General features: G+C 58.7%; 57 protein-coding genes, 1 tRNA gene, 1 pseudogene and 1 riboswitch (1 of these 60 cut by a window edge). Of the genes and pseudogenes, 38 read left to right on the top strand and 21 right to left on the bottom strand.

Annotated features, from left to right (window positions below; all coding sequences use genetic code 11):
* The 17 genes from VGK14_RS00930 to VGK14_RS00850 form a co-directional block, all read left to right on the top strand.
* A protein-coding gene (locus tag VGK14_RS00930; protein WP_331507021.1) for a type II secretion system F family protein crosses the window boundary here: on the top strand, window positions 1-961 show its 3' portion. The gene continues 269 nt to the left of window position 1, outside the view; the window shows 961 of its 1230 coding nt (coding positions 270-1230); the start codon falls outside the window, past its left edge; the stop codon is at window positions 959-961.
* 3 nt (window positions 962-964) lie between these two features.
* Window positions 965-1462: a type II secretion system protein gene (locus tag VGK14_RS00925; RefSeq protein ID WP_331507020.1), complete on the top strand. Its 498-nt coding sequence runs from the start codon at window positions 965-967 to the stop codon at window positions 1460-1462.
* Window positions 1463-1505: 43 nt separating this feature from the next.
* The gene (locus tag VGK14_RS00920; protein WP_331507019.1) at window positions 1506-1982 is read left to right on the top strand and encodes a prepilin-type N-terminal cleavage/methylation domain-containing protein; all 477 of its coding nucleotides are present in this window, start codon (window positions 1506-1508) and stop codon (window positions 1980-1982) included.
* 75 nt (window positions 1983-2057) lie between these two features.
* Window positions 2058-2411, top strand: a complete 354-nt coding sequence (locus VGK14_RS00915) for a type II secretion system protein (protein ID WP_331507018.1) — start codon at window positions 2058-2060, stop codon at window positions 2409-2411.
* A gap of 62 nt (window positions 2412-2473) precedes the next feature.
* Entirely contained in the window at window positions 2474-4225 is a 1752-nt protein-coding gene (locus VGK14_RS00910; protein WP_331507017.1) for an O-antigen ligase family protein, read from the top strand.
* Entirely contained in the window at window positions 4222-4668 is a 447-nt protein-coding gene (locus tag VGK14_RS00905; protein ID WP_331507016.1) for a pilus assembly FimT family protein, read from the top strand. The genes VGK14_RS00910 and VGK14_RS00905 overlap by 4 nt, the downstream gene beginning before the upstream one ends.
* Window positions 4643-5134: a prepilin-type N-terminal cleavage/methylation domain-containing protein gene (locus VGK14_RS00900; RefSeq protein WP_331507015.1), complete on the top strand. Its 492-nt coding sequence runs from the start codon at window positions 4643-4645 to the stop codon at window positions 5132-5134. Before VGK14_RS00905 ends, VGK14_RS00900 begins: the two co-directional genes overlap by 26 nt.
* A complete protein-coding gene (locus VGK14_RS00895) occupies window positions 5131-5955 on the top strand; it encodes a type II secretion system protein (RefSeq protein WP_331507014.1) in 825 nt (274 codons plus the stop codon). Before VGK14_RS00900 ends, VGK14_RS00895 begins: the two co-directional genes overlap by 4 nt.
* Window positions 5945-6361: a hypothetical protein gene (locus VGK14_RS00890; RefSeq protein ID WP_331507013.1), complete on the top strand. Its 417-nt coding sequence runs from the start codon at window positions 5945-5947 to the stop codon at window positions 6359-6361. Before VGK14_RS00895 ends, VGK14_RS00890 begins: the two co-directional genes overlap by 11 nt.
* Window positions 6362-6649: 288 nt before the next feature.
* On the top strand, window positions 6650-10111 hold the full coding sequence (locus tag VGK14_RS00885) for a LamG domain-containing protein (RefSeq protein ID WP_331507012.1): 3462 nt from the start codon (window positions 6650-6652) through the stop codon (window positions 10109-10111).
* Between the two features lie 221 nt (window positions 10112-10332).
* A complete protein-coding gene (locus tag VGK14_RS00880; protein ID WP_331507011.1) occupies window positions 10333-11139 on the top strand; it encodes an agglutinin biogenesis protein MshI in 807 nt (268 codons plus the stop codon).
* 1 nt (window position 11140) lies between these two features.
* Window positions 11141-11827: a hypothetical protein gene (locus tag VGK14_RS00875; RefSeq protein WP_331507010.1), complete on the top strand. Its 687-nt coding sequence runs from the start codon at window positions 11141-11143 to the stop codon at window positions 11825-11827.
* Window positions 11824-12489, top strand: a complete 666-nt coding sequence (locus tag VGK14_RS00870) for a hypothetical protein (protein ID WP_331507009.1) — start codon at window positions 11824-11826, stop codon at window positions 12487-12489. Before VGK14_RS00875 ends, VGK14_RS00870 begins: the two co-directional genes overlap by 4 nt.
* Entirely contained in the window at window positions 12474-12869 is a 396-nt protein-coding gene (locus VGK14_RS00865) for a hypothetical protein (RefSeq protein WP_331507008.1), read from the top strand. The genes VGK14_RS00870 and VGK14_RS00865 overlap by 16 nt, the downstream gene beginning before the upstream one ends.
* A gap of 7 nt (window positions 12870-12876) precedes the next feature.
* Window positions 12877-14601, top strand: coding sequence for a pilus (MSHA type) biogenesis protein MshL (gene mshL / locus VGK14_RS00860; RefSeq protein WP_331507006.1), 1725 nt, complete (start codon window positions 12877-12879; stop codon window positions 14599-14601).
* 2 nt (window positions 14602-14603) lie between these two features.
* A complete protein-coding gene (locus VGK14_RS00855; RefSeq protein WP_331507004.1) occupies window positions 14604-15494 on the top strand; it encodes an ExeA family protein in 891 nt (296 codons plus the stop codon).
* Complete coding sequence (locus VGK14_RS00850) at window positions 15491-16597, top strand: tetratricopeptide repeat protein (RefSeq protein WP_331507003.1); 1107 nt, start codon at window positions 15491-15493, stop codon at window positions 16595-16597. The genes VGK14_RS00855 and VGK14_RS00850 overlap by 4 nt, the downstream gene beginning before the upstream one ends.
* Window positions 16598-16600: 3 nt before the next feature.
* Here VGK14_RS00850 and VGK14_RS00845 read toward each other — a convergent pair whose 3' ends face one another.
* Complete coding sequence (locus VGK14_RS00845) at window positions 16601-17299, bottom strand: ComF family protein (RefSeq protein ID WP_331507002.1); 699 nt, start codon at window positions 17297-17299, stop codon at window positions 16601-16603.
* Between the two features lie 50 nt (window positions 17300-17349).
* Between VGK14_RS00845 and VGK14_RS00840 the strand changes: the two genes are divergently transcribed.
* From VGK14_RS00840 to VGK14_RS00810, 7 genes are all read left to right on the top strand, one after another.
* Window positions 17350-17751 carry a hypothetical protein gene (locus VGK14_RS00840; RefSeq protein ID WP_331507001.1) on the top strand — a complete coding sequence of 134 codons (402 nt, stop codon included), beginning with the start codon at window positions 17350-17352 and terminating at the stop codon, window positions 17749-17751.
* On the top strand, window positions 17744-18706 hold the full coding sequence (bioB, locus tag VGK14_RS00835) for a biotin synthase BioB (protein WP_331507000.1): 963 nt from the start codon (window positions 17744-17746) through the stop codon (window positions 18704-18706). The genes VGK14_RS00840 and bioB overlap by 8 nt, the downstream gene beginning before the upstream one ends.
* Window positions 18707-18775: 69 nt before the next feature.
* Window positions 18776-19933, top strand: a complete 1158-nt coding sequence (gene bioF / locus VGK14_RS00830) for an 8-amino-7-oxononanoate synthase (RefSeq protein WP_331507032.1) — start codon at window positions 18776-18778, stop codon at window positions 19931-19933.
* Window positions 19930-20694, top strand: coding sequence for a pimeloyl-ACP methyl ester esterase BioH (gene bioH, locus VGK14_RS00825; RefSeq protein WP_331506999.1), 765 nt, complete (start codon window positions 19930-19932; stop codon window positions 20692-20694). The genes bioF and bioH overlap by 4 nt, the downstream gene beginning before the upstream one ends.
* Window positions 20687-21565: a malonyl-ACP O-methyltransferase BioC gene (gene bioC / locus VGK14_RS00820; protein WP_331506998.1), complete on the top strand. Its 879-nt coding sequence runs from the start codon at window positions 20687-20689 to the stop codon at window positions 21563-21565. The genes bioH and bioC overlap by 8 nt, the downstream gene beginning before the upstream one ends.
* Window positions 21562-22281: a dethiobiotin synthase gene (gene bioD, locus VGK14_RS00815; protein ID WP_331506997.1), complete on the top strand. Its 720-nt coding sequence runs from the start codon at window positions 21562-21564 to the stop codon at window positions 22279-22281. Before bioC ends, bioD begins: the two co-directional genes overlap by 4 nt.
* 32 nt (window positions 22282-22313) lie before the next feature.
* A riboswitch (cyclic di-GMP riboswitch) is annotated at window positions 22314-22398 on the top strand.
* Between the two features lie 99 nt (window positions 22399-22497).
* Window positions 22498-23658 carry a methyl-accepting chemotaxis protein gene (locus VGK14_RS00810; RefSeq protein WP_331506996.1) on the top strand — a complete coding sequence of 387 codons (1161 nt, stop codon included), beginning with the start codon at window positions 22498-22500 and terminating at the stop codon, window positions 23656-23658.
* Between the two features lie 65 nt (window positions 23659-23723).
* On the opposite strand, the gene panD is transcribed toward VGK14_RS00810, so the two are convergent.
* Genes panD through pcnB form a run of 6 tightly spaced genes read right to left on the bottom strand, consistent with a single transcriptional unit; the run spans window position 23724 to window position 28281 of the window.
* Complete coding sequence (panD, locus tag VGK14_RS00805) at window positions 23724-24104, bottom strand: aspartate 1-decarboxylase (protein WP_331506995.1); 381 nt, start codon at window positions 24102-24104, stop codon at window positions 23724-23726.
* Between the two features lie 47 nt (window positions 24105-24151).
* Window positions 24152-24994: a pantoate--beta-alanine ligase gene (gene panC, locus VGK14_RS00800; protein ID WP_331506994.1), complete on the bottom strand. Its 843-nt coding sequence runs from the start codon at window positions 24992-24994 to the stop codon at window positions 24152-24154.
* Entirely contained in the window at window positions 24994-25782 is a 789-nt protein-coding gene (gene panB / locus VGK14_RS00795; RefSeq protein ID WP_331506993.1) for a 3-methyl-2-oxobutanoate hydroxymethyltransferase, read from the bottom strand. The genes panC and panB overlap by 1 nt, the downstream gene beginning before the upstream one ends.
* Window positions 25779-26426, bottom strand: a complete 648-nt coding sequence (locus VGK14_RS00790) for a deoxynucleoside kinase (protein ID WP_331506992.1) — start codon at window positions 26424-26426, stop codon at window positions 25779-25781. The genes panB and VGK14_RS00790 overlap by 4 nt, the downstream gene beginning before the upstream one ends.
* Window positions 26423-26911 carry a 2-amino-4-hydroxy-6-hydroxymethyldihydropteridine diphosphokinase gene (gene folK / locus VGK14_RS00785; RefSeq protein ID WP_331506991.1) on the bottom strand — a complete coding sequence of 163 codons (489 nt, stop codon included), beginning with the start codon at window positions 26909-26911 and terminating at the stop codon, window positions 26423-26425. The genes VGK14_RS00790 and folK overlap by 4 nt, the downstream gene beginning before the upstream one ends.
* Window positions 26908-28281, bottom strand: coding sequence for a polynucleotide adenylyltransferase PcnB (pcnB, locus tag VGK14_RS00780; RefSeq protein WP_331506990.1), 1374 nt, complete (start codon window positions 28279-28281; stop codon window positions 26908-26910). The genes folK and pcnB overlap by 4 nt, the downstream gene beginning before the upstream one ends.
* 246 nt (window positions 28282-28527) lie before the next feature.
* Here pcnB and VGK14_RS00775 point away from each other — a divergent pair, with 246 nt between their 5' ends.
* Complete coding sequence (locus VGK14_RS00775; RefSeq protein ID WP_331506989.1) at window positions 28528-28983, top strand: Rrf2 family transcriptional regulator; 456 nt, start codon at window positions 28528-28530, stop codon at window positions 28981-28983.
* Between the two features lie 75 nt (window positions 28984-29058).
* Here VGK14_RS00775 and VGK14_RS00770 read toward each other — a convergent pair whose 3' ends face one another.
* The 3 genes from VGK14_RS00770 to VGK14_RS00760 all read right to left on the bottom strand — a co-directional run bounded on the left by VGK14_RS00770 (window position 29059) and on the right by VGK14_RS00760 (window position 34105).
* Window positions 29059-32883, bottom strand: a complete 3825-nt coding sequence (locus VGK14_RS00770; protein WP_331506987.1) for a DUF3683 domain-containing protein — start codon at window positions 32881-32883, stop codon at window positions 29059-29061.
* 140 nt (window positions 32884-33023) lie between these two features.
* A complete protein-coding gene (locus tag VGK14_RS00765) occupies window positions 33024-33890 on the bottom strand; it encodes an HDOD domain-containing protein (RefSeq protein ID WP_331506986.1) in 867 nt (288 codons plus the stop codon).
* The gene (locus VGK14_RS00760) at window positions 33890-34105 is read right to left on the bottom strand and encodes a hypothetical protein (RefSeq protein WP_331506985.1); all 216 of its coding nucleotides are present in this window, start codon (window positions 34103-34105) and stop codon (window positions 33890-33892) included. Before VGK14_RS00760 ends, VGK14_RS00765 begins: the two co-directional genes overlap by 1 nt.
* A gap of 135 nt (window positions 34106-34240) precedes the next feature.
* On the opposite strand from VGK14_RS00760, the gene VGK14_RS00755 reads away from it, so the two are divergent.
* The 6 genes from VGK14_RS00755 (at window position 34241) to VGK14_RS00730 (ending at window position 38066) form a co-directional block, all read left to right on the top strand.
* Window positions 34241-34750 carry a TlpA disulfide reductase family protein gene (locus VGK14_RS00755; RefSeq protein WP_331506984.1) on the top strand — a complete coding sequence of 170 codons (510 nt, stop codon included), beginning with the start codon at window positions 34241-34243 and terminating at the stop codon, window positions 34748-34750.
* On the top strand, window positions 34750-35277 hold the full coding sequence (locus VGK14_RS00750) for a DinB family protein (protein ID WP_331506983.1): 528 nt from the start codon (window positions 34750-34752) through the stop codon (window positions 35275-35277). Before VGK14_RS00755 ends, VGK14_RS00750 begins: the two co-directional genes overlap by 1 nt.
* Window positions 35278-35357: 80 nt before the next feature.
* Complete coding sequence (locus tag VGK14_RS00745) at window positions 35358-35765, top strand: CopD family protein (RefSeq protein WP_331506982.1); 408 nt, start codon at window positions 35358-35360, stop codon at window positions 35763-35765.
* A gap of 41 nt (window positions 35766-35806) precedes the next feature.
* Complete coding sequence (locus VGK14_RS00740) at window positions 35807-36748, top strand: carbohydrate kinase family protein (RefSeq protein WP_331506981.1); 942 nt, start codon at window positions 35807-35809, stop codon at window positions 36746-36748.
* A gap of 10 nt (window positions 36749-36758) precedes the next feature.
* Window positions 36759-37211 carry a glycine zipper 2TM domain-containing protein gene (locus VGK14_RS00735; RefSeq protein WP_331506980.1) on the top strand — a complete coding sequence of 151 codons (453 nt, stop codon included), beginning with the start codon at window positions 36759-36761 and terminating at the stop codon, window positions 37209-37211.
* A gap of 51 nt (window positions 37212-37262) precedes the next feature.
* A complete protein-coding gene (locus tag VGK14_RS00730; RefSeq protein ID WP_331506979.1) occupies window positions 37263-38066 on the top strand; it encodes a lysophospholipid acyltransferase family protein in 804 nt (267 codons plus the stop codon).
* On the opposite strand, the gene VGK14_RS00725 is transcribed toward VGK14_RS00730, so the two are convergent.
* Window positions 37990-38814, bottom strand: a complete 825-nt coding sequence (locus VGK14_RS00725) for a symmetrical bis(5'-nucleosyl)-tetraphosphatase (protein ID WP_331506978.1) — start codon at window positions 38812-38814, stop codon at window positions 37990-37992. The two genes, VGK14_RS00730 and VGK14_RS00725, sit on opposite strands and share 77 nt — an antisense overlap.
* 41 nt (window positions 38815-38855) lie before the next feature.
* Window positions 38856-39407 carry a c-type cytochrome gene (locus tag VGK14_RS00720; protein ID WP_331506977.1) on the bottom strand — a complete coding sequence of 184 codons (552 nt, stop codon included), beginning with the start codon at window positions 39405-39407 and terminating at the stop codon, window positions 38856-38858.
* 90 nt (window positions 39408-39497) lie between these two features.
* On the opposite strand from VGK14_RS00720, the gene VGK14_RS00715 reads away from it, so the two are divergent.
* Window positions 39498-39574: transfer RNA gene (locus tag VGK14_RS00715), tRNA-Arg, on the top strand.
* A 224-nt stretch (window positions 39575-39798) separates the two neighbouring features.
* Here the strand turns inward: VGK14_RS00715 and VGK14_RS00710 are convergent.
* From VGK14_RS00710 to VGK14_RS00700, 3 genes are read right to left on the bottom strand one after another with little or no spacing between them, the layout of a single operon-like run.
* Entirely contained in the window at window positions 39799-40545 is a 747-nt protein-coding gene (locus VGK14_RS00710; protein WP_331506975.1) for a hypothetical protein, read from the bottom strand.
* Window positions 40546-40597: 52 nt separating this feature from the next.
* Window positions 40598-41875 (bottom strand): DUF5666 domain-containing protein, encoded by a 1278-nt coding sequence (locus VGK14_RS00705; protein ID WP_331506974.1) that lies wholly within the window; start codon window positions 41873-41875, stop codon window positions 40598-40600.
* Window positions 41868-42716, bottom strand: a complete 849-nt coding sequence (locus VGK14_RS00700; RefSeq protein WP_331506972.1) for a DUF6502 family protein — start codon at window positions 42714-42716, stop codon at window positions 41868-41870. Before VGK14_RS00700 ends, VGK14_RS00705 begins: the two co-directional genes overlap by 8 nt.
* A 156-nt stretch (window positions 42717-42872) precedes the next feature.
* Here VGK14_RS00700 and VGK14_RS00695 point away from each other — a divergent pair, with 156 nt between their 5' ends.
* Entirely contained in the window at window positions 42873-43181 is a 309-nt protein-coding gene (locus VGK14_RS00695; RefSeq protein WP_331506971.1) for a hypothetical protein, read from the top strand.
* Between the two features lie 158 nt (window positions 43182-43339).
* Here the strand turns inward: VGK14_RS00695 and VGK14_RS00690 are convergent.
* A protein-coding gene (locus tag VGK14_RS00690; protein ID WP_331506970.1) for an IS3 family transposase occupies window positions 43340-44421 on the bottom strand; the annotation gives its coding sequence in 2 pieces (ribosomal slippage) (window positions 43340-44160 and window positions 44160-44421; 1083 coding nt in all).
* 120 nt (window positions 44422-44541) lie between these two features.
* On the opposite strand from VGK14_RS00690, the pseudogene VGK14_RS14610 reads away from it, so the two are divergent.
* Window positions 44542-44856 (top strand): annotated as a pseudogene (locus VGK14_RS14610) (MvdC/MvdD family ATP grasp protein); the annotation flags it as partial.
* A 30-nt stretch (window positions 44857-44886) separates the two neighbouring features.
* Here VGK14_RS14610 and VGK14_RS00685 read toward each other — a convergent pair.
* The 3 genes from VGK14_RS00685 to VGK14_RS00675 form a co-directional block, all read right to left on the bottom strand.
* A complete protein-coding gene (locus tag VGK14_RS00685) occupies window positions 44887-45522 on the bottom strand; it encodes a CatB-related O-acetyltransferase (RefSeq protein ID WP_331506969.1) in 636 nt (211 codons plus the stop codon).
* A 150-nt stretch (window positions 45523-45672) separates the two neighbouring features.
* Window positions 45673-47040 carry a sensor histidine kinase gene (locus VGK14_RS00680; RefSeq protein ID WP_331506968.1) on the bottom strand — a complete coding sequence of 456 codons (1368 nt, stop codon included), beginning with the start codon at window positions 47038-47040 and terminating at the stop codon, window positions 45673-45675.
* Window positions 47030-47707 (bottom strand): response regulator transcription factor, encoded by a 678-nt coding sequence (locus VGK14_RS00675; RefSeq protein WP_331506967.1) that lies wholly within the window; start codon window positions 47705-47707, stop codon window positions 47030-47032. Before VGK14_RS00675 ends, VGK14_RS00680 begins: the two co-directional genes overlap by 11 nt.
* A gap of 72 nt (window positions 47708-47779) precedes the next feature.
* On the opposite strand from VGK14_RS00675, the gene VGK14_RS00670 reads away from it, so the two are divergent.
* The 3 genes from VGK14_RS00670 to VGK14_RS00660 are packed head-to-tail and all read left to right on the top strand — an operon-like array spanning window position 47780 to window position 53276.
* Window positions 47780-49048, top strand: a complete 1269-nt coding sequence (locus VGK14_RS00670) for a TolC family protein (RefSeq protein WP_331506966.1) — start codon at window positions 47780-47782, stop codon at window positions 49046-49048.
* The gene (locus VGK14_RS00665) at window positions 49045-50172 is read left to right on the top strand and encodes an efflux RND transporter periplasmic adaptor subunit (protein WP_331506964.1); all 1128 of its coding nucleotides are present in this window, start codon (window positions 49045-49047) and stop codon (window positions 50170-50172) included. The genes VGK14_RS00670 and VGK14_RS00665 overlap by 4 nt, the downstream gene beginning before the upstream one ends.
* A 5-nt stretch (window positions 50173-50177) precedes the next feature.
* Window positions 50178-53276 (top strand): CusA/CzcA family heavy metal efflux RND transporter, encoded by a 3099-nt coding sequence (locus VGK14_RS00660; RefSeq protein ID WP_331506963.1) that lies wholly within the window; start codon window positions 50178-50180, stop codon window positions 53274-53276.
* Between the two features lie 36 nt (window positions 53277-53312).
* Here the strand turns inward: VGK14_RS00660 and VGK14_RS00655 are convergent, their stop codons facing one another.
* Together VGK14_RS00655 and VGK14_RS00650 are read right to left on the bottom strand one after the other, a co-directional pair.
* Complete coding sequence (locus VGK14_RS00655; protein WP_331506962.1) at window positions 53313-53969, bottom strand: DNA-3-methyladenine glycosylase; 657 nt, start codon at window positions 53967-53969, stop codon at window positions 53313-53315.
* Window positions 53970-54045: 76 nt separating this feature from the next.
* Window positions 54046-54897, bottom strand: a complete 852-nt coding sequence (locus tag VGK14_RS00650) for an SDR family oxidoreductase (protein ID WP_331506961.1) — start codon at window positions 54895-54897, stop codon at window positions 54046-54048.
* 70 nt (window positions 54898-54967) lie between these two features.
* Here VGK14_RS00650 and dacB point away from each other — a divergent pair, with 70 nt between their 5' ends.
* Window positions 54968-56383 carry a D-alanyl-D-alanine carboxypeptidase/D-alanyl-D-alanine endopeptidase gene (gene dacB / locus VGK14_RS00645; RefSeq protein WP_331506960.1) on the top strand — a complete coding sequence of 472 codons (1416 nt, stop codon included), beginning with the start codon at window positions 54968-54970 and terminating at the stop codon, window positions 56381-56383.
* The last annotated feature ends 147 nt before the right edge of the window (window positions 56384-56530 follow it).

Genomic DNA, 56530 nt, shown 5'->3' with positions numbered 1-56530 from the left:
GCTGACCGGGTTGCAGGCATCCACGCCCAACAAGGCGTTCGCGGAGATGATCGGAGAGCTGCGCCAAAGCCTGGACTCGGGGCGCGAGCTTTCCGCGGCGATGGCTCAGCATCCCAAGGTATTTTCGCCGTTCTATATCAATATGGTGCGGGTTGGCGAAGGTACGGGCATGCTGGATCAGGTTTACATGCGGTTGTTCGAGCATATCGAATTCGAGCGCTTCATGCGCGAGCAAGTGAAAACTGCGCTGCGCTACCCCAGCTTCGTCGTCACCGCGATGGTCATCGCAATCGGCATCATCAACCTGTTCGTCATCCCCGCGTTTGCCAAGGTGTTCAAAGGCTTCAATGCGGAACTGCCGTTCCTGACCAAGGTGCTGATCGCCACCTCGGACTTTACCGTGCATTACTGGTATTACGTGCTGGCCATCATCGTCGGCGCGGCATTCCTGTTTCGCAGTTACACGGCGTCTCCCGCAGGCAGGCTCAAGTGGGATGAGTTCAAGATGAAAATCCCGGTCGCCGGCAAAATCGTGCGCAAAGCGACACTGGCGCGATTCGCGCGCAGCTTTGCGCTGGCTACCAAAAGCGGGGTGCCGGTGCTGCAAGGGCTGACGCTGGTGGCGCAAACCGTGGATAACGATTTCATCGCCAGCAAGGTGGAAGGCATGCGCAGCGGCGTGGAACGCGGCGAAAGCATCTTGCGCACCGCGGCCAACAGCGGCGTGTTCACCCCCGTGGTGCTGCAGATGATCGCGGTGGGTGAGGAATCGGGTTCGCTGGACGACCTCATGGAGGAAATCGCCGAGATGTACCAGCGCGAGGTGGAATACGAACTCAAAACGCTGGGTGCGCAGATCGAGCCTATCCTCATCGTGTTCCTGGGCGTACTGGTGCTGATCCTCGCGCTGGGCGTGTTCCTGCCGATATGGGATCTGGGCAAGGTCGCCATCAAGCATTAAAAAATGGCGCGTCTGCCGTATGTCAAAGGTATTTCCTGGATCGAATTGTCAGTGGTGCTGGTGATTTACGGCGTGATCCTGGCGGTGCTGGTAAATCGCCTGCTTTACTATCAGGAGCTGGCAGAAAAAACCAGCGCGGAATATGTCGCGGTCGTGCTAAAAAGCGCGCTGCGCGAAAAGATGGCGGAGCTCATCCTCGATAACAGGGAGATTGCGATTCCGGCACTCGCGGAGCAGAATCCTGTGTCATGGCTTGAGCGGCCGCCGGCCAGCTATTGTGGCGAGGTGAATGGTGACCCGGACCTGAATATGCCTGCCGGATGTTGGTATTACGACAGGGGCGGCAAAATAATGACGTATCTGGCTAATAATACCGGCCATTTCTTGCCGGACAGCAGTGGCCGCAAGCGTATTCGTTACCGCCTCGTGGTATTGCCGGGCGGGCAAGGCACGCCTGGCGTGGATATGCAGTTGGCGGAGCCGTACCATTGGTTCGAATAGGGTAGTGGTATTAAATTTGCTGTGGGCACAAAAGGATAAGCATATGAAAAAACGGCAGGGTTTCACCCTGATCGAACTTATCGTGGTGATTGCGATTCTCGGCATCCTGATGGCGGTCGCCTTGCCCAAGTTCGTCTCGCTGCAAGCCGATGCCCGCGTGGCCAAGATGAACGGCGCGCTGGCGGCGGTCAGGGCGTCTTCGGTGCTGGCGCATGCGCAACTGGTGGCGCGAGGTTTCGATTCCGGGTTTTCGGGAACGCCGGCGCCGAATATCGTTGCCGAGGGCGTGGTGGTGAGTTACGTCAACGGTTACCCGACGGCCGCGGTGGTGGCGGCCTTGTCCGGGCTGTCCACAACCGACTATGACATCAACAATACCGCGGGCTCGGCGGTGCGGGTCGCCTCGGACTCCAATCACGTCAATTGCTGGTTCCAGTATAACGAAGCGGCCGCAGCCCAGCAGCCCACATACACCTATGGCGGTGGCGGCAACGGATTTCAGATATCGGAGTGCAGTTAATTTTTGTAAAAATTATTGTTAAATCATATGGTTTTATGATAATTTTAACGGATAGCTTTTAAAGGAGAAAATGCGATGCAAGCGAAACAAGCAGGTTTTACCCTGATCGAACTGGTGGTGGTAATTGTGATTCTGGGTATTTTGGCGGCAACGGCATTGCCTAAATTGCAGAGCCTGGATTCATCCGCGAAGACGGCTGTGTTGCAGGCATCCCAGGCAGCACTAAACTCCGCAGCTGTAATTACCTATGGTTCTGTCAAAGCGGCCAGTACATTTTCAACAATCAAAGGCCAAACCACGCTTGATTCAAAGGTGAATAGCAGCGGTAATTGTGGCGGTTCTGGCGGCGGTACTATTACACTTACCTATAATTCTCCTGCCGAGGCTACCCAATCGTTTACATTACCGGCCGAACTCTGCGTGAACTAAATCTCGTGGCATTTCTGTACGAGGTTGAAGCAAGGGGCTTAGCAGCCCCTTTTTTCATTGGGTTGGCGCTGATTGCCCTGTTGCTGGCATCTGCCGAATTGCCGGAACAGCAATCCATGGCGCTTATTTACCCATGGGGAATCGGCTTGCTGATGCTGGCCGGGCTGCTGCATCGGATAGATTTCGCCCGCCTGATGGGATGGCGGTCCGGGCTGCTGTCATTGTTTGGCGTGGTCTTGCTGGCCAATGCAATGCTGATCAATCCTGCCTACCATCCGGCGAATTATTATCTACCACTGACGCTGCTGCTGTCTTTTTGGGCATGCCTGGCCTTGCCCCGCGATTTTGAATTCCGGCTATTCCGCTTGCTGGTACTGGTTTGCCTGGCGCTTGCGCTGTGGGGAATTTTCCAGTGGTGGACGGGAGAGGGCTTCCTGGGCGCTGCGACGACGCGAGGAAGGGCGTTATTCACTACGCCCAATACCTATGCCACCGCGATCAATCTGGCTTTGACCCCGCTGCTTGCCTACTACTTGCTGGGACGCGGCGGAAGCAGAAATTTCGTCCTGGCGATGCTGTTTTTTCTCGGATTGCTGGTGTCCCATAGCCGGGGTGGATATCTCGGTTTCGCTGGCGGGATGGTATTTTTCGTCTGGCTTGCGGGTTGGCGCCAGATAAAGCTGAATTACCGGCGCATTCTGTACGTGATGATCGGCATGGAGTTGCTGACGCTATTTGTCCATAACGTCGCGCCGTTGCTGAACACCCATACTGAGCAGGATTACGCGCGTATCCTCGCTACCTTTATCGAGGGCGATACGTCTTACCGATTGGTGTTATATAAAATGGCACTGGGGCTGGCATATCAGTCATGGCCTTGGGGGACCGGGTTTTTCAGCTTCGGGTTTTTGTTCGATCAGTATCAGGTTTCGCCTTTTTTGAGAATGTCGACCAATTACGTCCATAACGATTATCTCCAGATCGCCATGGAAACCGGAGCTGCCGGCATCGCAACGCTGCTTGCGATGATAGGTGCCTTTCTGATCGGCATCAATCGCTGGCGCCGATCGGATACGAAGCGCCGGGATATCGTACTGATGATGGCCACGGTGGGTGCTTCGTCCATGTTGGTGCATGCGCTGGTCGATTACCCGCTGTATATCCCTTTTCTGCTGGCCGTGCTGGGCGGATATCTGGCGACTATTCATCGAAGGTTGATTTTGCAGGAACCGGGTAGCTGCAGCGAGAGAGACGGTGCTTGGTGGAGCCGGCTAAAGCAGGCGGCGGTTGGCGCGTTGATGGCGGCCTTAATCCTGCCCGTTGCGGCTGAAGGATGTGCGGATTATGCGGTTCTGCGCTTGCGTCATGGTTTGGCTGGCGACGGCATAACGGCCTACCGGATGGCGCAGGTGCTGCAGCCAGGCAACCCCGATTGGTATCGAGGCGAGGCACTGGTATGGTTGCAGCTGGGGTTGGAAAAAAAACACCCAGCGTATTTTTCCGAGGCCGATAATTTGCTCGGCAAGGCGATGCGCGCGCATCCTTACGATGTTGCCAGCAGTGTCGCGCGTGCGGTGATGCACAGGCGTTATCACGCCTGGATGGAAAGTCCGGCTGGATCCAGGCAAATTCTGGCCTGGATGGAACATGCGCATACCGTTAAGCCGTATTGGGATGCGGTGACGGCGGAATATGCCAGATGCCTGGCTTTTGATGGCCAAAAAAATAAGGCCGTGCAAATTGCGCAAGAGTTGTTGCGAGGTCATCCGGACTCCGTCGGGATGAAAAGATTGCTTGCGGAAGTTTCCGGATGAGGTTGGCGATAAAACAGTTTGGTTTTACGCTGGTCGAGCTGATCGTGATGATGGTCGTCATGGGTGTACTCGCGGCTTATGTCGCCGCCAAGCTCAATTTCGCCGGCTACGATGCCGATGGCTGTGCGGAAACCCTGAAGGCTTCGATCCGCATGGCGCAAAAACTCGCGATTGCCAAGCGCGTCCCAGCAACTCCCGTGGCTGTGACGGTGGGTGCGGGTTGCGCCGTAACCGTCGGGGCTGATTCTTATCCCGCGCTGAATGGCGTTAGCGTGAGCGGCGCCGGCAGCGTCACGTTCAATGGGCTTGGCCAACCTTCTGTCGGGGGTACGCCGCTGACTGCCGTAAAGGCGTTTACGGTTTCCGGCGGTGCGGTGACACGCTGGATTTGCCTGGAGCCGGAGACCGGCTATGTGCATGCAGAAACTTCGTCCTGTGCCTGACCACCAGCGCGGCCTGACGCTGATCGAACTGATCGTGTTCATTGTCATTGTCGGGGTGGCGCTGGCAGGGATAGCCGCAGCCATCAATTACAACGTGCAGCACACCACGGATCCGGTGGTGAAGAAGCAGGCGCTGGCCGTTGCGGAATCCCTGCTGGAAGAGATCATGCTGCAGAATTACAGCGATCCCGATGGAACCAATACCGGAGAAAGCGGCCGCACCGACTGGGACGATATCGATGACTATAACGGCTACAGCCGTAGCGGCATCAGTTCAGTGGATGCGCCTTCCACCACGATTCCAGGACTGGAGAAGTATAACGTGGTCAGCGTGACGGTCGATGCGACGACTGCATTCAGCGGCATCGCCGCAGGGGAAGTCAAGCATATTACGGTGAAGGTCTCCGGGCCGATCAACACTACGGTAACCCTGGAAGGTTACCGCACCAACTATACCGGACCATGACGACATTGCGACACAGTCCGGGCATGGCCGGGTTCACGCTGATCGAAGCCATCATGGTGATCGTGATTACTGCCGTACTGGGCGCGCTGGTGGTGAGCTTCGTCAATCCTCTCAAGGGCTATTTCGATGCCACGCGTCGCGCGGACTTGGGCGATGTGGCCGATACCACGCTGCGGCGCATGGCGCGCGAGCTGCACACGGCTTTGCCCAATAGCGTCCGCGTTAACGGTAACTTCGTCGAATTTTTGCCGACGCTGTCGGGCGGACGATACCGCGCCGTTCAGGATTGCAGTGCGGCATGCACGGGAGACGCCCTGATTTTTACTGGTCCGGATACCGGTTTTGATGTTATCGGCGCGTTATCCGTGGCTCCGGTAGTGGGCAACGAGGTGGTGGTGTATAACCTTGGTATCGCTGGTGATGACGTCTACGCTGGCGATAACGTCGCATCCATTGCGCCCGGATCGACCACGGGCAATGTCAAATTCGCATCCAAACAGTTTCCTTTCGAATCCCCCAGCAATCGTTTCCAGATCATCGGGGGGCCGGTTACTTACGCCTGCGATGTAACGACGTTTTGGCGCTATTCCGGATATGCGCGCCAGCCGGGGCAGCCGACAAGCATATCTACATTGGACGGCCTGGCGGGCGTGACCAAGTCGCGGCTGGCGACGGGCGTGGATTGTGCTTTAAGCAATATTACCTACACGTCCGGCGTGACCCAGCGCTCGGGATTGATTGCCATGCGATTGAAAATGACGAACGCGAGCGGAGAGAGCGTGATTCTGCAACATCAGGTGCATGTCGATAATGTTCCCTAGAGCGCACAACATCCAGCATGGGTTCAGCTTGATCATGGGCATTTTCCTGATCGTGGTGCTGGGCGGCATCGCCGTGTTTCTGGGGCGCGTGGCGACCATGCAGTATCACGCCTCGGCGCTGGATGAAGAAGGTGTGCTGGCGTATCAGGCGGCGCGAGCAGGGGTGGAGTGGGGGGCGTATCAAGCCTTGCGCAACTCGAGTTGCAGTGGTTCTTCCACGCTGACTTTCCCGGCGACTTCGGTGCTTGTCCACGATACCGTCACGGTCACTTTTACCCAGACGGTTGCAACGGAAGGTACAAGCGCCATAAACGTCTGCCAGATTATTTCGGCGGCGCATAATGGCAGAAATCCCGCCGGCGATTATTACGTCGAGCGGCAGTTGCAGGTGACGGTGGCTAAATAAGAGCCTATTTCAGTAGTAAACGAAAGATGCGTTTGAACACAAAAGGGATGGATGCAAGGCGCGGTGTGAAGCCAATGGTTATTCCATTGGCAAGCGCCGCAACGCGGCAGACGCCCTTTTGTGTTCAAACTCTCCGGGCTGGCTATGCATTGCGCGCATGGCGTTGTTACTCGCCGCTTGTTTGGAATAAACCAAACCGCGCGGTTCCCGCCTAGCCCTGCGCGCAATGCATGGCCGGCGCACATTCGTTTACTACTGAAATAGGCTCTAAGCTGCAGGATGCGACCTATGCGAAAACTGATTCACGCAAAATTGCCTTTGAGGAACGGCTGGTGGTTAGGCGCGGCCAGCCTGGTTTTCCTCCTATTGTCGGCACCTGTCCAGGTCCAGGCTGTCACTTATGCCAATGCCTCCGTGCCTTTCAACTGGATCGATGCCAGCAGCCACAGCAAGGTGGGTTACAACACCGTACCTTACAAATTCAACAACACCGGCGGTTGCGGCACTACCCCGCCGATCCTCGATGACACGCTGTCCGACAACATTCCCATCGGTTTTACTTTCATGTACGGCGGGGTGAACTTCACCCAGGTGCGCATCATGAGCAACGGCCGTCTGCAATTCAACAACAATACTGCCTGCGGCTTTGGTAGCCCGGTGACGCAGTTGCCCTATCCCGACAGCGGGTTGAATTACACCATGCGGATTTACGGGAACGATCTTGATCCAACCTTGAGCTCCGAAGTGCCGGGCTACAGCACGGTTTGCACCAGCCGGACGACCTGCTATGTCAGTTATGCCACGCTCGGCACGGCGCCATACCGCAGTTTCGTCGTCACCTGGAGCAACGTGCCGGAATGGACCGGGGCCTCAACGGCGAGCGGCGGCTACAACCTTCAGATCATCCTGCAGGAAAACGGCGAATTCATCTATCAATATGGAGCGGACACGCCAGGGCCGGGCAATACCAACGCACAGATCGGCTGGCAGGTCGACGCCAACGATTATGATGTGCCGAGCGTGGGGTTTCCGGCGAACAACAGCGCGATCAAATTCTTTATTCCCCGTCCGGTCGCGGAATACCGCATGGAACAGCCAAGCTGGAACGGTGCCGCGGGTGAGGTGCGCGATACCAGCGGCAACGGGCGCAATGGCGTGCGGGTTGGCTCGGCGCAGACGACCGCGGCGGGCTATGCCTGCCGCAGTGCGGCCATTCCGTCAAACAACAATGCCGGCACTATCGACGCTATCAATACCGGCATCGTTGTGCCAACCACGGTAGGGGGCGCCGGCACCATCACGTTCTGGTATGACCCCGCAACCTGGGCGAGCAACGTTTCCCAGGACGCGCAATTGTTCGACGCTACCGTTGCTAACAATCAATGGTTTTTCCTGGTCAAACGCAGGATCAGCAATACGAATTCCGTACTTCGTTTCGTGATACGCGACAGTACGGGAACCGACCGCGTGGTGGAAACGCCCAATCTGAGCAATAGCGTACTCTCGGCGACGGGATGGGTACATATTGCCGTGAGCTGGAATTTTAATGCCCTGGGGGGCAGCAATAATGACCATATGCGTATTTACGTCAATGGCGTTCAGCAGGTCCAGGGGTCCTTCACTTCGGCAGGCACGGTTTCCGGCAGTATAGGTACGCTTTACGTGGGGGACAACCGCTCGGGCTTCATCGGTCAGAGCGGAAGCGGAAGATCTGCGGGTGGTACGCTGGATGAATTCCGTATCTACAATTACGAGGGTGGGCTGGCGCTGGTGCAGCGCGACATGAGCCAGGCCAGCGGCGCATGCCTAGCTCACTACGCCATCAGCCATGCCGGCAGCGGCAAGGTTTGCCAAGCCAATAATGTCACGATTGCCGCCCATGATGTCAACCACAACTTGATACTGATGCCCAACAATACGACGGCTATCACGCTCAGTACGAGCACTGGATTGGGAGACTGGTCGCTGGTGAGCGGTTATGGCGTGTTCAACAACGGCACGGCTAACGACGGGATAGCGACCTATCTGTTCAATGGCGAGTATCAGGCGGTGTTTGCGCTTAACCACAGCACGGCGGGTGCCGTGAATATCAATGTCACCGACGGTCAACTCGTCGAAAACGCGGCCGAAGACCCCACGTTGACTCTGACCGCTTGTGTCAGCAAGTTCAACGCATGCCACAACTACACGTCGAGCAATTGCAGTGCCGCCAGCGGCAGGCTATACACGCGGCTGGCTGGTACGGCGTTCTCCGGCGATGTGGTCGCCCTGAACAGCTCCGATGCGGTGGAGACCACGTTTGCCGGTAAAGTGAACGTATCGCTGATCGCCAGGGCTGCCACAGGCGGCGTGGACGGCTTTAATTGTTTCACGCCCGACTACTCCCAGACGGTCGATGCGGCAGTGACCGGTTTCAGTGCCGGGAGGCTGACGCTGAGTGGTTCCACGGTGCCGAATGCCTACCGCGATGCGCGTTTCAAGTTTGTCTGCGATGCCACCAACTGCCCGCCTTCCGGCATGACCTGGTGCAGCGTCGATAATTTTGCCATTCGGCCCCAGGCATTTACGGTCGCATCGACGGCCAGCGCCGACAGTACCGGCACATCGACATCCGCCGCGCCGACCATCAAGGCCGGCTCCGGTTTTGGCCTGACAGCAACAGCCGTGGCCGGCTACGACGGAGCGCCAAAATTGGACAGTGCCCAGGTCGCTGCGCATGCCGGAGCGACGCGCACGGGAACGCTGCTCGGCACATTCGGCGCGGCCAATGGCGCGACAGGCGCCGCGACGGGGGCGGCCTTCAGCTACGATGATGTGGGATATTTCAGGCTGAATGCCGATGGCGTCTATGACGACACCTATACTGCGGTAGACCAGCCGTCGGATTGCACCAATGATTTCTCGAATGCGGCGGTGGGCGGCAAATACGGCTGCAAGTTCGGCAATGTGGCGGCAACCGGCTATTTTGGACGCTTTATCCCGGATCACTTCACGACGACGGTGACGCAGGGCTGCAGCAGCGGCAGCTTCACTTATTCCGCCCAGCCGTTTACCGTCAATGTGACGGCATGGAACGGGGCGGTGGTGGCCGCCGTTACGCAGAATTACGCCGGTGCTTTCGCCAAGCCGGTCACGCTTACGGATGGCAATGCGCTTGCCGTCGGCAGTTTCGGGGCGACCGGCGGCATTGCGGCATCCTCATTTTCCGCTGGCATTGCAACAGTCAATACGCCGGCCTATACCTTTAGCAGCAGGACAACCGCACCGGCAGCAATCAAGTTGCGCGCAACCGATGCACCGGACGGCGTCACTTCGTCCGGTGCGGCAGAAGGTACCGCCACCATCGATAGTGGACGTCTGCGCATCATGAATGCCTACGGTTCTGAATTCCTGGCCTTGCCTGTTACCTTGGTGGCGCAATACTGGAGCGGAGCCGCCTGGGTGACGAATACGCCAGACAACTGCACTGCGCTGACGCCCCCGGCCAGCGGTAGTGGCCTGGATCTTCATCTTGCGAACAGCGGCACTACGACTGCTACGCTGAATAATCCGCTGGTGGCCGGCAATGCGTCCTTGAAATTGACTGCGCCGGGAGCGGGGCATGCGGGCTATGTCGACATCACCATCAATTCCCCTGTCTGGCTTGATTTCAACTGGAAAGGCGCGGGGGATGCCGACCCTGCTGCGCGCGCTACGTTCGGCATTTACAAGAATGCCAACGAGTTTATTTACATTCGGGAAAATTATTAGAAATAGAAAATAAATTTTATAAATTATTGTTTATGTATAAATAGTTAGTGTAATATTCTTCATGTGAATTGTAAGGTTAACTCCATTTGATGCGTTTCCCTTTTAGAAAAACGCAACTTGTCGATAGCCTGGTGTTGAGCCGAGGCGCCGCCGGCATCTCCGTAGCATCCGTAGTGCCTCATCAAGAAAAACCCCGTGTAGTGGTTTGCGCGACCTATGCCATGCCGGAAAACACCGCCGAAGCCTGGGGCAAGCTTGCCAAAACGCTTCATCTTTCGCACAAGCGTTGCCGGGTGCTGCTGGCGCCGAACGAGTACCAGCTGATGCAGGTGGACGCGCCCAACGTGCCGGCGGCGGAGCTGAAACAGGCGGTGCGCTGGAAGCTGAAGGACATGCTGAGTTATCCGCTGGAACAGGCGACGGTGGATGCGATCGATATCCTCCCTGACCGGAGCGGCACGGGTCGCGGCCATTTCATGTATGCGGTAGCGGCGCGCAACGAGGTGATCAAGCGCTACATGGACGGCCTGGAATCGGCCGGCGTCAATCTGGAAGTGATCGATATTCCCGAACTGGCGCAGCGCAATATCGCCTCTTTGCTGGAAGAGGGCGGGCGCGGCGTGGCATTGCTCTCGTTCAACGGTGACGGCGGCCTGCTGACATTCACCGCGAGCGGCGAACTCTACCACGCCCGGCAGATTGAAATTTCCGCAGCGCAGCTTGGTCTCGCGGACGAAGGGCAGCGTTTGCATAATTTTGACCGGCTGGTGCTGGAATTGCAGCGCTCGCTGGATAATTTCGAGCGCCAGTTCAACTATGTCACTGTGACCAGGCTGGTTTTGGGACCGATGGCGGGGCAGGCGGCGCTTGAGGAATATCTGCGCGAAAATCTCTACATCCAGGTCGCGAGCCTGGATCTTGCCGATGTGATCAATCTGGCTGCCGTCGAGGAACTGGAAAATCCCGCCATGCAGGCGCAGTGTTTCCTGGCGATAGGCGCAGCCTTGCGGGCGGAGGCATCGGCCTGACATGGCGCAGCAGATCAACCTGATCAATCCGGAACTGCGCCCCAAGTTCGAATTGCTGACGGCGGCCTTGATGGCCAAGGTAGTCGCGGCTTTTGCACTGCTGCTGGGCATTTATGCCTGGAGCCTGTCGCACGAGGCGACCAAGCTTGCCCAGCAGCGCGAAGAGTGGGCGCATCGTACTCAGGACGAGCAGAGCAAGTTGTTGCAGGTTGCCCAGCGGAATCCGGTGCGGACGGTAAGCCAGGTGTTGCAGGCTGAAATCAAAATGACGGCGGAAAAGGTGTCTGAGCGCGAAAAAGTGTTCGCTGCGCTCAAGAGCGGTTCGATCAGAAGCCGTGCCGGATTTTCCGGTTTGTTGCACGGTTTTGCGCGCCAGAGCGTTAACGGCCTGTGGCTCACCGGCATCATGGCCAATGCCGCCGGCGACCAGATGCGCATCAGTGGCAAGGCGCTTTCGCCGGATTTGATTCCGCAATATCTGATGCGGCTTTCCGGCGACCAGGCATTGCATGGCCGCTCGTTTAGCACGCTGGAAGTGACCCAGCCCAAACAGGACACCGCAAAAGACCCCAAGTTGGCAGCAAGCAGCCAGGTGGCCGGGCAGATCGAATTCATCATCTCTGCGGAGAAACCTGCCGAATCCGGCGCCAGGAAGCCTCCCCCGCCAGCACCTGGTGCAAATTCGTGAAGCAATACTGGGATAAGGTTTCCACCACGGTGCTGGCGCTCAGCCAGCGCGAGCGCGTAATGGTATTGGGCGGCGTGCTGGCCTTGATCTGGGTGGTTTTCGATACGCTGCTGCTGACGCCGATGTTGCAGAAAAACAAGCTTTACCGCCAGGAAATAATCGTCAAGCAGGAGGAAGTGGCCAAGCTGCAACAGCAGGAGCTGAGCGTGATCAAGGCGGCCGAGGTCGACCCCGACGTCGGTAACAAGACGCATCTGACCGGCCTGCAGCGGCAGATGACCAAAATGGATGCCGATTTGCAGGCGATGGAACGTGAATTGATCGCCCCTGAGAATATGCCTCGCGTGCTGGATAACTTGTTGCAGAAGGATAAGCATCTCAAGCTGGTGTCGCTGAAAACGCTGCCGGTCAGCGGTTTGATGGATGGAACCGCCGATGCCAAAGGCGCACCCATGCCGGTCTTCGGAATTTACAAACATGGTTTTCAGGTGACGCTGGAGGGTGGCTATTTCGATTTGGCAAATTATGTGGCCGAGCTGGAGGCTTCGCCGTGGCGCATGCTGTGGGAAAATCTCGATCTCAATGCGAACGCATATCCCAAATCCACGCTAACGCTGACGCTTTACACATTGAGTCTGGACAAGACATGGCTGAGTCTCTGAAAGCGCTGGCAAAATGCAGTATGATGGCGTTTGGGCTGGCATGGATGGTACCGGCGCATGCCGATACGCTAAACGATCCGACGCGCCCGCCCAGCGGCATGCCGGTTCCGGGAGAAGCGCAGCCGGCGGCGAATCTGGGGCCGGTGCTGCAGATGGTCACCATCTCCAGGCATCGAAAGTCGGCCACGATCAGCGGCCAGCAGTTGCTGCTGGGAGAGAAATATGGCGAAGCAGTGCTGATCCGGGTCGCGGATGGTGAAGTGAGTTTGCGCAACGTCGACGGTTCGTTGGAAAACCTGCGCATGTATGCCGGCGTCGAGAAGAAAATGGTCCAGCCAGAAAAAAGGTACCGCCAGGCGCGGCCAACACAAGTTAGGTAATCAAGGAATGACGGGAAAGCTCCTCCCACGCATCCTGCTCTGGATGCTGTGCCTGACGTTGGCCGGATGCGGCTCCGCACCGCCGCGCGACCGCTCGACACTGGACCGTATCAACGCCGAATTGCGGCAGGCGGTTGACGACAACAGCAAACCCCAGCAGCAGGTTCCGGAGTCTGTCAATAACGCCTTGTTGCCGCCGCTCAAAATTGCCATTCCCAAAGCCAGCGCTAAACAGCTGGAGCAGCGCTTCGACCTGGTGATCAACGATGCGCCGGCAAACCAGGTATTCATGGGCATTGTTTCCGGCACGCGCTACAGCATGCTGGTGCATCCCGAGGTCAAGGGCAATATCTCGGTCAATCTCAAGGATGTGACGGTATTCGAGGCGCTCGACGCAATCCGCGATATGTACGGGTACGAATATCGCGTGGAAGGGTCGCGGATATTCGTGGAATCCGTAGCCTTGCAAACGCGCGTATTCCAGGTCAACTACATCAACAGCCAGCGCACCGGCGCCTCCGATACGCAGGTGATTTCCAATTCCGCCAACACCAGCAATACCAATAACCCCAACCGGGCGGCCGGTACCGGAACCGCGACTTCATCGACAGGCACGTCGACCAGCCGCGGTTCCATCAGCAGCAGCGTGCGCACGCAGTCGAGCAGCGACTTCTGGCCTGAACTCAGCACGGCGCTGAACAGCATCATCGGCGATGCCAATGGCCGCAAGGTCATCGTCAACCCGCAAGCGAGTATCGTGCTGGTGCGCGCGATGCCTGCGGAAATCCGCAGCGTTGAAAAATATCTGCGCCTGATGCAGGTGAATATCGAGCGCCAGGTCATTCTTGAAGCCAAGATCATCGAGGTCGAACTCAATGACCAGTCGCAGGCGGGCGTGAACTGGGCGGTGTTCGGCAACAGGGGCAATTCCCGCGTAACGATAGGCAACGTCAATCCGGACACCTTCCTCGGCAAGGGCGGCGGCAGGGTTTCGAGCGGGAGCCTGTCCTCTACCGGATCGGCGCTGGCCAGCGCGGCAGTTGGCGGCGTTGCCGGCTCGTTATTCGCGATTGCGGTGCAGGCAGCTAATTTTTCCAGCCTGATTTCTTTCCTGGAATCGCAAGGCGACGTGCACGTGCTTTCCAGCCCGCGCATCGCCACCATCAATAACCAGAAGGCGGTGCTCAAGGTGGGGACGGACGAATTTTTCGTAACCGGCGTTTCCACCAGCACCATCGCCTCCACCGGCGCCACCACGACGGTGCCGGAGGTGACGCTGAATCCGTTCTTTTCCGGCATCGCGCTGGACGTGACCCCGCAAATCGACGAGAACAGCAATATCACGCTGCACATCCACCCGTCGGTGAGCGATGTGTCTACCGTGACCAAGCTCATCAATATCGGTACCGGTCAGACCATCAGCCTGCCGCTGGCTTCCAGCAAGGTGAGCGAGACGGACAGCATCGTGCGTGCCAAGGATGGTCAGGTAATCGCGATCGGCGGCCTGATGAAGCAGAGCACAACCAGCGACAGGTCCAAGGTTCCCGGCTTGGGAGACACCAAAGGCGTCGGTGCCGCGTTCCGCCAGCATGCGCAAACCACGACCAAGAGCGAACTCGTGATATTGCTCAAACCGACGGTGGTGATGAACGAAAACAGCTGGAGCGAGGATATTCTTTCCACGCATGACCGCATCGGCAATTTCGACCGATCATCCGGAGCGGCCCAGTAGCGATGTATCTCGAACACTTCGGCCTGCGGGAATCCCCTTTCAACATTACGCCGGACACGGCCTTTTTTTTCGCCTCAGCCCGCTATCAGGAGGCGCTCAACACGTTGCTAATCGCTGCCCGCACCGGCGAAGGCTTCATGAAGATCACCGGCGAAGTGGGCACAGGCAAAACCCTGCTGTGCCGCAAATTCATCTCCAGCCTGGACGAAACGTTCAAGGTCGCCTATATCCCCAATCCTTATCTTGAGCCGCACTCCTTATTGCTGGCGCTGGCGGAGGAACTGGGCATCGAAATTGTCGATACCGGCCAGCATCATCTGCTCAAGTCGATTACGCAGGCCTTGACGGAGTTTTCCAACCAGGGCAGGCAGGTGATTATCTGCCTGGACGAGGCGCAGGCGATGCCGCTGGAAACCATGGAGGCGCTGCGCCTGCTGACCAACCTGGAGACAGAAAAGCGCAAGCTGTTGCAAGTGGTGATTTTCGGTCAGCCGGAACTGGAAGACAAGCTCAACCAGCAATCGATCCGCCAGCTCAAGCAGCGCATCACATTCGACTACCGGCTTAGCCCGTTGAACCGCGATGATTTGCATTATTACTTGAACCACCGCCTGATCGTCGCCGGCTATCAGGGGGGGCGCTTGTTCAGTTCCTGGGCTTTGTGGATGCTGCATCGCAGGACAGAGGGCATTCCGCGCCTGGTCAATATCGTCGCGCACAAGGCCATGCTGGCCGTGTTCGGCAAAGGCAGGAAAACCGTCGGCATGGCCGATGTCATGGCCGCCTGCAACGATACTGCCTCCACCCGCAAGATGAATTGGCGCTTCGCAGCATTACTGGGGGTGCTGATCGCGGTGCTTGCTGCCGCGGTTATGTGGAATGCGACGCAATGAGCCTGATTAACCGGATGCTGAAAGACCTGGACCAGCGCAAGGCATCGCCGCAAGGGAATCCCACGTTGGCGGGAGTTGTGCGCACGGTCGAGCCGGCAGAACGATCGATCGGCTTGATGGCAGGTCTTGGCGTAACAGTGCTGCTGGTGTTGGGTGCCGGATATTTTGCCTGGGTGGAATGGCTTGCGCCCGCGCAAGTGTCTCAGCCGGTTGAGACAAAGCTCCCGGAAGCCCGCAAGCTTCCGGCGCCGCCCGCGGCTTCGGCTGCACCCGCGCCGGCCCCTGCGGCTTTGTCTACACCTGTGGCGGAAACCTCTGGCAGCCGGTTGCCGGGGCTGGATATGGAACTGCGTACGTTATCGGCGTCAGTGCCGAAGAAGAAAACCGCACCGGCTGCTGATCCAGCGCCGGCAGTTGTGGCACCCGTTGCTGGAACCGTCAAGCCTGTCTCGGAAGACAAGCCCAAGGAGGCTCGCCCCGCAAAGTCCGCCCGGGTTTCGCGCGACGCCGCCCTTAAAAGTGTTACCCCGCAACAGAAGAGCGACAATTTATACAAGCAGGCGGTCGCCATGCTGCAGCAGGGAAGAGTCGCCGAGGCGCGCAGCACATTATGGCAGGCGCTGGATGAAACCCCCTCCAATCACAATGCCCGGCAACTGCTGGTGGGCTTGCTGGTGGAAAGCAAACGTAACGGCGACGCGGCGGTTTTGCTGCAGGACGGCATCAAGCTGGCCCCGGAGCAGACTGGTTTCGTGATGGCGCTGGCACGGTTGCAGGTGGAGGCCGGCAACCGGCAGATTAGTCTGCAAACGCTGGAGCAGGGCCTGAAGTACGCGGCCGATGATGCCGATTATCACGGGTTTTACGCCGCTTTGCTGCAGCGCGAGGAGCGGCATGAGGAAGCCGTGGCCAATTACCTGGCTGCTCTAAGGCAGGACCCCGCAAATATCAGCTGGCTGGTTGGCGTCGGCATATCGCTGCAAGCGCAGGGTAAATACGCGGATGCCAGGGAGGCTTTCGACCGTGCCAGGCAGTTGGACCAGTTATCTCCCGAATTGGCGACGTTCGTCGACCAGCGCCTGAGCCAGTTAAAAGGCAAATAAGCCTTAATCCAGCAGCGTTCTTGCTGCCACCCAACATTCGACATGGGCTGCGCCCGCCGATTTGAGCGTACGCGCCAATTCGTTCAAGCTGGCGCCGCTGGTCATCACGTCGTCCACTATCGCTATCCGTTTTTGCGTCATGTCCTGGATACAGGCGAAGGCATTGCGAATATTCTTGCCGCGCCGCTCGAGCGGCAAACCGGCCTGCGGCTCTGTCGCGCGTACCCGTAACACTGCATCCATTGACAGCGGTACTCCAATGTGCCGTGCCACGACACGGGCAATTTCACTAGCCTGGTTGAAGCCGCGCTCTCGAAGACGCTGCGGATGCAACGGCATCGGAATGACGAGGTCCGGCCGCAGCCGGCCGGCGGCGCGGTGCGCCAAACAGGTCCCTGCCAGTTCCGCGATTGGCAGCCTGCCCTGATATTTCAACGCACGCAGCAAAGCGTCCAGCGGAAACGCATAAATGAAAGCCGCACATGTCGCATCGAAATGCGGCGGGTGCTTAAGGCAATTGCCGCAGATTTCGGCCTGGGGCGAAGGGTTGCCGCAAACCGGGCACGCGGAACCGTGATGGAAAGGCAAGTCATGACGGCAATCGGGACAGATTTGCAGGCGGGCGCTATGCACGCCGCACAGCAGGCAATCCTGCGGCAGCAATGATTGTGCAATATTTAAGCAAATGTCAATAAATTGCATGTCTATGAATTGACATAATATAATGCGGGCTTTCCGTCAGAGTTGCCATTATGCCAGTGAAAACCATTACCGCCGCCCAGCAGCGCCGCGATGCCCAGATTTTCAATATGTTGTCATGCGCGGCCATCCTGCTGATGCCGCTGGTCATTCCGGCTTTGCTGTGGATTGCCGCTTCGATTTTCGTCCATGCTTCCATTGCGCATCATCCCAACCAGCGGGTGCGCGATTACCTCTATCCGGGCGGCTACCGTTTCTACGGCCTGGTGGGCGCGCTGGTGGTGGGGCTCAATTTCAGTCCGCAAATGTCCAAAGCCGTGGGCGGAGGCATCAGGCTGCTGTTCTTGGTATGGCTGGTCAGCGTACTGGTTGTAGTGCCGCTGGCGGTGCGCGATATTTTGCGGGCGCGCAAGGAAAACTGGCAGGACATTACCGTGGAGACCCCTCATGAATAAAGTAGCAGATTTGCCCACCACCCGTAAAAGCTGGCGCATCGACGAAATCGTCGAATTGTTCGAACTACCTTTCGCGGATCTGATTCATCGCGCGCAGACCGTGCACCGCGAACATTTCGACCCTAACGCGGTACAGGTGAGCACGCTGCTGTCGATCAAGACCGGCGGCTGTTCCGAGGACTGCGGCTACTGCCCGCAATCCGCCCATCATGACGCCGGCGTCGAGAACCAGAAATTGCTGGATGTGGACGAGGTAATTGCCGCAGCGCGCGCCGCCAAGGAAAGCGGCGCCAGCCGTTTCTGCATGGGAGCGGCCTGGCGCAGTCCGAAACAGCGCGACCTGGAGCCGGTGCTGAAAATGATTGCCGAAGTAAAAGCGCTGGGGCTGGAAACCTGCGCCACACTGGGCATGCTCAAGGACGGCCAGGCCAATCGACTGAAAGATGCCGGGCTCGACTATTACAACCACAACCTGGACACCGCGCCGGAATTCTACGGCGAAGTCATCGGCACCCGCACTTACCAGGACCGGCTGGATACACTAGAGCAGGTGCGCGACGCCGGCATGAACGTATGCTGCGGCGGCATTGTCGGGATGGGTGAATCGCGCTTGCAGCGCGCCGGCCTGATCGCCCAGCTGGCGAATATGGAAACACCGCCGGAATCGGTGCCGATCAACCTCCTGACGCAGGTGGAAGGCACCCCGCTGTATGGCACCGAGGCGCTGGACGAGATCGAGTTCGTGCGCACCATCGCCGCTGCCCGCATCACGATGCCGGAATCCCATGTGCGCCTTTCCGCCGGCCGCGGCCAGATGTCGGATGCGACGCAAGCGTTATGTTTCATCGCCGGCGCAAATTCGATCTTTTATGGCGAAAAACTGCTGACCACCGGCAATCCGGACACCGAGGCCGATCGGCAGCTGTTCGACAAGCTCGGTATTCATCCGGAATGATTTTGAAGTGCGGGGGATGCGGGGAAAACCGGGTTCTCCGTGACTCTTTCCGTATTCCCCGTGGCTAAATTGCCTTTCTCGGATCTCGCCGAATCGCTCGCCGAGCGCGAAGCCGCCGGCCTGCTGCGTCGTCGGCTGGTGCTGGAAAGCGCGCAGGGCGCGCGTATTCGGGTCGAAGGACGGCAAGTACTGTCGTTCTGCAGCAACGACTATCTTGGCCTGGCCAATCATCCGGCGCTGATCGAGGCCGCCAAGGCGGCCGCCGACGAGGCCGGCGTGGGCGGCGGGGCGTCGCATCTCATCACCGGCCATCACCGGCTGCACCATGGACTGGAAGAAGCGCTGGCGGACTTCGCCGGCTTGCCGCGCGCGCTGCTGTTCTCCACCGGCTACATGGCCAATCTCGGCGTCGTCACCGCCCTGGTCGGGCGCGGCGATGCGGTGTTCGCCGACCGCCTCAACCATGCCTCGCTTAACGACGCGGCAGTGTTGTCGCGCTCCGAACTCAAGCGCTTTGCCCACAATGACATGGCTCAGCTAAAAAAACTGCTGGCCGCGTCAACGGCCAAGCGCAAGTTGGTGCTTGCCGACGCGGTGTTCAGCATGGACGGCGATATTGCGCCGGTTGCAGACTTGCTTGCGCTATGCGAGCAGTACGATGCCTGGCTGATGCTGGACGACGCGCACGGCTTCGGCGTATTGGGGGAAAGCGGACGCGGAATACTGGAATACGCCGGTTTGAGCAGCCCCCGCATCATCTACATGGCCACGCTGGGCAAGGCGGCAGGCGTGGCCGGGGCTTTCGTCGCCGGCGACCCGGTATTGGTCGAGAGCCTGATCCAGAATGCCCGCACTTACGTCTATACCACGGCCACGCCGCCCTTGCTTGCCGCCGCATTGCTCGCCAGCCTGGAAATCATCGCCGGCGAACAATGGCGGCGCGCACGCTTGCAGGAACTGATCGCCGTACTGCGCAGCCGATTGCAGCTCAACCGCTGGCAACTGGCGAATTCTGCAACGCCGATACAACCACTCGTCATCGGCAGCAATAAAGAGGCTGTAGAAGTAAGCGAGTGCTTGCTGAAACACGGCATACTGGTGCCCGCCATTCGTCCCCCCACAGTTCCCCAAGGCACCGCGCGCCTGCGCATTTCGCTTTCCGCGGCCCATACCGTCGAGGATGTCGCCGCGCTGGCCCAGGCGCTGAACGAAATCGAACGCGCATGAGCTTGCATGTCGAAACCCTGGGGCAAGGCCCGGATCTGGTGCTGCTGCACGGCTGGGGCATGCACGGCGGCGTGTGGGCGCCGGTGGCGAAGCAACTGGCAGCCTCGTTCCGGCTGCACATCGTCGACCTGCCCGGCCTTGGGCACAGCGCCGCGGTAGCGCCGTATACGCTGGAGAACCTGGCTGCCGCGGTCGCACGTATTGCGCCGCCAGGGGCGATCGCTTGCGGATGGTCGCTGGGCGGGCAAGTGGTGCTGCGCTGGGCGATGCAGCAACCGCAGCACATTGCCAGACTGGTGCTGGTGGGAAGCACGCCGCGCTTCGTCAGCGGCGGCGATTGGCAATTCGGCGTGGCCGAAGACGTGTTCCGCGAATTCGCCGCGCAGGTGCGGCAGGATTATCGCGCTACGCTGTCGCGTTTTCTCGCGTTGCAGGCTTACGGCGGGGATGCCGCCAAGGAAACCGTGCGCCAGCTGCGCGAGCATTTTTTCGAGCGTGACGAACCGGCGCCGCAAACCTTGCAGGCTGGCCTGGATGTCCTGCTGGCAACCGATTTGCGCGCCGGGCTTGGCGCTGTGACGGCCCCCGCATTGGTGCTGCACGGCGATTACGACAAACTGGCGCCGGTGGAAGCCGGACGCTGGCTGGCGCAGCATTTGCCTTGCGCGCAACTGCGGGTTTGCAACAACGCTTCGCATGCTCCCTTCCTGTCGCACCCAGCCTGGTTTGTCGATGTGCTGCGGGAGTTCTGCCATGGATAACAGCGCTTACCGCATCGACAAGAAGCGCGTGCGGGATTCCTTCGGCCGGGCCGCGGCGAGCTACGATGCAGCCGCGATCATGCAGCGGGAAGTGTTCGAGCGCATGTTCGCCCGCCTGGACCTGGTGAAACTGGCGCCGCAGGTGATTCTGGATGCGGGCTGCGGCACCGGGCTGGGCACCTCGCGGCTGGCGCAGCGCTACAAAAACAGCCGCGTGCTGGCGCTGGATATCGCGCCGCCGATGCTGCAACTCGCCGCCGCGCGGCAGCCATGGCTGTCGCGGCTGGCTTGGCGTTCGCGCCAGGCATTCGTCTGCGGCGACATCGAAGCGCTGCCGCTCGAGGATGGGAGCGTCGACCTGGCGTGGTCCAACCTGGCCATGCAATGGTGCAACGATCTCGACCTGGCCTTCCGCGAACTGCACCGCGCATTGCGCCCGGAGGGGCTCTTGATGTTCAGCACGTTCGGGCCTGATACGCTGATGGAACTACGCGAGGCGGCGAGCGCCGATCCGGCGCATACCCATGTCAGCCGGTTTCTGGACATGCACGACATCGGCGATGCCCTGGTGCGCGCCGGCTTCAAAGATCCGGTGATGGACATGGAACGCTTTACCCTGACCTACGACGATGTGCGGGGGTTGATGCGCGACCTCAAGGCCATAGGCGCGCGCAACGCGACCGAAGGGCGCAGGCGCGGCCTCGAGGGAAAATCGTTTCTGCAGCGGCTGGCCGACAATTACGAACGTTTTCGCCGGCAGGGCAAACTGCCGGCCACCTATGAAGTGGTTTACGGCCACGCATGGAAGGCACAACCGCATCCGTCGCTGCCGGGCGGGGCCCAGCCCATCACCTTGCACCGGCACAAATGAAGCAGGCCTATTTCATTACCGGCACCGATACCGGCATCGGCAAAACCTTCGTCAGCTGCGCCTTGCTGCGTGCGTTTGCGGCTCAGGGCCTGCGCGCGGTTGGCATGAAGCCGGTCGCGGCCGGATGCCGCAGCGAACACGGCAGGCTGGTATCGGATGACGTCGCGCAACTGCTGGCGTCGGGCAACGTCGAGGCGGACCGGGACGCGGTCAATCCCTACGCTTTCGAGCCGCCGTTGGCGCCGCATATCGCCGCCGCCATGGCTGGAACGCATATCCGGCTGGAGCCGATACTGGAAAGATTCGCCATGCTGCAGGCCCAGGCCGACGTCGTGATCGTGGAAGGGGTGGGAGGCTTTCGCGTGCCGCTCAACGACAGCCAGGACACCGCCGATCTGGCCGTCGCGCTGCAGCTGCCGGTCGTTCTGGTGGTCGGCATGCGCCTGGGCTGCCTCAACCATGCTTTGCTGAGCAGCGATGCAGTCTCGCGGTCCGGCTTGCGCCTGGCAGGCTGGGTGGCGAATCAGGTCGAGCCCGCAATGCCGGCATTGCGGGACAATATCGCAACGCTCGAACAGCGTCTGCCGGCGCCACGCATCGCAACGTTGCCGTTCCAATCGGAACTGGATAGGCATCCGGCGCAAGGAATCTCCGCTGCCGCCGAATTTCTGGCAAGCTGGCCCGAACTCCGCTCTAGGAGCGGAGTTGTTGACTAACGGGCACACAGCTTCCATAATCCCACCACATCGTTTGATAAAGGCGAGCCTGGCCGTAAGGCAGGGGCGCAAAATTACCGGTCCATGGCGGTATTTCAGGATAGCGGGATTGCCGGACGACACTTCTTGCTCCCCACCAAAGGGTGGGCGGTGTCAGTGCTATCACGCCATTCCTGATGTCGATCTGGCCATGCCTCACGAGGAGATCTTGGCATCATGAATTCAATATTGGAAAAATTGGTTGAGAATCTTAATCTGCGCAAGCAGTTCCTGATTCTTTCCGCACTGGTGACGATTGCCTTTGTCGTGAGTTATTTCGTCAATTCGCTGCCGGTAACCATTGCCTTTCTGATTTTGAATATCTTCACGGCGCTATGGTTCGGCATGCGCGCCGCGCGGCGTGCCACGGCCATCGTCGGGGCTCTGCAAACAATGGCGGCAGGCAATCTTTCGAAGAAATTCGGCCTCAACGGCAAGGACGATTTCGCCTGGATGGGCTACGAATATGACAACGCTCGCAAAGGCACTGCCAAGCTGATCCTGACGCTGCGCGACACCGCGGTGGACCTCAACGGCGCTGCGACGGACATGAGCGGCATCTCTTCGCGCACCAAGGAAGCCATTGCCAGCCAGGGCGAGCGTACCCACCAGATTGCCGACAGCATCATGCATCTGGCGGATCAGATCAAGGATGTCTCGTTGCATGCCTCCAATGTCGCGGCAACGGCGCGCGAAGCCAATACATCGGCGGTCAGCGGCAGTGCGGTGGTGGGTGAGACCATCCATGCGCTGGAGCATATTTCCAGCGATGTGCAGGGCATCGCCGAGTCGATTGCCTCGCTGCAAGACGAAATCAACAAGATCAGCACCGTGATGCAGGTGATACGCGATATTTCCGAGCAAACCAATCTGCTGGCGCTGAATGCCGCGATCGAAGCCGCACGCGCCGGCGAAGCCGGACGGGGATTCGCTGTGGTGGCCGACGAGGTGCGCAATCTGTCGCAGCGTACCGGCAAGTCCACCGAAGAAATCAACCAGATTATCACCAGCCTGCAGAACAAGGCGCAGCAGGTATCCAGGACGGTGTGCGAAAAGCAGGGCGATGCGGCTACCGCCGCCGGTAATGCCAAATCTGCGGATGCGGCGCTGCAAGGTATTCTGACTTCGGTCAAAACCATCGTCGGCATGTCAGACACCATCGCCACACTGGCGTCGCAGCAGGAAACCGCAGTCGGCGGCATTACCGAAGCGGTGACTTATATCGAGGATTTGTCCCAGCAGAACGCGCAGGAAGCCAATGCCTTCCACAGCATGTCGCAGAGCCTGAAAGAGAAAGCGGAAAACCTGAGCACGGTAGTGTCGAAGTTCAGCGTTTAGCTGTCAGCCGACAGCCAAAAGAAAACGGCAGCCCAGGCTGCCGTTTTTGTTTTTATCCGACCGAGTTATGCGGCCTGCACCGGAATGTCGCGGCGCTTGTCCTTGATGCGGTTCATCGCATCCACGTACACCAGTTCCGGCTTGTATTTTTCCAGTTCCAGCTCGTTGTACACGGCATAGGTGGCGATGATCAGGATGTCGCCGGGCATGGCCTTGCGCGCGGCGGCGCCGTTGACCGAGATGATGCCGGAATTGCGCTGCGCGCGGATCGCATAGGTGCTGAAGCGCTCGCCGTTGTTGACGTTGTAAATTTCAATCTGCTGGTATTCGCGAATGTCCGCAGCCTCCAGCAATTCTTCGTCAATCGCACAGGAACCTTCATAGCCCAGCTCCGCATGCGTAACGCGCACCCGGTGCAGCTTGGATTTGAGCATGGTTCTTTGCATATGGAGCCTTTAGCTATCCGTTTGATTCAAAAGGACGGCTATTATAATCAGTTGAGCTGCGGGACGCAAAATTCGATATTGTCGATGAGGCGGGTTTTCCCCAGCCGTGCTGCGCCCAGCACAACCAGGTTGCGGTCGTTTGCTGCCGCCGCAGCCAGCGTGTCGGCGCTGCGCACCTCGATGTAATCGACAATCCACCCCATCATCGTCAGGTATTGCATGGTTTGCGTTTCGATCGCCTTGAAATCGCGTCGTCCGTCCCGCACCGTTTTTACTACCTGTTGCAGCGCCTTGAACAGGCGCGGCGCTTCGACGCGCTGCTCCGGCCTGAGATAGCCGTTGCGCGAGCTCATCGCCAGCCCGTCGGCCTCGCGCACGGTTTCACCGGCGACGATGGCAACCGGCACGTTCAGCTGCCGCACCATTTCGCGGATGATGAATAGCTGCTGGAAGTCCTTGTTGCCGAACAGCGCGGCCTGCGGCTGCAGCAGGTTGAACAGCTTCAGCACTATGGTCGCGACACCGTCGAAATGACCGGGACGATACGCACCGCACAGCTCGCCCGCAATCGGCGGCGCTTGCACGATGACGGTTTGCGGTTGCGGGTAGAGGTCGGCCTCATTCGGCGTGAACACGACATCTACGCCGGCAGCATAGAGTTTCCGGCAGTCCTCGGCCAGCGTGCGTGGATAACTGGCCAGGTCTTCGTTGGCGCCGAACTGCAGCGGATTGACGAAAATGCTGGCGACGATGCAATCGCCATGCTGCCGGGCCTGTTCCATCAATGAGATATGCCCGGCATGCAGATTGCCCATGGTCGGCACGAAAGCGATGTTGCTGACGTTATGCAGCCGCTCGCGCAGTTCGGGAACTCGGGAGATGATTTCCATCAGAATAAATGTGCGGGCATGGGGAAGCTACCGTTTTTAACGGCTTCGACATATTGGCGCAAGGCGGTCTGCACGCTGTCGGCGCCGTGCATGAAATTATGCGCAAATCTGGGTGTTTTGCCGGGATAAATACCCAGCATGTCGTGCTGCACCAATACCTGGCCGTTACAATCCGGTCCGGCGCCTATGCCTATCGTGGGAATCGCCAGCTGTGCGGTTGCCTGCCTGGCCAGCGCTGCCGGCACCATTTCCAGTACCAGCAGGCCGGCGCCGGCCTGCTGCAGGGCGAGCGCGTCGCCCTGCAGGCGAGCGGCATCGCCCGCGCTTTTGCCCTGCACGCGGTAGCCGCCAAGCTGATGCACCGACTGCGGCGTGAACCCTAGGTGGCCGCACACCGGGATGCCGCGCCGGGTGAGGAAAGCAACGGTTTCGGCCATCACGGCACCTCCTTCCAGCTTGACCATCTGCGCGCCGGCGGCCATCAGCCGTGCGGCGTTGCGTAACGCCTGTTGCGGCGACTGCTGGTAACTGCCGAAAGGCATATCGGCGATGACATAGGCGCGACTTGCGCCTTTGGCAACGCAGCGCGTATGGTATTGCATGTCGCGCAGCGTGACCGATAGCGTCGTCGTCTCGCCCTGCAGCACCATGCCCAGCGAGTCGCCCACCAGCAGCGCGTCTACCCCGGCCTCTTCCATCAGCATGGCAAAGCTGGCGTCGTAGCAGGTCAGCACGGCGATTTTCTCGCCGCGCGCTTTCATTTCGTTGAGTGTCGCCAGCGTCGTCATGCCAGGTTGGGATTGAAGTATTCGCGCTGCCCGCGCATTTTCTCGATGCGCTCCAATAGCAGGTGGAAAGCCTCGTCGCTGGCCGCAACGTCCAGATGCTCGTTGTTGATGATCAGCAAGGGCGCTGCTTCGTACTGATGGAAAAATTCGCTGTAACTGGCGGCGAGGCGTTCCAGGTATTCGCGGCTGATGGTTTGCTCGTAAGCGATGGCGCGCTTGTGGATACGCTCCAGCAGGGCATCGACCGGAACCTGCAGGTAGAGCACGAGATCGGCAGGCCGGGTTTGTGGTTGCAGATGCTGGTAAATGGTGCGATACAACGCGAATTCGCTGTCGTTGAGGTTGAGGCGGGCGAATAGCGGGTCTTTGTCCAGGAAAAAATCGGCAATGGTGGCTCCGCCGAACAGGTCGGGCTGCGCCAGTCCGCTCAACTGTTCGGCGCGCTGAAACAGGAAAAACAGCTGGGTAGCCAGTGCGTGGCGGTCGGGGTTGGCGTAGAACTTTTCCAGAAACGGGTTGGCGCCGGCATTCTCTAATAGCAGTTGCGCGGAAAAACGCTCCGCCAGTTTCCGCGCAAGCGTGGATTTGCCGCTGCCGATCGGGCCTTCGACGACGATGTAGGGGTATTTTCTGGTCAGCGTCATCGCCCGGTTATTTTTTCCACGCCTTGGTCGCTGCTCGCCCGCAACAGGTCGGAGACGCGGCCTTTGCCTGGGATCTCCAGATCGGGCGCGATCTCTGCCAGCGGAAACAGCACGAATCCGCGTTCATGCAGCCTGGGGTGTGGCAGCGTGAGTTCAGGGGTATGCATTACCTGATCATCATAAAGCAAAAGATCGAGGTCCAATACCCGTGGGGCATTGGGGAAAGGCCGTTCGCGGCCGAAGCCGGCTTCCAGCGCGAGCAAGGCGCGCAGCAGTTCCAGCGGCGATAGCGCCGTGGAAACCTCGGCCGCGGCATTGATGAAATCCGGCTGGTTGTCATAGCCTATCGGCGCGGTGCAATAGAGCGAGGACTGGCGTGTCACGCGGGTGGCGGGCAGTTCCGCAAGCCGCTCCAAAGCCCGCGACACTTGCATTGCCGGATGCTGCAGGTTGCTGCCGAGAGCGATGAAGGCGCGCCCGCTCATGGGGTGTTGCCGGAATGCGGGCCCTGTGAGCCGCCGGAATTCGGGCTTCTGCGCCGGCGCCGACGTTTTTTCGGCGCGGTGTCGGGCTGCAGCATGTTGTTGCGGGTTTCGGTGTCGGCATGGGCGAACCGATCCCACCATTCCACCAATTCCATCGGCAGTTCGCCGGATTCGCAGCGCAGCAGCAGAAAATCGTAGCCGGCGCGGTAGCGTTCGTGTTCCAGCAGGCGGAACGGACGTTGACCGGCGCGCTGCTCGAACCGCGGCTGCAGGCCCCAGATTTCCTTCATTGTGACGGAATAGCGTTTGGGAATCGCCAGCTTGCCGGCCTGGATATCGGAAACTTCGTGCATGGCTTCAAACAGCGCGGGCAAGGGTTTCATGCCGGTGCTCTGGTGTTTCTGCCATGAAGTCAGCACCTCGTGCCACAGCAGCGTTGCGAACAGGAACGCGGGCGAAACCGGTTTGTCCTGCTGTACGCGGTCGTCGGTATTCTTCAGCGCCAGTTTGACGAAACGTTCGCCCATCGGTTGCTCCAGCACTACGTCGAGCAACGGCAGCACGCCATGGTGCAGACCGTGCTGGCGCAATGCGGCGGCGCTTTCCATCGCGTGACCGGACAGAAACAGCTTGAGCATCTCCTCGAACAGGCGCGATGGCGGCACGTCCTGCAATAGATCGGCCAGTTTGGGGATCGGCGTTTCGGTCGCGCGGTCGAGCTGCATTTCCAGCTTGGCGGAAAGCCTGACAGCACGCAGCATGCGTACCGGATCTTCGCGGTACCTGGTTTCCGGGTCGCCGATAATGCGCAAAACCTTGGCTTTGATGTCGGGCACGCCGCGGTGGTAATCCCACACCTCTTCGGTCGCAGGGTTGTAATACAGCGCATTGATGCTGAAATCGCGGCGTTCGGCGTCTTCCTGCAGGGTGCCGAAGACGTTGTCGCGCAGGATGCGGCCGCTGTCGGTGACCTGGGCGTCGCTCTCGCCATTTTCATCGACGGCGAGATGGCTGCCGCGGAACGTGGTGACTTCGATGGTCTCGTTGCCGAACATGACATGCACGATACGGAATCGGCGGCCGATGATACGCGCTCGGCGGAAGACCTGGCGCACTTGTTCCGGCGTGGCGTCGGTGGCGACATCGAAATCCTTGGGTACGCGGCCCAGCATCAGGTCGCGCACCGCGCCGCCGACAATGAAACCGGAATAGCCAGCTTTTTGCAGGCCTTCGACGGTTTTGAGCGCGCCGGAGCTGATTTTGTGTTTATCGATGCCGTGAGTCCGGCGGGAGAATTTCTGAACGTCGGAGTTAGTCCCCGGCGTTTTTTTCTTGGGCTGGAAAACACGTTGCAACAGTTTGCGGATCATTGACGGGATTGCGATTTTTCTGATGTTAAGTCGGCGGATTATAACGCAAAACCGCCGTCATTCGTCGTCTTCGAGTGGATCTTGGAGGAACGGAGAATTCCTTGCCGGAGACATGCTTATTTGTCTGGGAAAATGGATATAAATTAAGGTAAAATTAAAAATTACGCGTATTGAAGATAAACGGATGCACATTTGGCTCAATCTGGCTAAAATGGACATCGAGACTTTTTCATCCAGGATGCAAAGATGCTGATTTCACGTACCAGCCAATATGCCATACAGGCATTGATTTATATTGCATTAAAAGGGGAAGGTGCGCCCATTTTGAGCCGTGAGGTTGCGGAACAGCTCGGCGTCCCTTCGGCCTACCTGGCCAAGATCATGCAGATGCTGTGCAAGGGCGGCATTCTTACTTCGTACCGGGGACGGCTCGGCGGTTTCTGCCTGCGCGAGAGCCCTGAAAAGGTCGATCTGATGCGGGTGCTGCTGATTACCGAAGGGCAGGATTTTACCACACATTGCGTTCTGGGCCTGAAGGAGTGCGGAGACGAAACCGCATGCCCCATGCATTCCAGATTCAAGCCGATCAAGGCCGAAATCGTTTCTATGCTCAACGATCAGAATCTGGCCAATCTGGCGGAAGCTGTGCGGGCGGGCAAGTATCGATTGACCGATATCCCCGGCGAACTGTTGCCGGCATAGTAAAACGGTTGATTTCATCGCTGGAATTAACCGCTGAATTACCGAAGAACAGGTAACGGCACGCAAGAAATGCCGTTACAGTAATACTTTCTCGATTCCCCCCTGGTTGGCCTTCGCCAGATAATCCTGCATCCAGTTCGGTCCCAGCAGGTGTTTGGCCATTTCCACGACAATGTAGTCGGCGTCGACGCCGGTATCCTCGCTGTAACGTTCCAGCCCCTGCAGGCACGACGGGCACGAGGTGAGGATCTTGATCGGCCGGCCTTCCGCCCCGCCCAGCTTGGCGACGCCGCGTTCCAGTTCTTCCTGCTTGCGCATTTTTACCTGGGTGGCGATATCCGGCCGCGCCACCGCAAACGTACCCGATTCGCCGCAGCAGCGGTCGTTGAGTTGAACCGGGCTGCCCATCAGCTGGTTGGCGACCTTGATGCCATCGTAGGTCTTCATCGGCGTATGGCAGGGCTCGTGGTACATGTAGCGCGTGCCGGTCACGCCTTCCAGCTTGAGGTTTTTCTCCATCAGGTATTCGTGGATGTCAAGCAGGCGGCAGCCGGGGAATATCTTGTCGAATTCGTACTTCAGCAGCTGGTCCATGCAGGTGCCGCACGACACCACCACGGTTTTGATGTCGAGGTAATTGAGCGTATTGGCGACGCGGTGGAACAGCACGCGGTTTTCCGTTGTGATCTGCTGGCCCTTGTCATGATTGCCAGCGGAGGTCTGCGGATAGCCGCAGCACAGATAGCCCGGCGGCAGCACGGTGATGGCACCCACTTCATACAGCATGGCTTGCGTGGCCAGGCCCACCTGCGAGAACAGCCGCTCCGAGCCGCAACCGGGGAAATAGAACACCGCGTCCGCATCTTCTCCGGCTTTCAGCGGGTCGCGGATCACCGGCACCATGGTCGGATCTTCCAGGCCCAGCATCGCGCGCGAGGTCTTGTTGGGCAGGCCCTTGGGCATTGGCCGGTTGAGGAAGTGCACCACCTGTTCCCGGATCGGTGCCTTGCCGACCGTGGCCGGCGGCATGCGCTTGAATCCGCCGATCAGCCCCAGCTTTTTGGCGCCTTGATGCGCCAGGCGCTGCGCGGCATAACCGAACCGGATCATACCGGCACGGATCAGCCTGATGGTGGCCGGGTCCTTGGCGTTGAGGAAGAACATAGACGCCGTGGTGCCGGGGTTGAAGTTCTTCTTGCCCTGCTTGCGCAGAAAGTTGCGCATCGCAATCGACACGTCGCCGAAGTCGATATCCACCGGGCACGGATTGAGGCATTTATGGCATACCGTGCAATGGTCGGCGACGTCGTTGAACTCGTCGAAATGCTGCAGCGAAATGCCGCGCCGCGTCTGTTCCTCATACAAGAACGCCTCGATCAGCAGGCTGGTCGCCAGTATCTTGTTGCGCGGGCTGTATAAAAGATTGGCGCGCGGCACATGGGTGGTGCATACCGGCTTGCACTTGCCGCAGCGCACGCAGTCCTTGATCGAGTCGGCGATTTCGCCGATCTCGGACTGCTCCATGATCAGCGATTCCTGCTCCAGCAGGCCGAAGCTGGGGGTGTAGGCGCGGCTGAGGTCGGCACCGTGCAGCAGCTTGCCCTTGTTGAAGTGGCCATCGGGGTCGACCTTTTGCTTGTATTCGGCGAAGGTGTTGATGGCCTTGTCGTCGAGAAATTCCATCTTGGTGATGCCGATGCCGTGCTCGCCGGAAATCACCCCGCCCAGATCCGTCGCCAACCGCATGATGCGCGCTACCGATTCATTAGCTTCGTGCAGCATGTGGTAATCGTCGGAATTGACCGGGATGTTGGTATGCACGTTGCCGTCGCCGGCATGCATGTGCAGCGCGATGAACACGCGGCCCTTCAGCACGGTTTTGTGAATCTCGTCGCAACGCTCCAGAATCTTACTGTAAGAGCGCCCGGAGAAAATCTGGTGCAGGGTTTTCCTCACTTCGCGTTTCCAGGAAACGCGCAGATGATGCTCCTGCACGGCGCGGAAGATATTGGCGATCTGGTTGAGCCCGGAGCGCGCCAGCACTTCCTCGGCTAGGTTTCCCAGTTCGTGCAATGGCGAATCGAGGTGATCCAGCACGCGGCTCCAATGCGCGCGGGTTTCGCCCAGCAGCGCAATTGCCTGCTCGCGCTTTGCCGCCAGCATCTCCGGGTCGGTCTGGGTGTCTTCGTCCTGCACCAGCGGCAGGTCGCCGTTCATGAAGGCTTCCAGGGCGTCCAGCAGGCGCAGTTTGTTCTTGATCGACAGTTCGATATTGATGCGTTCCACGCCGTCCGAATAATCGCCCAGGCGTTCCAGCGGAATGACGACGTCTTCGTTGATCTTGAACGCATTGGTGTGCGCGGCGATCGCGGCGGTGCGGGCACGATCGAGCCAGAATTTCTTGCGCGCCTCGCTTGACACGGCAATGAAGCCTTCGCCGCCGCGTACATTGGCCAGGCGCACGATATGCGAGGCTACGGTGCCGATGTCGTTTTCGTCGTCGCTCGCAACGTCGGCGACCAGCACCATCTTGGGGCGCTCGGCGCGGCTGGCCTTGGTGGCATAGCCGACAGCCTTCAGGTAGCGCTCATCCAGGTGCTCCAGCCCGGCCAGCAACGAAGTGGGATGCTGGTCCAGATAGTTTTTGATTTCGACGATGGCCGGCACCGCGAGTCCCACCGAGCCGAAAAACTCCAGGCAGATGGTGCGCACATGCGCAGGCATTTTGTGCAGGATGAAGGTGGCCGACGTGATCAGGCCGTCGCAGCCTTCTTTCTGGATGCCCGGCAGGCCGGCCAGGAACTTGTCGGTGACGTCCTTGCCGAGGCCGGTTTTGCGGAAATGCGGGCCGGGGATTTCGAGAATCTGCGGTTCGCCCCGCAGTGTTTTGCCGTCTTCGGCATGGCGCGTAATGCGGAACCGCGCCGTTTCAATGTCGTGGATCTTGCCCAGGTTGTGGTCCAGCCGCTCCACCGTCATCCAGGTGGCATCCGGCGTCACCATACGCCACGAGGCCAGGTTGTCGAGCGCGGTGCCCCACAGCACGGCCTTCTTGCCGCCGGCGTTCATCGCCACGTTGCCGCCGATGCACGAGGCATCGGCCGAGGTCGGGTCGACGGCGAACTCGAAACCGGCATCGGAGGCGGCTTCCATCACGCGCCGCGTCACCACGCCGGCGCCGCAGCGTATCGTCGGCACTTTGCCGGCCACGCCCGGCAGTTCGGTCATCTCGACCGCGCTCAAGGCTTCCAGCTTTTCGGTATTGATCACCGCGGACAATGCGGTCAACGGTATTGCCCCGCCGGTATAGCCGGTGCCGCCGCCGCGCGGAATGATAGTGAGCCCCAGCTCGATACAGGCTCGGACCAGTGCCGCGATCTCTTCCTCGGTATCGGGGTTGATGACGACGAAAGGATATTCCACGCGCCAGTCGGTGGCGTCGGTGACATGCGAAACGCGGGCCAAGCCATCGAACTGGATATTGTCCTTGCGCGTGATCCTGGCGAGGCGCGACATGGCTTTGCGGCGCAGGGCCGTAGTCTGGCGAAAGTCTTCCTCGAAGCGGGCGACGGCGCTTCGCGCAGCTTCAATCAGCTTGATTACCGGCGGATTGTTGTGGCTGCGTTCCTCAATCGCTTCGATGCGGTGATGCAGGGCGCCGATCAGGGCCTTGCGGCGCTTGGTGTTGGAAAGCAGGTCGTCTTGCAGGTAGGGGTTGCGGGTGACCACCCACAGGTCGCCCAGCACCTCGAACAGCATGCGGGCGGAGCGGCCGGTTTTGCGTTCGGCACGCAGCTGGTTGAGGATGTCCCACGCTTCGGCACCGAGGAAACGGATGACGATTTCCCGATCGGAGAACGAGGTGTAGTTGTATGGGATTTCGCGCAGGCGAGTGGCCATGGGCATTAACGGTCAAAGTAACTCAACGCATTATTGTAGCACAGCCGGGGTTTCATGGTTAAGCCATTGATTATTATAATTTAACCATAAGTTGAATATGGCGGATGACAACTGCGGTGGATTGATTTGAAAGCGGAAATTTACACGATGCCGCCGCAGTATTCGCCGAAAAATACCTTGACTATGCTATTGAACTGATAATCGATTTGCTCCATTGTCGGCTGCAGGATGCTGACCGGCAATCCGAGGCGCTCCCATGCCTCGGGGTGCACCGGAGAAACGATAAACTCGCCGCGGCTGCCGTATTGCATTGCATTGATGATGATGTCGGCCACATGCAGCGTAGCCGCTTCTACAGCATAGGTGCTAGCCAATTCTGGTGTGTGGTGATGCTCCACGGCTTCCTGCAATGCTTCCGGCAGATGCCAGGATTGCAATATGACTTTGCCCAGGAGCGCATGGTCGAAGCCCACGATTTCGCGTTCTTGATGGTGCAGCGGCCCGTTGCCGTCGCGCGCGCGCAGGATCGCCATCAGTGCCTGCTCGGGAATATGCACGTAAAACAAAAGGCCGCCGATGTCGTGCAGCAATCCGGCCAGGAAAAAGCGTTCGATGTTGGGTTCTCCGCGATGCGCGGCAAGAATGCGTGCGGTGATGCCGCAGGCGAAGCTGTGGCGCCAGTAAGATTGCATGCTGACGATATCGGGATCCATGCCGTCGAACATGCGAAGGATCAATACAGACAAAGCCAAATCGCCGATTTGGCGGGCGCCAATGTTGTCTATGGCGCTGTCTATGGTTTCAATGCGGGAAGAAAAGCGGAACAAGGTGCAATTGGCGAGTTTTACCAGGCATTTGGCAAGCGCGGTATCTTCTGCGATGATGGCGCTGATGGATGCGGTCGTACTGTTGCTGTCGACTATCGCGGCGTCGAGCCTGGAGTACAGCTCCGGCAATTCGGGTACATCGACGTAGCGGAAAATTCTTTTTATTTTTTCCTGGGGCATCAGGAATCTCTGGTCAGTTGGCGGATGCGGCGCTCGATACACAGCCGGTGCAATTCGCGCATCATCGGATGTTCGTGGTTGGCGTGGCGGAAGAGATCGCCCATTTCGTGCTGTACACGCTCCAGAATGTCTTGCGGACATTCCGGATAGATAAACTGTTCATTTTCCTGTCGAGGGGTAACTGCATCCATCTTTTTGACGTGCTCCAATGTCATGCATGTTGCTCGGCTCGAGCAGCCTTTTGTATGGCCGTGCCACTTAATAGGATATTTTAAGATACTTTAATCCAATTAATGACAAATGCCGAGAAAAATACCAAAATGCCTTTCTCGTTTAACAGAGCGTGCGCCGTGCCCATTTCCCGCCTCAAAAAAATCGTGCTGCCCTTGCTGCTGATACTGTTGCTGGGCGGGTTGAGCTTCGCCCTGATGAAAGACAACTCCGCCCCTGCGGTAGAGTTCAGTACAATATCGGGACAGACTCTTCAACTCGAGAAGTTGCGGGGCAAGATCGTGCTGGTCAACTTCTGGGCGACCAGCTGTCCTGGATGTGTGGCGGAAATGCCTAAACTGACCGATACTTATAAACAATATCATGCTCATGGTTTTGAGGTGATAGCTGTGGCGATGAGCTATGATCCACCCGACCATGTGATGCATTTCGCCAAAAAGAATGCGCTGCCGTTTCAGGTCGCGCTGGATGCCGACGGTTCGCTGGCTCAGGCATTCGGTAGCGTGCAGGTAACGCCGACTTCGTTCGTGATAGACCAGCAGGGCAATGTCGTGCAACGTGTGATGGGGGAACTGGATTTTGCCGCGCTCGATACGCTGCTTGACCAGAAGCTGAGGAGGGCAAGCTGATGAGTTTCAAACAGTATTTTCTGTATCAGGCCGATTACCAGCATTGGGCCGATGACGTGCTGTTCAACGCGCTGGACCGGCTGGATGAAGATACCCGTCGCGAAACCCGGAAACTGTTTTTTGGGAGCATCCACGGCACGCTGGACCACTTGCTGTTCTTCTTCCGTAAATGGCATGCCCGGCTGAAAGGGGAGCACTATGCGGAAGGCTATGGCGAAGTTTTATACGCCGATTGGCGCGAGCTCAAGAATGCCCTGCGCCAGGAAATTAGAGACTTGCAGCGCTGGCTGGAATATCAGCCCGAAGAGTTTTTCGACGGCAGGCTTAGCTATCGCCGCACGCTGAGCCGCGAAGAAAAGGATGTTTGGGTGCGCGATGCGCTGACTCATGTTTTTACCTACGCCTCGCTTGAGCGCGGGCATATTTCGGCCGCCGGCAGCGCGCTGGGCGCGCCTTTTCCGGATATGGCCTACTATACCTATCGATTGGAAATGGGCGAGCACCTGGAAAACATGCGCAAGATTTGAAAACAGCAAGGTTTGAAAACGATAGTTCCGCTGCAAGTTTCTTGCACGTCGGCGTGGTTAAAATTTCTGGATAATTAATCTTGCTCTGGATCAAGGCGCTGCACATCATTTTCGTCATCAGCTGGTTTGCCGGTTTATTCTATCTGCCGCGTCTGTTCGTTAACCACGCCATGGTCGAGGGGCCGGCCGCAGAGCGCCTGATGCTGATGGAGCGCAAGCTCTACCGCTTCATGACGCCGCTGGCGGTGCTGGCGCTGGTGTTCGGTTTATGGTTGTGGCTGGGCTACGGGTTCGGCGGCGGCTGGCTGCACGCAAAACTCCTGCTGGTGGCGGTGTTGATCGCTTATCATCTTTACTGCGGCAAGCTGATGCGCGATTTCGAACGGCACAGCAATGCCCGCAACCATGTCTGGTACCGCTGGTTCAATGAGATTCCGGTGCTGGTGCTGTTCGCCGTTGTCATACTGGTTGTCGTCAAACCCTTCTGACAGCGATAATCCTAATTTACTTACATCCTTGATTTTTCTATATGCAAACCCTGATCTGCGGTTCCCTCGCTTACGACACCATCATGGTGTTCCACGACCAGTTCAAGAATCACATCCTGCCGGACAAGATACATATCCTGAATGTCGCTTTCCTGGTTCCCGACATGCGCCGGGAGTTCGGCGGCACTGCCGGCAATATCGCATATAACCTCAACCTGCTGGGCGGCAAGCCGTTGATCATGGCGACGGTGGGCGACGATTTTGTGGCCTACGCCAGCTGGCTGAACGAGATTGGCCTAGACATGGCCCATGTGCGTCGCATCGCCAAGAGCTATACCGCGCAGGCGTTCATCACTACCGATGTCGACGATAACCAGATCACTGCCTTCCATCCCGGCGCGATGAATTTTTCGCATGAAAACAAAGTGGCTGACGCCAATGGCGTCAAGCTCGGCATCATCGCGCCGGACGGCCGCGACGGCATGTTCCTGCATGCGCGCGAATTCCACGATGCCGGCATTCCGTTTCTGTTCGACCCCGGTCAGGGCATGCCGATGTTCTCCGGCGACGAACTGATGGAATTTACCGGCATGGCCGATTATTTGGCGCTCAACGATTACGAGGCGCAACTGATGCAGGAAAAAACCGGTCAAACGGTCGAGGCACTGGCCAAACAGGTCAAGGCGCTGGTCGTCACATTGGGGGCTAAGGGGTCGGTCATTTATGCAGAAGGTCAACGCTATGAAATTCCCTGCGTTGAAGCGGATGCGGTGGTGGATCCTACCGGCTGCGGGGATGCGTACCGTGCAGGCCTGCTCTACGGCGTCGCCCGAGGCTGGGATTGGCAGACCACCGGGCAGCTGGCGGCCGTCATGGGGGCCATCAAAATCGCCAGCCGCGGCGGGCAGAACCATAAAGCCAGCCGGGAAGAGATTGCACAGCGGTTCCAGAAGGCCTTTGGCAAGGGCCTTTTTCTAAGTTAAGGAGAGCATCATGAATATTCGTAACGGCCTAGGCCTTATCATTCTGACGGCACTGATCGCCGGTTGCGCCAGCAGCAATTCCGGCGACGTTTACACACGGGAGCAAACGCGCCAGGTGCAGACGGTGAAAATGGGTGTCGTCGAAAGCGTGCGCATGGTCAAGATCGAAGGCACCAAGAGCGCGGTTGGCACGGTTGCCGGTGCGGCAGTCGGCGGCGTTGCAGGCAGCAGCGTCGGTCACGGCAAGGGCAGCGTCGTCGGCGCGGTGGTCGGCGCCGTCGCCGGCGGCCTGGCGGGCTCGGCGATCGAGGAGGGAGTCACCCGCAAGGATGGTATCGAAATCACCGTCAAACTGGACAGCGGCACCATGCTGGCGATCGTCCAGGAGGCGGATGAAAAATTCTATCCCGGCGACCGAGTGCGCTTACTGGAGGGGGGCGGCGCAACGCGGGTGTCTCATTAGGCTTGTCCCGCATGAGTGCACTTATCAAGGATATTTGCGCCAGACATATCCTTGTTACAGCTTCTTAACCGTTTTCGCAGTTTCTGGCGCCTGTCGCGGCTGGCTTTGCATTTAGGCTATGGGATCGCGATCGCCGTGCTGGTGCTTCCCCACCTGCAAGGTTCGCGGCGGCAGCGCGTCATCGGCACCTGGTCGGCGCATGTGCTGCACATTCTCAAGGTGCGGCTCATCGTCACCGGCATGCTGCCGACAGTGGACGAGCGCGCGATGCTGTTCGTCGCCAATCATGTTTCCTGGCTGGATATCTGGGCGATCAATGCGGTGCGTACGGTACGCTTTATTGCCAAAGCCGAATTGCGCGCCTGGCCGGTGATAGGCTGGCTGTCGCAGCAGGCGGGGACCATTTTCATCCGGCGCGCGCGCCGCCATGATACTTCCCGCGTATCGGTCGCCGGTGCCGAAGCCCTGCGCGGCGGAGACTGCGTATGCGTCTTCCCCGAGGGCACGACGACTGACGGCACATGCATCTACCCCTTCAAAAGCAGTTTGCTGCAGTCGGCAGTTGAGGCGCAGGCGCCGGTCTGGCCGGTCGCGCTGCGCTATGTTCGGGATGACGGCTCCGCCAACACGGCGGTGGCTTATGCCGGCGATACCACGATGAAGCAATCGCTGTGGTCGATTTTGGGGCAGCACGAAATTTTCGCGCATCTGACGTTTGCGCAACCGATTCAGCCTGAAGGCCGCAATCGGCGGCAACTGGCACAAGCCGCCGAGGAGGTTATTTCTTCTTTGGCGCGTCTTCCGGTGCGCGCGGCACCTGGAACAGCTTCCGATCTTCCAGACGCAGCGCGCTGAGCTTGCCGCCCCACAGGCAGCCGCTGTCGAGGCCGATCAGTTTTTTTCTTATCACCAGCCCCAGCGCCGACCAGTGGCCGAAAATCAGCGTATCTTTGCGGCTATTGCGGGTCTTGATGTCGAACCACGGCAGATAGCCGGGCGGAATATCCTTAGGCTCGCCCTTGAAGCGGAATTCCATCCGGCCTTGCGGCGTGCACGCGCGCAATCGGGTCATCGCATTGGTGATGACGCGCAGCCGCCCCATCCCGCTCAGATTCTCCTCCCAGTGATCGGGCTGGTTGCCGTACATGCTGGCGAGAAAGCTCCGGTATTCCGGCCCGCGCAGCACGGTTTCAACTTCCTGCGCCAATATCCTGGCTTCGGCCGCGTTCCATTGCGGCAGCAAGCCGGCATGTACCACCAGGTAACCGTCTTCGGCATGCGCCAGGCTCTGCAGGCGCAGCCAGTCGAACAGCAGGTCGCGGTCGGGGGCATCCAGCAGTTCATCCAGCGTATCGTTACGGTGTGGCTCAACGAAGCTTTCATGCACCGCCAGCGCATGCAAGTCATGATTGCCCAGCACGCTGGTGACGCTTTGCTCGTTGGCGTGCAGCCAGCGCAGCACTTGCAATGAATGCGGTCCGCGATTGATGAGGTCGCCCACCAGCCACAGCCGGTCGCGCGCGGGGTCGAAGCGGCAGGCTTCCAGCAGATTGAGGAAGGAGTGAAAACAGCCCTGCAGATCCCCAACGGCGTAAGTTGACATGGATGCTTAAAAATACGGCCGGAAGATGTCGGCCGTCGAGATTATTTCTTGGCGTCTTTGGCCGGAGCTTCCTTGGCCTTGGAGGCCGCTTCGGTTTTCGGCTGCGGTGCCTTGAAATTGGCCCCGGCCTTGTTGGCCATGTAAGCCACGGCGCCGGCGATTTCATCGTCGCTCAGGTCGGGGCTGCCGCCGCGCGGAGGCATGGAGCGCAGTCCCTGCAGCGCATGCTTGACCAGGGTGTCGTAACCCTGAGAAATTCGCGGACCCCAACCGACGCTGTCGCCGATCTTGGGTGCACCCAGTGCACCGGTGCCGTGGCAGGCAATACAGATTTCATTGACCACCTGCTCGCCGGATTTGCCGGTTTGCGGCCCGCTGGTATCTTTCAGCGAGACTTCGCCCACCGGTTTGATGCGTTCCAGCACCGCCGCCTGCGCAGAGGCTTGGTCGCTATCTTTTGGATGGCCGTCATGAATGCCGACCACCAGCTTGACGATCAGGTAAATGACCAGCGCCGGCGCGAACAAACCGCCCAGCGTGGCGACGATGAATTGGGAGACAGTAGCCGGTGGCTTGCCGTGATGCTCACTCATGATAGTTCCGATGCATAAGAAAACGGTAATTATACAGACAGGCACGCGGGCTCACCAAGTGCCGCCCCTCTACGGTATAATCCGCCGCACGCGCCCGTAGCTCAGCTGGATAGAGTACTGCCCTCCGAAGGCAGGGGTCGGACGTTCGAATCGTCTCGGGCGCGCCATTCAGGTATAAAAGCGGGCACCTCACGGTGATCCGCTTTTATTTTATCTATACTAGCTGCCGTTAAAATAGCACTGTAGTTACCCTTTACTGTTGCAGATCCTTTTCTCACTACAATCTCATCAACCAAGAGGCCTAAGTAGCTCTTCGCTAACACCGCATCTTTAGCTAGTAATTTACCTTTTAAGGTATGGGCAAACGCTTCTATTTGACTAGCACGCAATTCTAAAAAGAATAGCCCACCATCGCACCGCCGCCAACATCAGGGCTAGCGTCGGAGAAGCCTCCTAATGCATAGGCCTGCAATTTCCAGTGCTTATCAAACTTGTGAACCAGGAAGGCCGTGACTTCACTTCTGATATCACCTCTTTTCGTAACTTTCTGCCGGTAATCATATAAGACGCCAAAGCTGTCATTGTCATCTAGCTTGTATGAAGCGCCTACGGACCCATACCAGGGGTCACGGAAATTCGTTGTGGCCGTGTCTCCTTTTTTTGTCCAACCCAAGGTCCCTAATGCGGTAATCTTGCCGAAGCTTTTGTATGCATCCGATTGCAGGAAGTAGTCATTTTCACCGGTGGTAATCAAGGTCTTCGATTTGTCGGCAGTGGCAAATTTTATTTTTACGCCCAAGTCAATGCCATAGTCATTGCCTTGAATGACATCGTAAAAGCCGCCTATGACCACGTCGCCCAGTCCCATTTCGGTTCTGCGGGTGGTGCTTACTGAACTGGATGTGTCACGGTTTACCGTGCCCGTTGTGCGTATATAAGGAATATTGAGTTTCAGCGTCAATGGCCCTTGTATATATTTCAGCAGCACAGGCACGTCCCAGGTCGTGGTGCTCGACGATTGGCCATATTTGCCATTGCTGTAGTCAATCCCGGTCGTGGCGCTGAAACCGTCGGCGGCAATAGCTGAACCGCTTAGCAGCATCAATACGATAGGAAGATAAAGATTTTTGTTTGCCATTTAAAGTTCCCTTGTTGAGTAATTTTCAGATAAATCTTTCGTGGTATATGCCTTAAGCCGTAGAGTCAGGCCGGTCTACATGTTCAGGCCGGACTATGTGTTCAGGCTGGTCTATGTGTTCAGGCCGGTCTATGTGTTCAGGCCGGTCTATGTGTTCAGGCCGGTCTACATGTTCAGGCTGGTCTACATGTTCAGGCTGGTCTACATGTTCAGGCTGGTCTATTTGATCGGTTCCTCCTTTCTCCAGCCTATCAGGTGAAGCTGGAACCTGCTCCTGTGTTTCATACTGCTTGTCCGATCCTGCGCTGTTGTCTTCCTGATGGCGCAGCCTGCTGTTGCCTGCCTCGTCTTCATTCGTGTCCCGACCTTCGAATCTGGGCGGATTGACTTCTATTTTTTCTGCCTGCAGCACATTGTCTTTATTGACATAGCCGGTAACACGTACTAATTGATCTTCCTGTAATGCTTGAATGCCGGCTGTGAAGCTGCTTTGCGATTCGGTGCTTATTTCGAATCCGCTGATTTGCAAATGATTGTTGCTGAGATCTTTTTTAACCAAACCTTCCATCACCACTTGCGCGGACTGATCTAGAAGTCGCTTGGTGGTGGTGGTTTCCAGTTCATGAATAACCAATTTCGTACCATCCCAGCTTCCTCTAACCAAAACTTCGCTACCGTCTTGCAGACTGGAGGCTCTGCCGTGAGGATCGGCCACATTCAAACCATCCAGACTTGGCTCGCCTTTAGCGGTGTGCCCGATATTGCCGATGGCGCTGAACTCGGTCAATGCGCTGGTTTTCTGAATACGTGAGGCCACGATTTCGCCGCTCGCATTTTTGTAGCCGCTCACCTGCACCAGGGTTCCCGTTCTCAACGTGCTCGGTTTGTCATTGTTGGAGATGCGCGTAATAGGGGTCAGGCGGACGTTCTTTCCCATTACTTGCAGCACGCCGTCATTTGTAACTTTGGTGACTGGGCCTTCCAGGGCATTCAATACAGTAATGCTTTTGGCAGAAAGGTTATCCTGGTTTCCATACGCCTCTACCGAAATGACTTGCCCGACCGCAAGCTCACCGAGCCTTGCAGGACGTCCATTCATGGTGATGGAGATGTCCTTGGGATAATTTACTTCCATCCCATTGACGAAGACGCTGCCAAATCCCGTAATAGTACCGACGATACCAGTACCTCCGATGCCACCGCCATGCGCTTTAATACCAGTGCCGCCAATTCCTGCCTGTGCTTTTTCAGCAGACCAGGCATCCGCAAGAGACGTAACTTGCAGAAGCGCAATTACAAATAAAGCGACTATACGAAGGCTTTTAGTCACTGTTGGGTTCCTTGTTTTTGCTCAGTTCTGGCGCGGGTTCGCTGTAAAAATAGATACCAAACGTGATGCGTTGATTATTTCCATCCGCATCGACGTTATTTTGTTCAAGCTTTATGCACTGCCGGTTTAATACATGCAGCGCTTGCATGCCGGCCTTTTCCGCAAGCTTGTGTAATTCGGCGACGGATGCGTTGTTTATGGTGTCGTAATGCACGCTACGCTCCAGCCACGGCTGATCGACTCCTATGACATTGCTAGTTGCAGCGGTGGCATGGGCATGCAGGTTGCGGCTGAGGTAGAACAGTTTTTCATCGAGGTCTTGGGTCGGAATAAATGCCTCGGTCACGAGCTCAACGCGGTCCTGGTCATCTATGCGAACTACCCCTTGCTTGAGCATCTCATCGAGAATGGTACGGGGCCGCACATCCTTGGTAATCGTTTCCACCAGACCTTCGAATGAGCAGCTGCCGGCTTGCGTCGCATGCTTGGGGAGTGGCAGCGGCTGTCCTGCATCATCTGTATATGCATTAAGGCCGGTCCAGGCTGACACTAAACGGGCTCCTATTGGGGCTGCTTTTTGTGGCTTGTGCTCAGAGATATCCGCTAGCTGCCGCAGACGTTTCACGTCTTTGCGATGGACTCCCGACAGTAGGCTGATGCGGCTGATCGTCTGTTCTTTGCTGTCAATCTGGAAGCCTTTCATTGCCACATCCACAAAAATGGACTTAACCATTTCAACAAGATAAGGGTAAGTAATACCGCGAGATAGCAAGAGCCTCACAATAGGACTCAGCACATGCCTTATAGCCTGGTCCAAATTCGATGAGGGTAAGTTAAACACTTTTAAACATGCGGCCTTTCATATTGGATTTTACTTTACATCAAAGTGGGAAAATATTCCACATAATATATTGACATTTATTTTTATATATGTAATTTTACAAACTGTGGGAAAAGTTCCCACAGTCTTCCCTGGAGAAATTTTAAGGAGTGTGCGATGAATACATTTGAAAAAACAAAGATTGTCATTTCATTAAGTTGGGTTTTTGTATTTCCCGCAGCGGTCGTCGCCTTGCCTGCTAATGCTACAGATTCAGATTCTTCTTTAGCATCAGTTATTAAAAATGTTGATGAGCCAATAACTCTTGCTGCTGTTACTGAACTGCCAGGAAACAACAATATAGAGAAACAGGAAACTGCAGATCATCCTGGGCAACATGTGGATCAACCGGAACATGTGGATCAACCGGAACATGTGGATCGTCCGGAACATGTGGATCGTCCGGAACATGACGGTAACAACTAAATAACTGTAACAGTAATCTGGGCAAGAACCGGAAATCCCCTACTATAACTATAGTAGGGGAGGCCGGATTATTAGTTTACTGTAGAAGTATTTGTCTCAAATGTTGCAGATGACCTGCTACAGAATATTGTAGCCAACCCCAAGGTGAGTCCCCCGGTTCAAGCACTCTGATTTTGCCAACGTTGCCGGCCTGCTTCTGCCGGGGTTCGATTGCCGAGCGCAGAATGAGGTCGCTCGTTGTTGTAGAACTGCCGCCACTGCTCGATCACGATCTTGGCTTCCCGGCGCGTGACGAACCATTCCCGATTCAGGCACTCATCCCGCAACTTGCCATTAAAGCTCTCCACAAAGCCGTTCTGCCATGGGCTGCCCGGCTTGATATAAGCCGGCCCGACATTGTGGTCCCGCAGCCATTTCATCACGGCGGTAGCCGTGAATTCCGCGCCATTGTCGGAACGAATATAGGCGGGCTTTCCGTACAGCCGCATTAGCCGCGAGAGCGCCAGAATCACATCCTGGCTGCGCAGCGAGTTGCCAACTTCAATCGCCAGACATTCCCGGGTATGCTCATCCAGGATGCACAGCATTTTTAGTGTGCCTCCATCAGCCAGCCGGTCATGCACGAAGTCGTAGGTCCATACATTGTTGGGCTGGGTGGCACCGGGAATCCGGATATCGGTGCCGCAACGCCGCTTCCGCGGCCGGCGCTTGGGCAAGTCCAATCCCAGCGTCCGCCACAGTCGCCATACGCGCCCCATGCTCTGTCCCGTCATGATCGCAATGCGTCGATAGCCGAAGCGCGGATAGCGGCCGGAGGCTTCGATCAACTGGGCACCCAACTCCTTGTCCTTGCCTGGCTGCTTCAACTGATAGTTGCCAATCTGTCGGCTGACCCCGGCAATACGACAGGCGGCTCGCTCTGACAGACCTTGGTGCTTCAGGATGTCGAGCGCTTCTCTTCTCGCCGCCGGGGTTACCATTTTTTTGCGGCAATCTCCTTCAAGCCCTCGATAGCCAGCATCTGCTCGGCCACGATCTTCTTGAGTCGTGCATTCTCCGATTCCAGTTCCTTGAGCCGGCGGGCATCCGACACCGTCATGTCGCCAAACTTGTTGCGCCAGCGGAAAAAGGTCTGTTCGGTGATGTTGTGCTTGCGGCAGATTTCTCGGATGACAGCGCCATCGATCTCCGCTTCCCGCAATATCCCAATAATTTGTTCTTCGGTGAATCTCTTCTGCATTTAAGCCTCCATGTCAAAATTAACATGAAGACTCACCCAATGGGTGGTTACACGATTCTTAGCAGGTCACTTGGGCGGAATGCTGATGGTTACCAAGCATAATAGATATGTGCAGATTTGATGCAAAGATTGTTTGGCTTTGTTTGTCAAAGGTATACAAGAGCAATGAAAAACATCCTAATTGCAAGTTTTCCTGAAGACCGTCACGCAATTGCCGTTTCGATGGCGTTAAAAGCCAAAGGGCACAAGGCTACTCTATGGTCTACACCGAGCTACCCAAGATGCCAAGGCATGAAACTGGCGATATCGCCATGTGATTCCCAATATCAATGGACGCTAGCGGAGGACGACGCCCCAATTTCCACGGAGAACATTGATGCAGTTTGGCTGCGTCGACCACGGCCCCCAAGTCTTGCAGACAATATCCATAAGAGTGATGCCGAGAATGCTTTCCGAGAAGCTGATTTAGTCATGCCCAACATTTTTGAGCTTATTCCTTTGATGGGTATAAGCGATAAACTCTTCAATATTTTCCGAGCAGAGTTTGTCGACAATCCCGAGGATTTCTTCTGGTGGCCAATCCCACCAGGAAGATTCTAATAGTGCCTTACGTGTGGGCTCATCAAATCGCCACTTTACTACTTTTGCTGGATTGCCCGCCATGACTGCATAGGGTTCGACATTCTTGGTAATAATTGCCCCCGTCGCGACAACTGCACCATGACCGATAGTGATGCCTGGCAGGATTTTACAGTCATCACATAGCCAGACATCACTTCCAATGATCACATCCCGAGGGATAATGCCGTAATTTTTGTGCTTGCTTCTTTCAGGGAAAAATGCCGGGAACGGATAGCTTGTTAACCATTCTGTATGATGGTTTCCACCAAGATAAATTTCGACGTTCTGCGCGATCGATGTATAAGAACCAATTGTCAGATTGGAAATCTTGTCCCAATGCCTCACGTTAGGTACGCCATAAGTACAAATACCCATTGAAAACATGGGGTATCGTTGTTTAAAGCGTTCTTGATGACGCACAAAACGAAGAGGCTTTGGTTGGCGAGTTAATTTTCGCCATAATTCTTTTAGCTCTTTCATGTAATTTATATGATTTTTTGGTTGTATATGGTTAAGGGGTTACTGATTTAACCATAGCGTTTGAGGCGGCACTTACAGCTTGCCGCACTTAGGACTAGGTTAGGCGATATTATACTTTTCATATCCCGGCGGTCGCCATCTTTGACGGAATCACGCGATTTCCGGACAAAGGAATGACACGTCAATGCGCAGCCCGGAGCCGCTGGCCGTCGCTCCGAACGTAATGGCTGCACTATGCAGACGTGCGATTTCCTTGGCGATCGCCAGCCCCAGGCCGCATCCGTCGTGCAGATTCGACGGCGGGCGATGGAACGGTACACCCAGCATGCCTAGTTCATGTTCAGGTACACCCGGCCCGTCATCTTCCACCGTCAACAGGCATTGTGCGCGCTGACTCCGCAGTTTCACCCAGACATGGCCGCCCGCCGGAACGTAGCAAACGGCATTGTCAAACAGATTCGCAAGCAGCTCTCGCAGTAACAGGGCGCTGCCGCGGATTCGGCATGGTTGCAGATCAAAATCCAGCTCTATACCTTTATTGGTGGCTGAGATGACGAAATCGCCTGCGGCTTCGCGGATAACGTCGTGCAGTTCGACATCGGTGTGCGCAAAAAACGTTTGTTCAGCATGCTCCAGCCTGGCTAACGACAATAGCTGATTTGCCAGGTGAGACGTACGATGGGTCGTTGCCAATAGCTGGCGCAATGTCTCGCGCGCATCCGTCGGCGATTTTTCCAGGCCAACCTCGATCTGGCTTCCAAGCGCAGCAAGCGGTGTTCGTAATTGATGGGCGGCATCGGCAATAAAGCGCTTCCGGCTGGCGAATGCCAGCGTGAGTTTTTCGAGCAGGACATTGATGCCATGGACGATGGGGCGTAATTCTGCCGGAGCGGGTGCCTCTTCGATCGGCCGAAGGTCGTTGGGCGAGCGATTAAGAATTTCATCTCGCAGCATTTCTACGGGGGATAGCCCGCTGCGTACCCCGAACAGAATCGCGAACACAGCAACGATCGCAAGCGCGAACTCGGGCAACAGCATGCTCACGAAAATCTCGCCGAACAAACGGTCGCGCCCATGAACCGTCTGCGCAACCGCGATGAACACCGGTCTGCCGTTTACATTTTCGTCCAGCACTACGGCCCGATTTTTCCTGCCGCCCACGACGACATCCCAGAACAGGTGATTTTCCCCGGCTGGAGGAATGTCCAGGCGCAGCAGTTGGGTATCGCCCGCGATGAGCCTTCCAGCCTCATCCCAGGCGGCGTAGGAGACCTGATCGTCATTGTTGGCCAATAACATCTGCTGGGCGGCCAGCGGGAGTTCAAGCTGCATTTTTCCTTGGTGCATTTCAACCTGCTTGGCCAGGTCGAGCGCATCGTCCATCAGCCCGAGATCGTTGGCATCGTTGGCGGCACGTACGGCAAAAACATAAGCCATCGCCACGCCCACGAGCATGATGGGCATCAGCGGCAAAAGCAGCCGCTTGAGAAGCTGTCTGCGCAGGCTACTACTTTGCATCGACCGGCTCCTCCAGCATATAACCCAAGCCCCGGACCGTACGCACGACAACGCCGGCGTCGCCTAACTTGACGCGCAAGCGATGCACATAGGCCTCGATGGCATTGACGCTCAATTCCTGATCCCAGCCGGCGATCGCTTGGATCAGCTGCTCTTTCGAGACGATGCGCCTGGCGTGTGTGGCCAGATATTCCAGCACTGCCCATTCCCGGGCGGATAAATCCAGCGTGCGCCCGTCGAGATGGGCTTGCTTGCCCACGGTATCCAGTTCCAGGCGACCCAGGCTGAAGCGCGGGTTGGCGACGCCTGCGCTGCGTCTGAGCAGTGCGCGTATTCTCGCTTGCAGCTCGACCATGGCAATCGGCTTGACGACATAATCGTCGGCACCGATATCCAAGCCTTGCACGCGATCTTCCACTCCGTCGCGTGCCGTCAGTACCAGCACGGGCAGCGATCGGCCGCGCAGGCGCAGGTGGCGTATCACTTCATGGCCATCGCGGTCGGGCAAGCCGAGGTCGAGCACCATCGCGTCAAAATGCTCCACCGACAACGCATGCAGCGCAGCCGCGGCATTTCCCACCCAATCCGTCGCATATCCCGCATGGGCAAGCGACTGGGCAATTGCTGCGCCCAGCGTTTTGTCGTCCTCGACAACTAGTATCCGCATGTCAGCTCCACGTCAGCAAGCCTGAGCATGATGCCGCGTACATTGCAAACCAGCGTTATCCAAGCCAACAGCATGAAAAAATTCCTGATATTGATATTTTGGCCTGTTGTCGCTATTGCCGCAGATACGGGGGCACCTGCCAATGACGCCGGTTTGTCCAAGCTTACCCTATCTGGCGCCGAACAGCTGTGGCAAGCCAGAAACCGTGAGATTCAACTGGCACGGGATCAGGTTGCCGGCGTTGCAGCCGACAGATTGGGCGCGGCGCAACGCCCCAATCCGCAATTGTCGCTGAATACCGGTGCCATTGATACCGGCCGCAATGCGCCGGCCCTGGGAAGGCGCGTGCTGCATGGCTCCGATATGGTATTGCGCCTCGACCAGACGTTCGAACGCGGCGGCAAGCGCGAGTTGCGCATGCGTGCGGCCGACCTGCGGCTGGATGCGGCAAAACACGGCATGGCTGATGTCGCAAGACAGGGCCGTATCGCGCTGCATCAGGCGTATTACAACCTGGCACTGGCGCAGGAGAAGCTGCGCATCGCCCAGGAAAATGCCCGCCTGTCGGGCCAGACGGTGGAGGCCACCAGGCTGCGCCTGAGTGCGGGAGATATTCCTGCCTCCGATCTTTCGCGCATCCGGGTGGATGCCCTGCGGACGGACAACGATATGTTGCAGGCGCAGAACGACCTCAGCCAGGCGCAAACTGCGCTCGCCTACCAGATCGGTGCCGGGCAGAATGCCGCAACGATTGTGGCCGCGGACGCCTGGCCCGCGATCGGCGCGTTCCCGGCCGAGGGCATCGGCATCGAAAACCGCCCCGATGTGCGCGCGGCACAGATGCGGGTGCAGACCGCGGAAGCGGCGCGCGATCTCGCCCAATCCCTCAAGGCGCGCGATGTCACGCTCGGCGTGCAGGTCGAGCATAACGGCGGCAGCACGCCGTCGCATAGCGTCGGTTTCGGCCTCAGCATCCCGCTGATGACCGGCTATGAATACCAGGGCGAAATCGGCCGGGCGGAAGCCGACCTGCAATCCGCGCGCGACGCGCTGGAACAGACCCGCGCCCAGGCCATGGCGGAAATCGGCAGGGCGCGCAGCAATCTGGAAACTGCGGTCAGCCAGGTGCGGCACTACGACGACAGCCTGCTGGCGGAGGCTGGCAAGGCGCTCGCTGCCGCCGAATTCGCCTATCGGCACGGGGCCATTGGCGTGATGGATCTGCTCGATGCCAGACGCACCCATAAAGCTACCCAAATGGACGCGGCCGCGGCACGCGCCGACTACGCCAAGGCACTGGCGGCATGGCGTTTTGCCAACGAAGAAGGAGAATTGCAATGAAAAAACTGATCGCGCCCATTATCCTTGCCGGACTCGCCGTCGGGGCAGGGTATGGCTTCAAAATCTCGACCGAAAGCCATGCCGGCGTCCGGCCGCAGGCCGTTGCCCCGCGCGAGCCCAATATTCTGCGCTTTGCGCCGGATGCTCCGCAGCTGGTTTACCTGCACATCGCGCCCGTCGCTGCCGGGCAGGTGCCGGCGCTGGAGCCGCTGCAGGGCCATGTGGCATACGATGAGGATGCCACGTCCCGCATCACGGCGCCCATTGCCGGGCGCGTCACGCAAATCCGCGCCCAGTTGGGCGACCATGTGACAGCGGGCCAGGCATTGCTCGCGCTGGATGCGCCGGACTATGCCCAGGCCAGCGCGGACGTTCGCCGGGCGGAGTCCGACCTGCACCTGAAACGCACCGCTTACGAACGTGCCAGGACGCTGCTGGACGGCGGCGTCCTGGCACGCAAGGATTTTGAAATTGCGGATGCCGATCTGCAGCAGGCCGGCATCGAGCTGGACCGCGCCCGTGCCCGGCTGCGCAATCTGGGTCCGGCCGGAAACGGCGGGTTCGTGTTGACGACCCGCGTGAGCGGCGTCGTCACCGAGCGCCAGGTCAACCCGGGCAGCGAAGTGCGCCCGGACGGCGCCAGTACGTTATTTGTCGTGAGCGATCCCAGGCGGCTATGGGTCAATGTTGAAGTGCCGGAGAAGGACCTCGGCAAAATACACGAGAGCCAGCATCTGCGCGTGGAAGCGGATGCCTATCCGGGCATGTCGTTCGATGCCGTAGTGCTGATGGTGGGCAAGGTGCTGGACCCTGCCACCCGGCGCGTGGTGGTGCGCTGCCGCGTCGACAACCGCGAGGAAAAACTCAAGCCGGAAATGTATGTGCATGCAACGCCGCTGGGCGGGGGAGTTACGTTGCCGCACGTTCCCAATGACGCGCTGGTGACGGAGGGCCTGCAAAGTTTCGTATTCGTGGAGCGCGCCCCCGGCGTGCTGGAAAAGCGCCGCGTCACGCTGGGCTATCGGGGCCATGAAGACAGCTATGTCGCAAGTGGCCTCAATGCGGGCGAACGTGTCGCCGTAAGCGGAGCCCTGCTGCTCAACGCCGAGCTGGCGGGGAGCTGATGGGAATGCTCGATCGCCTGGTCACCTTTGCGCTGCAGCAGCGCACTTTCATTCTCGCCGGCATTGTGGCGCTCGTCGCCGCTGGCTGGTACGCGGTGGCGAACCTGCCGGTGGAGGCTTTTCCCGACGTGCAGGACGTGCAGGTACAGATCGTCACGCAGGTGCCCGGGCTGGCCCCGGAGGAAATGGAGCGTTCCGTCAGCCTGCCGATCGAGCGCGAGATGAGCGGCGTGCCGCGCATGACGCAATTGCGCTCGGTATCCATTTTCGGCCTGTCGGTGGTGACGCTGACCTTCCAGGATAACACCGATGACTATTTTGCCCGCCAGCAGGTGATGGAGAAGCTGCAGAACGTCAGTCTGCCGCCGGGCGTGCAGCCATCGCTGGCGCCGCTGACCACGGCGGTCGGGGAGATTTACCGCTATGTGCTCGAAGCGCCGCCGGGCACGCCGCTGGAAAAAATACGCGAATTACAGGACTGGGTGGTGCGCCCGGCGCTGCGCAGCGTATCCGGGGTGGCGGATGTTGCGAGTTTCGGCGGCGCGATCAAGGAGTACCAGGTGCGTGTCGATCCCTATCTGTTGCGCAAACACGGCGTGATGCTGGACCAGGTGACCCAGGCACTGGGCAACGGTAACGCCAATACCGGCGGCGGCACCGTGCGGCGCGGCGACGAAGCGCTGGTGCTGCGCGCCATCGGCCTGTTCAGGGGAATGGACGATATTTCCCGCGTGGCGGTGACCAGCAAGGATGGCAAGGCCATTCTGGTGGGCGATGTCGCCGAGGTTGTGGTCGGCCAGCGCACGCGCTCTGGCATCGTGGCCTACAACGGCCAGGACGACGTGGTGGAGGGCATCGTGCAGATGACCAAGGGCCAGAACCCGACCAAGGTCATCGCCGACCTCAAGAATGCCGTGGCAAATCTCGAAAAACGCTTGCCTCCCGGCACTCACCTGAAAACGATCTACGACCGCACCCAGCTGGTGAGCCATACCGTGCATACCGTGGAAGAGAACATGATCATGGGCGCCATCCTCGTGCTCGGCATCCTGATCCTGTTTCTGCGCTCCGCGCTGGCGGCGGTGATCGTTGCGCTGGTGATCCCGCTGTCGCTGCTGTTCGCGTTCGTCTTCATGCATCTCAAGGGCGTGTCGGCCAACCTGATCTCGCTGGGCGCGGTGGACTTCGGCATCATCGTCGACGGCGCGGTGGTGCTCGTCGAGGCGCTCATGGTGCGGCTCGCGTTAGGCAAGCTCGACGGCCTGCCGCAGCATGCCACGCCCAACTGGCGCGTCCATACGCTGCGCCATACGACGGTCGAGATGGGCCATCCCATCCTGTTCTCCAAGGCCATCATCATCCTGGCCTTCCTGCCCATTTTCACTTTCGAGCGGGTGGAAGGAAAAATCTTCACGCCGATGACCTACACCCTGAGTTTCGCCATCCTCGGCGCGGTCCTGCTGACCATGACGCTGATTCCGGCATTGCTGTCCTACGCCGTGCATCGCCACGACCTGGCCGAAAAGCACAGCGGCTGGATGCACGCGCTGCAGGAGCGCTACCGCAACCTGCTGGCGCGCGCGTTCCCGCACAGCTGGGCGATCTTCGTCGCTTCGATCGCCTTGCTGGCAGTTTCCATCGGCCTCGGCAGCCGCCTGGGCAGCGAATTCCTGCCCAAGCTGGACGAAGGCAACATCTGGCTCACCATTACCCTGCCGCAGGCCACCAACCTGGAAAAGAGCAAGGAAGTGGAGCGCCGGGTGCGCGCCATCCTGCAAGGCTACCCGGAAGTGTCCGGCGTCATCAGCCAGGTTGGCCGGCCTGACGACGGCACCGACCCCAAGGGGCCGAACAACATGGAAATTCTCGCCGACCTCCAGCCGCACGAGACCTGGCGCTTCCCCGACAAGGAATCCCTGGTCGCCGACATGACGAAGAAAATCCGCGCCATTCCCGGCGTGCCGACCAATTTCTCGCAGGTGATCGAGGATAACGTCGAGGAATCGCTGAGCGGAGTAAAAGGCGAGATCGCGATAAAAATTTTTGGTCCCGATCTCGATATCCTGGAAGACAAGGCCGAACAGGTGGTCGGCATACTCTCCGGCGTCCGCGGCGCCGCCGATGTGGCGGCTATCAAGGTAGGCGGGCAGTCCGAGCTGGATATCCTGCTCAGGCGCGAGGCCATGGCGCGCTACGGCCTCACCGTCAACGACGTCAACGCCACCATCCAGACCGCCATGGCAGGGACGGCGGCGACCAGCTTCCATGAGGGCGACCGCCAGTTCGACGTGACGGTGAGAATCAGGAAAGAGGCGCGCGACGCCGTGGACGACGTCGCGGAATTGCCCATTGCATTGCCGGGCGGCGGTACGATTCCGCTGGGCGCCATCGCCGATGTCGAGGTCAGGCAGGGCCCGGCGCGCATCGGGCGCGAAGCCGGCGGCCGCAATGTCGCGGTCAAGGCCAACCTGATCGGGCGCGACCAGGGCGGCTTCATTGCCGAGGCCATGAACAAGGTCAAGGCGCAGGTGCATTTGCCCCCCGGTTACAGCATGACGTGGGGTGGCCAGTTCGAGAACCAGCAGCGCGCCATGAAGCGGCTCGCCGTGATCGTGCCGCTGTCGGTGCTGGGCATTTTCGTGCTGCTGTTCTGGGCTTTCCGCTCCATGCGGCTGGCGGGGCTGGTGCTGGGACTGATCCCGTTTACCTGGATCGGCGGCCTCGCCGGGCTGGCGCTGGCAGGGCTGCACCTGTCGGTATCCGCGGCGGTGGGGTTTATCGCCGTGGCCGGCATTTCGGTGCAGAACGGCGTCATCATGGTGGAGCAGTTCCTGGAAGGCATCCGCAACGGCAAGGCAATAACGCAATCGGTGCTGGACGGCGCCGCCGCCCGGCTGCGTCCCATCCTGATGACCGCGCTGATGGCAGGGCTGGGCCTGCTGCCGGCAGCGCTTTCCCACGGCATCGGCTCGGAAACGCAGCGTCCTTTCGCGACCGTCATCGTCGGCGGCGTGGTGTCGGCGACGCTGTTCACCATTTTGCTCGCTCCGCTCGCGTTCGGCGTTTTTTTCGATCGGCGTAAGCCGGCCGCGTCCGAGACGTGAGGTGTTTGCGATGCGGGAAATGAATACGGAGCAAGGCTATAGCTGCGGTATTTTTGACGTTGCGGACGCTTTTGCCTGCTCGGCGGCGCGCCACAGGTACCAGGCCGCGGTCGAGCGATAAGGACTCCAGGCCATGCCGATTTCCGCCAGTGTTCTGGGCTTGGGCTGGGCGTCGAGGTTTTTGAGGATACGCCAGCCTTCGCGCACGCCGAAATCGTCCACCGGCAGCACGTCCGGCCGCCCCAGCGCGAACATCAGCAACATTTCCACGGTCCAGCGGCCGACGCCGCGCAAGGTGATGAGCCGTGCGATCAGCTCTTCGTCGGACAGCCGGACCGCCGCATCCAGGGTAGGCACCAGTCCGCTCTGCGTGGCGGCGGCGATGCCGCGGATCGAAACAATTTTGGCCGCGGAAAAGCCACAGCCCCGCAGTGCCACGTCCACGGTCGCCAGCACCGCCGCCGGCGCCGGGAACGCGACACCGGGATAAAGGGCGAGAAAGCGCGCCAGGATCGCTTTGGCCGCGCGGCCGTGCAGCTGCTGGTAGGCAATCGCCCGTACCAGGGCTTCAAAGGGCTCGCGCTCGAGATGCGGGCTCAGCCCGCATGGGCCGATGCGGGCGATCAACGCCGCCCAGTCGGGGTCGAGTGCCGCCAGATGCTGGCCGGCCGGATCGCTATAAGTCGTATTCATCGTTGTTTTCTTGCTCGAGCAGGTGTCATATCGATGATGCAGCAAGCCGTATGCAAAAGCACTGCGTTTCCTGCTCTCAAATTCGTGCGATTTCGGCCGCGTAACCGGCGCGATAATCCGGGTAGCGCAGCCTGTACCCCGTGGCCAGCATGCGCGCATTGCTTAGCCTCTTGCCGCCTGCGACCGCAGGGGGCGCGACGCCGCTGACGTCCACGTCCAGTTGTTCGGCCAGCCACTGCAGCACCTCGTATTGCGGCGCCGGGCAGCCGTCGGTGACCAGATAGCAATCTTCGACCGGCGCGCCGTTCAGCTTGCGGCGGATCAGCGATGCGATAAAGGCGGCGGCATCGTCGCGGTGGATGCGGTTGGTCCAGCGGTTTTGCGCGGGCCAGGACTGAGGCCGGCGGGCCAGCGCGAGCAAACGGTGACGGCCCGGGCCGTAGATGCCCGAAAGCCTGAGCGCCGTGCCTGGCAAGCCCGCGAGCAGAGCTTCGGCTTGCAGCAGGCGCTCGCCGCCGAAATCCGCAGGCGTTGCCGGCGCGGCCTCATCCAGCCATAGGCCGGTATCCTGGCCCTGGTTTTCCTGACCATAGACGCGGGTGCTGGAAACGAAGAACACATGGCGCAGCCCCGCATCCGGCAACGCCGCCAGCACATGGCGCAGGCCGTCGACATAATGGGCGCGGTAGCTGGCGTCGGTTTGCGCGTCGGCGGCAACGCTGTAGACCAGGATGTCCGGCCGCAGTGCCGCCAGTCCGTGCAGGGTCGCAGGCCGGGCGACATCGGCCTGAACGCCGTGCATCCCCGCCGGCAGCGGCACTGTGCTGCGGCGCAAGCCGGCGACATCGCAGCCTTGCGCCATCAAGAGTTGCCCTAGGGTAATGCCCAGGTCGCCGCATCCGGCGATGAGTATGCGTGCGTGATTCATGGGCAGAGTTTAGCATTGGCGGCGCGGCCGCCCGCTACGATGCCACCTGTTTATATGTTTTAATCGCAGCATGCGATTCCTGATATTTTTTCTGGCGATTCTGACTGCTCACCCGGTTTGGGCCGGGCTGCCCGTGCCGGTGATCCAGGCGCTGCGGGATGCGGACATTCCTCCGGCCAGCGTGGCGTTATACGTGCGGCAGGTGGACAGGCCGCAGCCGCTGATTGCCCATCAGGCCGATCGGGCGATGAACCCGGCATCGGTGATGAAGCTCGTGACCACATACGCCGGGCTGGAAATACTCGGCCCGGCATACAGCTGGAAAACCGAAATCCATGCCGCCGGCCCAATCAAGGACGGAGTGCTGGACGGCGACCTGATTCTCAAGGGCTACGGCGACCCGGCGCTGACATTGGCCGGGTTCTGGGAATTGTTGCGCAGCTTGCGCAACACAGGGCTGCGCGAGATCAAGGGCAACCTGGTGCTCGACCGCGGCTATTTCGAACCGTCGGCTGCCGACCCGGGTGCTTTCGACGGCGAACCGTGGCGCGCCTACAACGCCACGCCGGATGCGCTGCTGGTCAATTTCAAGGCGACGCAGTTCGGTTTCCGGGTGGAGCAGGATCATGTGGTGGTGGTTGCCGATCCCGATCTGCCGCAGCTCAAGGCCGTCAACCGGCTCGAGCTGCGGCAGGCGCCTTGCGTCGACTGGAAAGACCGGCTCGATTACCAGGTGACGCGCGAGCCCACGAGGTATGAGACAGAACAGGTCGTCATCGCCTTCAATGGCAGTTATGCGGCTGCCTGCGGCGAGCAGACGCTCAACCTTGCGCTGCTGGACGACTCGGGCTATGTATTCCAGCTGTTCCGCCAGCTGTGGCACGAGCAGGGCGGCACGTTGGCCGGCACCCTGAAGCAGGGCGATGTGCCGGCCAACGCGCGCCTGGTATTGCAAGGCAATTCTCCGCCGTTGGCCGAAGCCGTGCGCATGATCAACAAGAACAGCAACAACGTCATGGCAAGACAGATGCTGCTGACGATAGGCGCGGAAAAAGCCGGCGTTCCCGGCAGCGTGGAAAAAGGCGCGGCGGTGGTGCGGCAATGGCTGGGAAATAAGGGGCTGGATTTTTCCGAACTGGTCATTGAAAACGGTGCCGGATTGTCGCGCGTGGAGCGTATCGGTGCGCGGCATCTGGGGGAACTGCTGGTCGCGGCGTGGCATAGTCCGGTGATGCCCGAGCTGATGTCGTCGCTGCCGATCGCGGCGGTGGACGGCACGCTGGAGAAGCGTCTGAAAAACACCCCGGTAGCCGGCTCGGCGCATATTAAAACCGGCTCGCTGGACGGCGTGCGGGCGATGGCGGGCTATTTGCTCGACCGCAGGGGACGGCGCTGGGTGGTGGTGTTCGTCGTCAATCACGCCCATGCCGCCGCTTCGCACGCAGCGCAGGATGCGTTGCTGCAATGGCTTTACGACAGAAATTAAGAGTGCTCTTAAAGCAGGCTGGGCGCCAGTACTTCCATCAGCGTGACAGTCCTATGCCCCTTTTTGGTTTAAGTGCGTGTCGCCAGCCGCTTGAGCGATTTTTTCAGCGCGGAATCCGGCAGCGCGTCGGCCAGTTTCAGCAGGCTT

It is taken from the genome of Novimethylophilus sp., assembly GCF_036504375.1.
Lineage (GTDB): Bacteria > Pseudomonadota > Gammaproteobacteria > Burkholderiales > Methylophilaceae > Novimethylophilus.
Note: the sequence above shows the minus strand (reverse complement) of the source record. Positions and strands in the feature narration are given on the sequence as shown.

Coding starts and splice junctions, on each gene's coding strand:
- VGK14_RS00925 (WP_331507020.1), top strand. CDS start 965: ATGGCGCGTCTGCCGTATGTCAAAGGTATTTCCTGGATCGAATTGTCA.
- VGK14_RS00920 (WP_331507019.1), top strand. CDS start 1,506: ATGAAAAAACGGCAGGGTTTCACCCTGATCGAACTTATCGTGGTGATT.
- VGK14_RS00915 (WP_331507018.1), top strand. CDS start 2,058: ATGCAAGCGAAACAAGCAGGTTTTACCCTGATCGAACTGGTGGTGGTA.
- VGK14_RS00905 (WP_331507016.1), top strand. CDS start 4,222: ATGAGGTTGGCGATAAAACAGTTTGGTTTTACGCTGGTCGAGCTGATC.
- VGK14_RS00900 (WP_331507015.1), top strand. CDS start 4,643: ATGCAGAAACTTCGTCCTGTGCCTGACCACCAGCGCGGCCTGACGCTG.
- VGK14_RS00895 (WP_331507014.1), top strand. CDS start 5,131: ATGACGACATTGCGACACAGTCCGGGCATGGCCGGGTTCACGCTGATC.
- VGK14_RS00890 (WP_331507013.1), top strand. CDS start 5,945: ATGTTCCCTAGAGCGCACAACATCCAGCATGGGTTCAGCTTGATCATG.
- VGK14_RS00885 (WP_331507012.1), top strand. CDS start 6,650: ATGCGAAAACTGATTCACGCAAAATTGCCTTTGAGGAACGGCTGGTGG.
- VGK14_RS00880 (WP_331507011.1), top strand. CDS start 10,333: ATGCCGGAAAACACCGCCGAAGCCTGGGGCAAGCTTGCCAAAACGCTT.
- VGK14_RS00875 (WP_331507010.1), top strand. CDS start 11,141: ATGGCGCAGCAGATCAACCTGATCAATCCGGAACTGCGCCCCAAGTTC.
- VGK14_RS00865 (WP_331507008.1), top strand. CDS start 12,474: ATGGCTGAGTCTCTGAAAGCGCTGGCAAAATGCAGTATGATGGCGTTT.
- mshL (WP_331507006.1), top strand. CDS start 12,877: ATGACGGGAAAGCTCCTCCCACGCATCCTGCTCTGGATGCTGTGCCTG.
- VGK14_RS00855 (WP_331507004.1), top strand. CDS start 14,604: ATGTATCTCGAACACTTCGGCCTGCGGGAATCCCCTTTCAACATTACG.
- VGK14_RS00850 (WP_331507003.1), top strand. CDS start 15,491: ATGAGCCTGATTAACCGGATGCTGAAAGACCTGGACCAGCGCAAGGCA.
- VGK14_RS00845 (WP_331507002.1), bottom strand. CDS start 17,299: ATGCAATTTATTGACATTTGCTTAAATATTGCACAATCATTGCTGCCG.
- VGK14_RS00840 (WP_331507001.1), top strand. CDS start 17,350: ATGCCAGTGAAAACCATTACCGCCGCCCAGCAGCGCCGCGATGCCCAG.
- bioB (WP_331507000.1), top strand. CDS start 17,744: ATGAATAAAGTAGCAGATTTGCCCACCACCCGTAAAAGCTGGCGCATC.
- bioH (WP_331506999.1), top strand. CDS start 19,930: ATGAGCTTGCATGTCGAAACCCTGGGGCAAGGCCCGGATCTGGTGCTG.
- bioC (WP_331506998.1), top strand. CDS start 20,687: ATGGATAACAGCGCTTACCGCATCGACAAGAAGCGCGTGCGGGATTCC.
- bioD (WP_331506997.1), top strand. CDS start 21,562: ATGAAGCAGGCCTATTTCATTACCGGCACCGATACCGGCATCGGCAAA.
- VGK14_RS00810 (WP_331506996.1), top strand. CDS start 22,498: ATGAATTCAATATTGGAAAAATTGGTTGAGAATCTTAATCTGCGCAAG.
- panD (WP_331506995.1), bottom strand. CDS start 24,104: ATGCAAAGAACCATGCTCAAATCCAAGCTGCACCGGGTGCGCGTTACG.
- panC (WP_331506994.1), bottom strand. CDS start 24,994: ATGGAAATCATCTCCCGAGTTCCCGAACTGCGCGAGCGGCTGCATAAC.
- panB (WP_331506993.1), bottom strand. CDS start 25,782: ATGACGACGCTGGCGACACTCAACGAAATGAAAGCGCGCGGCGAGAAA.
- VGK14_RS00790 (WP_331506992.1), bottom strand. CDS start 26,426: ATGACGCTGACCAGAAAATACCCCTACATCGTCGTCGAAGGCCCGATC.
- folK (WP_331506991.1), bottom strand. CDS start 26,911: ATGAGCGGGCGCGCCTTCATCGCTCTCGGCAGCAACCTGCAGCATCCG.
- pcnB (WP_331506990.1), bottom strand. CDS start 28,281: ATGATCCGCAAACTGTTGCAACGTGTTTTCCAGCCCAAGAAAAAAACG.
- VGK14_RS00775 (WP_331506989.1), top strand. CDS start 28,528: ATGCTGATTTCACGTACCAGCCAATATGCCATACAGGCATTGATTTAT.
- VGK14_RS00770 (WP_331506987.1), bottom strand. CDS start 32,883: ATGGCCACTCGCCTGCGCGAAATCCCATACAACTACACCTCGTTCTCC.
- VGK14_RS00765 (WP_331506986.1), bottom strand. CDS start 33,890: ATGCCCCAGGAAAAAATAAAAAGAATTTTCCGCTACGTCGATGTACCC.
- VGK14_RS00760 (WP_331506985.1), bottom strand. CDS start 34,105: ATGACATTGGAGCACGTCAAAAAGATGGATGCAGTTACCCCTCGACAG.
- VGK14_RS00750 (WP_331506983.1), top strand. CDS start 34,750: ATGAGTTTCAAACAGTATTTTCTGTATCAGGCCGATTACCAGCATTGG.
- VGK14_RS00740 (WP_331506981.1), top strand. CDS start 35,807: ATGCAAACCCTGATCTGCGGTTCCCTCGCTTACGACACCATCATGGTG.
- VGK14_RS00735 (WP_331506980.1), top strand. CDS start 36,759: ATGAATATTCGTAACGGCCTAGGCCTTATCATTCTGACGGCACTGATC.
- VGK14_RS00725 (WP_331506978.1), bottom strand. CDS start 38,814: ATGTCAACTTACGCCGTTGGGGATCTGCAGGGCTGTTTTCACTCCTTC.
- VGK14_RS00720 (WP_331506977.1), bottom strand. CDS start 39,407: ATGAGTGAGCATCACGGCAAGCCACCGGCTACTGTCTCCCAATTCATC.
- VGK14_RS00710 (WP_331506975.1), bottom strand. CDS start 40,545: ATGGCAAACAAAAATCTTTATCTTCCTATCGTATTGATGCTGCTAAGC.
- VGK14_RS00695 (WP_331506971.1), top strand. CDS start 42,873: ATGAATACATTTGAAAAAACAAAGATTGTCATTTCATTAAGTTGGGTT.
- VGK14_RS00685 (WP_331506969.1), bottom strand. CDS start 45,522: ATGAAAGAGCTAAAAGAATTATGGCGAAAATTAACTCGCCAACCAAAG.
- VGK14_RS00680 (WP_331506968.1), bottom strand. CDS start 47,040: ATGCAAAGTAGTAGCCTGCGCAGACAGCTTCTCAAGCGGCTGCTTTTG.
- VGK14_RS00675 (WP_331506967.1), bottom strand. CDS start 47,707: ATGCGGATACTAGTTGTCGAGGACGACAAAACGCTGGGCGCAGCAATT.
- VGK14_RS00670 (WP_331506966.1), top strand. CDS start 47,780: ATGAAAAAATTCCTGATATTGATATTTTGGCCTGTTGTCGCTATTGCC.
- VGK14_RS00665 (WP_331506964.1), top strand. CDS start 49,045: ATGAAAAAACTGATCGCGCCCATTATCCTTGCCGGACTCGCCGTCGGG.
- VGK14_RS00660 (WP_331506963.1), top strand. CDS start 50,178: ATGCTCGATCGCCTGGTCACCTTTGCGCTGCAGCAGCGCACTTTCATT.
- VGK14_RS00655 (WP_331506962.1), bottom strand. CDS start 53,969: ATGAATACGACTTATAGCGATCCGGCCGGCCAGCATCTGGCGGCACTC.
- VGK14_RS00650 (WP_331506961.1), bottom strand. CDS start 54,897: ATGAATCACGCACGCATACTCATCGCCGGATGCGGCGACCTGGGCATT.
- dacB (WP_331506960.1), top strand. CDS start 54,968: ATGCGATTCCTGATATTTTTTCTGGCGATTCTGACTGCTCACCCGGTT.